Genomic DNA, 56212 nt, shown 5'->3' with positions numbered 1-56212 from the left:
CTCGTGGGCGTGCAGGCGGGCCTTGCCCGTCTCCAGCTGGATGAGGTCGAGGACCTCGGCCTGCCGCTGGAGGACGAGGTCGTGGAAGCGCAGGAGGACGGCGGCGCGGGCCCTGACCGGGGTGGCGGCCCAGGCGGCCTGGGCGGCACGCGCGCGCGTGAAGGCCTCGGCGACGTCCTCGGGGGTGGACTCGGGCAGGTCCGCCAGCTTCTCCCCGGTGAAGGGGGTGTGGTTGGCGGTGCGGCCCGAGCCGGCGACGCCCCGCGTGAGCCGGGCGACCAGCTCGGGCGTCACGACGTCGGCGGCGGTCCGCGCACCGGCGGGCGCGGGCGCGACCGGGTTGGTCGCGCCGGCGGGGGCGGCCGGGCGGGCCGCCTCGGCGGCGGCGTCGGGAACCGAGGGGGCGGCGGGGGCCTGCGAGTCCGTCATGAGGCCGAGCGTAGGCCGCGTTCCGGCCTTTGGGTACCCGTCGGTAACGCGTTTTCACCGTCCGCACACATAGCGCCAGCGATCACTGGCACATAAGTCCTGATCAGCGGCTTACGGCCGCCGGAGGCCGAGCGCGGAGATTTTTCCGCCCCTCAGGCCCCCGGCGCCCGCCAGTGCTGGAGGACGATGTCGAACTGCTCCCGGGTGGTCTCCCAGCTCGACTCCGGCGAGGACATGTAGATCGCGTACTCCGTGCCGTCGTCCTCGTAGTACATGAGGTCGATCGCGTGCCGCGGCCCGGGGAAGTCCTTCTTCTCGGTCCAGGTGAACTCCCACAGACAGGAGCGGACCTGGTCGCGGTAGGTGGTCTGGTTGAGCTTGACCCGCACGTAGTCCATGCGCTTCTCGAGGAGGGGCTCCAGGTCGAGGGCGTGCATGTACGGGTTCTCGAAGTCGGGGCTCCGGTCGACGCTGATCCGGATGCGGTGCTTGCCGTTGTCCGGGGTGTAGTCGATCTGGTCGCCCTCCTTCTGCCGCTTCCAGCCGTTCGGCACCAGGAGGCTGAACCCGTCCGGGTCCTCGACGCGGTGCCAGCCGGCCGGGACGCCGTTCCCGGTGCCCTTGGTGGCGGGGGACGTGGCCGTGGTCCGTCCGCCGCCGGGGTGGCGGTTTCCACCCGCGTAGTTCATGGCGGCGAAGACGGCACCGCCGGCGACGACCCCGGCGAGCAGCGCCGCGAGAACGGCGGAGCGCCAGCGGCCCCGGCCGGAGGAGGGCGGGGTGGCGGGGAGGCGGGTCGCGGGCCCCTGAGGCGTGTGGGGGTGGTGGGGCTGGTGGGGTACGTGTGACGGCTGCTGCAGCTGGGCCGGCTGGGGCCACGGCGTGGTGGCCTTCCTCGGCCCGCCCTCCAGGCTCTCCGTACCCGTACCCGTACCCATGCCCGTACCCGAGCCGTCCGCCGTACGGACTTCGCCGCCCGGGCCGTGCGCGCCCGCCGCCGAGTCCAGGTCCTCCCTGGCCACCCGCTGGGTCGGCACGTACGCCTGGGCCGCCGTCGGCGCCCGCCCCTCCATCGCGTCGAGCAGCATCCGCTCGGCCTCGTCCGCGCGCGGCCGCTGCGCCGGGTCCTTGCGGAGCAGGGCCACGATGACGGAGGCCAGCGGCCCGGCCTTCTCCGGGTACGGCGGCTCCTCGGCCACCACGGCCTGCATGGTGCTGATCGGGGAGGTGCGGCGGAACGGCGAGGTGCCCTCCACCGCCGTGTAGAGCGTGGCGCCGAGGGACCAGAGGTCGGAGGCGGGGCCCGGGTCACCGCCCTGGACGCGCTCGGGCGCCAGGTAGTCGATGGAGCCGACGATCTCGCCGGTCCGGGTGATCGTCGAGTCCCCCTCGATCGCCGCGATCCCGAAGTCGGTGATGAGGACGCGCCCGTCGCGTGCGAGCAGCACGTTGCCCGGCTTGACGTCCCGGTGCAGCACCCCGGCCGTGTGCGCGGCGCGCAGCGCGCCGACGACGTGCAGCCCGATCCTGGCCGCCTCGCGGGGCTCGATCGTGCCGGCCTCCTTGGCGGCGTCGGCGAGCGAGGGCCCGTCGACGTACTGCATCACGATCCACGGCCGGTTGTCGTGCTCCAGGACGTCGTGGACGGTCACCACACCCGGGTGCGTGATCCGGGCGGCGGCCCGCGCCTCCTTCTGCGTACGGGCGTGCAGCACGAGCCGGTCGGCCTCGGCCACGAACCGGCCCGCCGTCAGCTCCTTCACCGCCACCACGCGGTGCAGGACCTCGTCGTGCGCGCGCCAGACCTTGCCCATGCCGCCGCGTCCGATGGACTCGCCCAGCCGGTAGCGACCGGCGAGCAGCAGCCCCGCCCCTGTGTCCTGAGAATGTTCCACTTGCCCCCGCCCGTTCCTTCTGATGCCAGGTTACGGAGGTGGGTACGGGCGGCGGAACCTCGGGGCGGTCATAGGAACAGCACTGTGACCGGGGGCCGATGGGGATTCCGGCGCTCCGGTCGACACTCCGTCCGATTCGCCGTCCGATGCGGCGCCCGATTTCACCGTCCCGGACGGAACGCCTTCGTGGCCTGCTCGTAGATCTCGGAGACCTTGTCGCGGTCGCTCTCCGGTCCGATGACCTGGACGACGTGGTACCGGCCGCCGTCGATGAGGGCGAGATTGCGTACGAACACCTGACGGCCCGTGCTGTCCGTCCAGGTGTAGTTCCCCTCGGCCGTCGGCGTCCGGCCGATGTCCACCCGGCGCGCCTTCTCCTGCTGCGACCAGCTGGACGACCGGTACGGCTCCAGCTCGCGCTCCTTGACGTTCTGGTACTCCAGCGGGTCCGAGCCGTTGTCCCGGACGCTGTCCCGGCCGGGGACGACGATCAGGGTGAAATCGCCGCCCGTGTAGCGCACTTGGCCCGCGTCGTTGATCGGGCTGCGCCGCCATGCCTTCGGGACCCCGATCCGGAAGCCCTCCGGGTCCTGGCGCACGGCGTACCCGGCGGCGAGCGCGGGAGCCGAAGGGTCCGCCGCGGGCGGGGTGGTGGCCGGCTTCGCGGTCGGTTCGGCCGGTGGCTTCGTGGTCGCGGACGGGGCGCTGCTGGGCTTGGTCGTACCGGCCGGCGGTGCGGTCGTGGGCGTGGTCGGCGTGGTCGGTTGCTCTCCCGCGCCGGGCATGAACAGGACGGCGTACGCGACGGCTCCCGCGAGCAGCAGGAACACCAGGATCAGAAGCGTACGGCCGAGGGCGCGCGGGGAGCCGGAGTCCCGAGAGGCGCGGGGGGACCGGGAGGCGCGTGGAGCGCGTGGGGCGCGTGGGGCGCGTGGGGCGCGTGGGGCGCGTGGGGCGCGTGGGGCGCGCTGCGGGAGTTCGCCGTCGAAGTCCTCTCGGAACTCCTCGCGGTAGTCCTCGCGGTAGTCCTGGCGATAATCCGGCTGTACGCGCGCGTGGGCGTGCTCGTGGCCGCCGTGGTCGGGGCCGTACTCGGCGACCCCGGCGGTCTCGTGCCGGGCCGCCGGGCGCGGGTCCTTGGCGCGCTTGTGGCGGTGGCGGCCCGCCCCCGCTCCCCCGCGCCACCGGCGCACCAGCTCGCCGCGCCGCCGCACGATCGGAAGCCGGGCCTCGTCGAACGACGGCAGCGGTACGACTCCGAGCCCGGCGTCCGGCTCCGGCGCCGAGCGGACGAGGGAGCGCAGCCAGCCGCGCAGCTCCTCGAAGTCGGGCCGCTCGGTGGGGTCCTGGCGCAGCAGGGACTCCACGACCGGGCGCAGGGGCCCGCACTCCTCGGCGAAGGCCGGCGGCTCGGCGCAGACCAGCTGGACGAGCTCGGCCGCGTTGTCCTCGGGGTACGGGGCGTGGCCCTGGACGGCCCGGTAGAGGAGCGCGCCGAGCGCCCACAGGTCGGTCGCGGGGCCGATCGGCGGGGCGAGGCGCCAGTTCTCGTGCACGGGACCTGCCTGCTCGGGCGCCCAGCGCTCGGTCACGGCGCCGACGACCGCTATCCGTGTCTGGCGGGCCCGTTCGGCGGTGAGCCGCGTGGTCGGGCCTCGGTGCGCCTGGGCCGGGATCGCGACGGGTGCCTCCTCCCGTGCGCCGGCGGGGACCGGGAGGCGCGTGCGGTCCGGAGTCGCCGGCGTGTACCCGGCGGGCAGCGCCGGCCGGCCCGAACCGGGCAGCACGGAGCCGCCACCGGCCGGGATCGGCCCGGATCCGTCCCGCGAGGCGTGCGGGCCGTCGCTCCAGCTTCCGGCCAGCATCACGCGCGGCGGCGGGCCGGCCTGCGGGCCGCCGCCGTACGGCTCGTCGCCGTCGTCCTCGTCGTCCTCGTCGTCCGCCACCCGCGCCCACCACTGCGGCTCGGGCGCGCCGGAGGCCTGCGCCGTCGGCGGCGGGGGCGGCCCGGGCGTCTCCGGCGGTGCGGGACGCTGGACGGGGAGCGCCCCGGTCTCGCCGAGCCGGGCGGCGGCGCGGGCACCGGCCCGGTACGCGGCGATGGCCCCGGCCCGCGCGGCCCGCACGTCGGCGGTGGGCGGGGCGACCACGGGCTGCGTCTCGGCGACGGCCGGGGCGGCCCGCCCGTAGGGGTCGGCACCGTACGCGTCGGGGCCGGGGGTACCGGCCTCCCCTGCGGGCAGCCCGTCGTCCGGCTCCTCGCCGCCTTCGCCTTGGCCGGAGCCGTACTCCTCGGAGCCGTACCTCTCGGAGCCGTACTCCTCGGTGCCGTACTCCTCGGTGCCGTACTCCTCGGTGCCGTACTCCTCGGCGGCTATGTAAGGCTCAGGCGCGTACGGCCCAGGCACGTACGGCTCAGGCACGTACACCTCGACCTCGTGAACCCCGTCCCCGGGCTCGTAGGTCTCGGGCTCGTACGTCCCGGACTCGTACGTCCCGGGCTCGTAAGCCTCGGCCTCGTACACCTCGGCCCCGTACGTCTCGGAGCCGTCCCCCTCCGCCCCGTACGTCTCCGTCCCGTACGGCTCCGCCTCGTACGCCTCGCCTGCGTACGCCTCGTCCTCGTCCCCCTCAGGTGCGTACGGACCGCTCTCGTACTCCTCCGCCCCCGTCTCCGGCGACGCGAACTCGTCGGCCGGTTCCGGGACCGTCGCGTAGCCGCAGAGGGCTTCCTCGGCGGCGCCCACCGCCAGGCCGGTGAGGACCACGCGGCCGTCGTCGCAGACGAGCACGGTCCGGGCGGTGATGTTCCGGTGCACCCAGCCGTGGGCGTGGAGCGCGCGGAGGGCGGTGAGGACGTCGGCGCCTATCTCGGCCGCGCGGTACGGGTTGAGGGGCCGCTCGGCGAGGAGCGCGGCCAGTGGTCTGGCCTCCACGCGCTCGCTCACTATCCACAGCGAGCCGGCCTCGGCGAAGACGTCGAAGACCTGGTCGAGAAGGGGATGGTCGGGGATCTGCGCAGCGGCCTGGGCCGCCTCGATCGCCCGGCGCACCACGGGCTCGGCGGGCCGGCGGGTGGCCCGCCCCGCGCCGCCGTCGGGTCCGGAGGGGCCGCCCCGGCCGTCGAGCACCTCGGCGTCGACGAACTCCGGCAGCGGCACCTGGCGGACCAGGACCTCCTGCCCGCTGTAGGTGTCGAAGGCGCGCGTCTCCACCGGTTCGTACGCTTCGGCGTCCGCCGGCGGCAGCGGCAGGCGGTAGCGGTCGGCGAGCACCCTTCCCGCGTAGTCGTCCACGACGCCTCCCCACGCGCGCACGCTGTTCCCCCGTGGACCCGCGGATCCCTCGGGATCGGGCGGGATCACGCGAGTCCGTCAGTTCCGGTCCGGCACCGTGCAGTTGTCGGCTCTGTTCGGTTGCGTTCGGTCCGCGAACCTCACGATACGTGGCACCGGTCAGTCCTTGGGGCTGAACGTGGCGAACGCCGTCTCCCGCAGCGTCCTGCACTCCGCGCCGTTCCACTCGTCCGCCGCGCAGCTGATCATGATGGAGTAGCCGTGCGTGGCGTCCACCTTGAAGCCGCGGTTGAGCACGTGGACGCGGACGCCCTTCTGGGTGCGCTCGAACTCCCAGTCGGCGACGGTCGGGTAGCCCTTGTAGGAGACCGTCCTTATGCCGAGGTGCTTGTAGTCCTGGCTGGTGGCGGCCACGCCGTACCTGGCCAGCTCCCAGGCGCTCGCCGCGTCGTCCTTCGGGCTGCCGTTGTAGTCGACCTGGACGCGCGGGAAGCCGCCGCTCTCGTTGTATATCCCGCCGAGGGCGTATCCCGGGATCGAGTGGAACGTGAAGGACGAGGGCATCGCCATCGAGAAGTGGAGCCGGCCGTTGGTGACGACGCTGTAGCCGGCGGGCAGCTTCGCGCCCGCCTCGCCGCCGGGCTTGCCGGTGGGCGTGGTGCCGTTCTGCCCGTCCGTGGACCCCGTCGTGCCGTCGGTGCCCGTGGAACCCGTGCTGCCGTCGCCGCCGGGCTGGGCGCCGCCCTGCTGGCCGGGGCCGCCCGAGGACTGGCCCTGGGCGCCACCGGAACCACCGGAACCGTCGGCGCCCGCCGAGCCGTCGCCTCCGGCCGAGGCACCGGCCGAGGCCGTGGTGCCCCCGTCGCCCTTGCCCTGGTTGGCCTCGTCTCCCCCGCCGCCGAGGGAGACCGCGAGGATCGTCCCGAGCACGGCGAGTACGGCGACCGCGGCGATGATCACGAGGGTGCGGCGCGGTACGACGTCGGTCAGCGGCGCGCGGGCCGGGGCCGGCTTGCCGCCGCCCCGCAGCGGCTGGGTCGCCGGGCTCGGCTTCGGTTCGGCCTTCACGGACGCCGCCGCGTTCCGTACGGACTTCAGCGCGCCCCGCATCCGTTCGGCGGCGGCGTCGGGAGCGCTGTCGGCCGCCGGGGCCACCGGAGCCTGCTCGGGGCGCGGCGGCAGCGGTACGACGGTGGTGACCTCGGGCGAGGCCACGGGTGCCGCCTCGGGTGCGTCGAGCACGGCCCGCAGCAGGACCCGGGCGCGGGCGTCGTCGAGCCGCTGCGCGGGGTCCTTGGCGAGCAGGCCGTAGATGACCTGCTCCAGCTCGGGGCCCGCGTTCTTCGGCGGGTCGACCGGCTCGGTCATCACGGCCGTGAGGGTGGCGATGGCGGAGCCCTTGTCGTACGGCGGGCTGCCTTCGACCGCCGCGTAGATGAGGCCGCCCAGCGACCACATGTCGGCGGCCGGACCGGGCTTGTGGCCGCGGGCGCGCTCCGGGGAGATGTACGAGGGGGCGCCGACGAGCATGCCGGTGGAGGTGATCGAGGGATCGCCCTCCACCTGGGCGATGCCGAAGTCGGTGAGGACGACCCGGCCGTCCTCGGCGATCAGCACGTTGGACGGCTTCACGTCGCGGTGCAGGATGCCCTCGCGGTGCGCCGAACGCAGCACGTCGAGGATGGCGAGGCCGACCTCGGCGGCGCGCCGGGGCGTGAGCGTGCCGTCCTCACGGACGGCGTCGGCGAGGGACTTGCCCTCGATGAGCTCCATGACGATCCACGGGCGGTCGTCCTCGTCGACGACGTCGTACACGGTCACGGCGCCGTTGTTGCGGATCCGGGCGATGGCCTTCGCCTCGCGCAGGGTCCGGGTGATGAGGCGTCGCTTCTCGTCCTCGTCGATGCTGGTGGGGAAGCGGAGCTCCTTGACGGCGACGGTGCGGCCGAGGGTCTCGTCGACGGCGCGCCACACGGTGCCCATGCCGCCGCGTCCGAGGACCGCGCCGAGCCGGTAGCGGCCCGCGAGCAGCCGCCCCTCGCCGGCCGGTGCCTTGCGGAGCCGGTCGCCGCCGCGCGCGGTTCCGGCGCCCGTCCGGCGGTCGTTCTCGCCGTCGCCGTCCCCGGCGCCGAAACCGGCCCGCCCGGTCGACGGCTCGGTCCCGGGCAGCCGACCGGCCGCGCCGGCGTCGCCACCGGTGGCGGTCCCGTTCGCACCCGTCGCCCGGTCGGACGGCGCGTCCTGAGGGTCCTTCACGTCCGGGACGGCGTCGCCGGCGCTCTCCGCGCCCTCGCCGCGCACCGGGTCCGCGAGGTCCTCCGCGGACCGCGCGGGCTTCGCGTCCTCGACGCCCGGCTCCGGCTCACGCCCGTCCTCCGGGGCCTGCGCACCCCGGCTGACCTGCGCGTCCTTCGTGTCCCGCTCCGGCTCACGCGCGGCCGGAACCGCTCCTCGGTCGCCGTCGGTCGCGGCCCCCGCGGCGGCGTCCCGCCTGGGGTCCCTCGCCGTGTCCCGCGACTGCTCCGCCTCCGACATGCGTCCCCTCTGCGATCCCTGATCTTCGCCGCGTCTGCCGCTTCCCGCGCGATGCGGTAACCCGCCCTGGAAGAGAGGCCATTGTCCCTCACCTCGGGACGGGTGGCGCCCCCGGGTCCGCACTCCGGGATACGACGCCTCCGCACGGCCCCGAGGTTCCCACGGGACACGGACCCGCCGGACGTACCCCGGGGCACCCCGCCGGACATTCCGCCGGACGTCACTCCGATGCCCGTACCGCCCCCTCCTGTCTCCCGGACGCCTCCCTGTTGTCTCCCTGCCTCCTCGCTGCTGCCTCCCTGCCGCCCCGCTGCCGCCTCGCTGCCGTCTCCCCCGGACGCCCCGTCAGATGGGCACGATGTCAGGCGCCCCGAGCCGTGCGGCGTCCGCCGTCAGGTCGTCGGGCTGCCGCTGCGACTCGCGCTCCGCCTCCACCCGCTTCTCGTAGTGCTCGACCTCCTTCTCGATCTGGCGGTCGTCCCAGCCGAGGACCGGCGCCATCAGTTCCGCGCATTCGCGGGCGCTGAGCGTGCCCCGGTCGAAGGTCTCGATGGAGATCCTGGTCCGTCTGGTGAGGACGTCGTCGAGGTGGCGCGCTCCCTCGTGCGAGGCGGCGTAGACGATCTCGGCGCGCAGGTAGTCCTCGGCCGCCGCGAGCGGTTGGCCGAGGCTCGGGTCGGCCGCGACGAGGTCGAGGATCTCCTCCGTCAGGGATCCGTAGCGGTTGAGGAGATGCTCGACCCTCACGACGTGCAGGCCGGTTCTGGCGGCGATCCTGGCCCGCGCGTTCCACAGGGCCCGGTAGCCCTCGGCGCCGAGGAGCGGGGTGTCCTCGGTGACGCAGGGGGCGACGCGCTGGTCGAGGCCGTGCACCGCCTCGTCGACGGCGTCCTTCGCCATCACGCGGTACGTCGTGTACTTGCCGCCGGCGACGACCACGAGGCCGGGGACCGGGTGGGCGACGGTGTGCTCGCGGGAGAGTTTGCTGGTGGCGTCCGACTCGCCGGCGAGGAGGGGCCGCAGGCCCGCGTAGACGCCCTGGACGTCGTCCCGGGTGAGCGGGGTGGCGAGCACGGTGTTCACGTGCTCCAGGAGGTAGTCGATGTCGGCGCTGGAGGCGGCGGGGTGGGCCTTGTCGAGGTCCCAGTCGGTGTCGGTGGTGCCGACGATCCAGTGGCGGCCCCAGGGGATGACGAACAGCACGGACTTCTCGGTGCGCAGGATCAGTCCGGTGGTCGAGTGGATGCGGTCCTTGGGCACCACGAGGTGGATGCCCTTGGAGGCGCGGACGTGGAACTGGCCGCGCTCCCCGATGAGGGCCTGGGTGTCGTCCGTCCACACGCCCGTGGCGTTGACGATCTGCTTCGCCCGGATCTCGTACGCGACCCCGGCCTCGACGTCCTGGACGCGCGCGCCGACGACCCGTTCGCCCTCGCGGAGGAAGCCGATGACGCGGGCCCGGCTGGCGGCCCTGGCGCCGTAGGACGCGGCGGTGCGCACGAGGGTGGTGACGAAGCGGGCGTCGTCCATCTGGGCGTCGTAGTACTGAAGGGCGCCGACGAGGGCGTCCTTCTTCAGGCAGGGCGCGACCCGCAGGGCGTTCTTCCGGGAGAGGTGCCGGTGGACGGGCAGGCCCCGGCCGTGGTCGGAGGAGAGCGACATCGCGTCGTACAGCGCGACTCCGGAGCCGGCGTAGAACCGCTCCCAGCCCTTGTGCTGGAGCGGGTAGAGGAAGGGGACCGGCTTCACCAGGTGGGGTGCGAGCCGCTCCAGGAGCAGTCCGCGCTCCTTGAGCGCCTCCCGCACGAGGGCGAAGTCCAGCATCTCCAGATAGCGCAGGCCGCCGTGGATGAGCTTGCTGGACCTGCTGGAGGTGCCCGAGGCCCAGTCGCGGGCCTCCACGATGCCGGTGGAGAGCCCTCTCGTGACGGCGTCGAGCGCGATCCCGGCGCCGACCACCCCGGCGCCGACGACCAGCACGTCCAGCTCTCGCTCGGCCATGGCCGCGAGCGCCTCGGCGCGCTCGGCGGGTCCCAGTGTCGCTGTCCTCACGGCTGCTGCCTCCCGTCGTTCCCCCGTCTTCCCAGCACGCGAACCGGGCCCGTGTGGTCCGGCTCACAGCTCGATTCTGTCCCGGTCCCGCGAGTTCAGCCACCGCCTCGCCGCGTACCTGTGGATAACACTCGGCGACCTTCGGCCACACAATGCCGCATATCGGTCATATTTACGCCTAGTCTGACATTGCGCTCGGCCCGTTCTGTCCACCGGGCTTGCGCGTCGCGTCCCCTCCGGCTACTGGGAAGGACGGCCCACCCCCCATGCCCGCTGATCTCGCCGTCATCGGCCTCGGCCACCACGGACTCCCCCTGGCCCAGGCCGCCACCGCCGCAGGCATCGACACCATCGGCTACGACACCGACCCCCGCCCCGTCGCCGAACTCGCCGCCGGCCGCTCCCCGGTCGACGGCTCGCTCACCGCCCCCGAGATCCGCCGGATGCTCTCGGGGGGCTTCCGGCCGACCATCAACCCCGCCGAGCTCGGCCGGGTCCGCACCGCCGTCCTCTGCGCCCCCACCCCCCTCGGCCCCGACCGGACCCTCGACCTCACCGCCGTCACCGACGCGGCCCGCGCGCTCGCCGCCCGGCTGCGCCCCCACACCACCGTCCTCCTGGAGTCCCCGGTCCCCCCGGGCACCACCGAGGGCCCCCTCCGCGAGATCCTCGAGTCGGGCTCCGGCCTGCGCGCGGGCCGCGACTTCCACCTCGCGTACTCCCCCGGCCGCCTCGACCCCGGCAGCCGCACCCACGGCTACGCCGGCACCCCCAAGGTCATCGGCGGCCTCACCCCGGCCTGCACCGAGTCCGCGGCCGCCTTCTACGGCCGGCTCACCGACAAGGTGGTACGCGCGCGTGGACCCCGCGAGGCGGAGACGGTGAAGCTCCTGGAGACCAACTTCCGGCACGTCAACATCGCCCTCGTCAACGAGATGGCGGTCCTCTGCCACGAACTCGGCGTCGACCTGTGGGACGTCATCCGCTGCGCCGAGACCAAGCCCTTCGGCTTCCAGGCCTTCCGCCCCGGACCCGGCGTCGGCGGCCACGGCCTCCCCGTCGACACCGTCGGCACCCACCGCCCGCTGCGCCTCGTCGAGCTCGCCGGCCAGGTCAACGAACGCATGCCGCAGTACGTCGTCCAGCGCGCCGCCACCCTCCTCAACGAGCACGGCAAGTCGGCCCGCGGCGCCCGGATCCTGCTCCTCGGCATCACGTACAAGCCCGACCTCCCCGACCGGCAGGGCTCCCCCGCCGACGAGATCGCCCGCCGCCTCATGGACCTGGGCGCGGCCGTCAGCTACCACGACCCGCACGTCCCCGACTGGCGGGTCCGCGAACTCCCGGTCCCCCGCGCGGACTCCCTCTACGAGGCCGCCGCCCACGCCGACCTGACGATCCTCCTCCAGCACCACCGCACGTACGACCTCCAGGGCCTCTCGGTGAAGGCGCAGCTCCTCCTCGACACACGGGGGGCGACGCCCGCCGGAGCGGCCCACCGCCTGTGAGCCCGACCAGGGCCGCCCGCACCGAATTCGCCTATGCCGCTGTCATGACCGACTGCTAGCCTCCGGGGCAATCGCGCGCATCCGCACCGCGCGCACGTCCCGGGGGCCCCACGTGATCGTCTTTCTGCTGATTCTCGCCTTCTTCCTGACGGTGGGAACGGCCGGTCTCTACGTGGCCCTGAACGTCAAGGACTCGGCCGTGCGGCTGGAACAGAACCAGCTGCGCAACCACGCACTGCGCGCGCAGGCCCGCGGCGACCTGGAGCCGCCCAGCCGGTTCCTCCCCGCCGTCGGCTTCCGCCTGCTCGGCGGGATCCTGGCCCTGTGCGGCCTTGGGCTGCCCGCCACGCTGGTGATCGTGGCACTCTCCGCCTGACGACCACCGGCAGCGAAGGACCCGGCCCGGCGCGAACCCACGTCCGCGCCGGCCCCGCCCACACCTGCCCGACCATCCGCTCTTCACCGTTCCCTGGGGGGGAATCCGCATGAGCCAGCCCGTCCCGCCGCCCGGCAACCCGTTCGCCGACGGCGCCGCGCCCCAGCCGTACCCGATGGCCCCGCCGCCCGCTCCCGCGCGCGGCAACGTGGGGCTCGGCCTGGTCGCAGCCCTCGTCGCGGCGCTCGTCGCCGCCGGTCTCTACGGCGGCATCGCCGGCGCCGTCGAGCGCGAGATCGGCTGGGCCGCCGTCGGCGTCGGCTTCCTCATCGGCTTCGCGGCCGGCAAGACCGGCGGCAACAACCCCGTGCTGTCCGTGGTCAGCGCCGTGCTCTCGCTCGGCTCGGTGTACCTCGGCGAGCTGATCGCCCTCTCGATCTTCGCCGCCAAGGACCTGAACGTCTCCGCCACCGAGATCTTCTTCGAGCACTTCGACGTGCTCACCGCGGCCTGGAAGGAAGAAGTGGACCCCCTGACGTTCCTGTTCTTCGCCCTCGCCGCGTTCGCCGCGTTCTCCGGTGCCAAGAAGGCCGCCCAGTAGGCCGCCCCCGCATGTGAAGGGGCCCCGCACCACCCGGTGCGGGGCCCCTTCGCATGCGTACGGAAGACGTCAGCGCTTGTGCTGGGCGTCCGCGACCGTGACCTCGACGCGCTGGAACTCCTTGAGCTCGCTGTAGCCCGTGGTGGCCATCGCGCGGCGCAGGGCGCCGAAGAAGTTCATCGAGCCGTCCGGGATGTGCGACGGGCCCGCGAGGATCTCCTCGGTGGTGCCGACGATGCCCAGGTCGACCAGCTTGCCGCGCGGCACGTCCTCGTGGACGGCCTCCATGCCCCAGTGGTGGCCCTTGCCGGGCGCGTCCGTGGCACGGGCCAGCGGCGAGCCGATCATGACCGAGTCGGCGCCGCAGGCGATCGCCTTCGGCAGGTCGCCGGACCAGCCGACCCCGCCGTCGGCGATGACGTGCACGTACCGGCCGCCGGACTCGTCCATGTAGTCGCGGCGGGCGGCGGCCACGTCGGCGACCGCGGTCGCCATCGGGACCTGGATGCCCAGGACGTTACGGGTGGTGTGCGCGGCGCCGCCGCCGAAGCCGACCAGGACACCGGCCGCGCCGGTGCGCATCAGGTGCAGGGCCGCGGTGTACGTGGCGCAGCCGCCGACGATGACCGGGACGTCCAGCTCGTAGATGAACTGCTTCAGGTTCAGCGGCTCGGCCGCGCCCGAGACGTGCTCGGCGGAGACCGTCGTGCCGCGGATGACGAAGATGTCCACGCCGGCGTCGACGACGGCCTTGGAGAACTGCGCGGTGCGCTGCGGGGAGAGCGCGGCGGCGGTGACGACACCGGAGTCGCGCACCTCCTTGATGCGCTGCCCGATCAGCTCTTCCTTGATCGGGGCGGCGTAGATCTCCTGCAGACGGCGGGTCGCGGTCGCCTCGTCCAGCTCGGCGATCTCGTCGAGGAGCGGCTGCGGGTCCTCGTACCGGGTCCAGAGGCCCTCCAGGTTGAGGACGCCCAGGCCGCCCAGCTCGCCGATGCGGATGGCGGTCTGCGGCGAGACGACCGAGTCCATCGGCGCGGCCAGGAACGGCAGCTCGAAGCGGTAGGCGTCGATCTGCCAGGCGATCGAGACCTCCTTCGGGTCCCGGGTGCGCCGGCTCGGGACGACGGCGATGTCGTCGAACGCGTACGCCCTGCGGCCGCGCTTGCCGCGCCCGATCTCGATCTCAGTCACGATGTGTGGCCTTTCCCTCTACGTCTGCGCCTACCAGTATCCCCGACACAAGCGTGAGGGGCGGCTCCGGCCACATGCCGGAACCGCCCCCACGCGTCGCGCTGTGTTACTTCCTGCTGTAGTTCGGCGCCTCGACGGTCATCTGGATGTCGTGCGGGTGGCTCTCCTTGAGGCCCGCCGAGGTGATCCGGACGAACCGGCCGTTCTCCTGGAGCTCCGGAACCGTGCGCCCGCCGACGTAGAACATCGACTGGCGCAGACCGCCCACCAGCTGGTGGACGACGGCCGAGAGCGGACCGCGGTAGGGCACCTGGCCCTCGATGCCCTCGGGCACGAGCTTCTCGTCGGAGGCGACGCCCTCCTGGAAGTAGCGGTCCTTGGAGAAGGAGCGCTGCTCGCCGCGGGACTGCATGGCGCCGAGCGAGCCCATGCCGCGGTACGACTTGAACTGCTTGCCGTTGATGAAGAGCAGCTCGCCCGGGGACTCCTCGCAGCCCGCGAGCAGCGAGCCGAGCATCACCGTGTCGGCGCCGGCGACGAGCGCCTTCGCGATGTCGCCGGAGTACTGCAGGCCGCCGTCGCCGATGACCGGGACACCGGCCGCCTTGGCGGCGAGGGAGGCCTCGTAGATCGCGGTGACCTGCGGGACGCCGATGCCGGCGACCACGCGGGTGGTGCAGATGGAGCCCGGGCCGACACCGACCTTGATGCCGTCGACACCGGCGTCGATCAGCGCCTGGGCGCCGTCGCGGGTGGCGATGTTGCCGCCGATGACGTCGACCGAGGAGTTCGACTTGATCTTGGCGACCATGTCGCCGACCAGGCGGGAGTGGCCGTGCGCGGTGTCGACGACGATGAAGTCGACGCCCGCCTCGATCAGGGCCTGGGCGCGCTCGTACGCGTCACCGGCGACACCGACGGCCGCGCCGACGAGCAGGCGGCCTTCCTTGTCCTTGGCGGCGTTCGGGTACTTCTCGGCCTTGACGAAGTCCTTGACCGTGATGAGGCCCTTGAGGATGCCCGAGTCGTCGACCAGGGGCAGCTTCTCGATCTTGTGGCGGCGCAGCAGCTCCATGGCGTCCACGCCGGAGATGCCGACCTTGCCGGTGACCAGCGGCATCGGGGTCATGACCTCGCGCACCTGGCGGCTGCGGTCAGACTCGAAGGCCATGTCGCGGTTGGTGACGATGCCGAGGAGCTTGCCGCCCTGGTCGGTGACCGGGACGCCGCTGATGCGGAACTTGGCGCAGATCGCGTCGGCCTCGCCGAGCGTGGCGTCCGGGTGGACCGTGATCGGGTCGGAGACCATGCCGGACTCGGACCGCTTCACCAGGTCGACCTGGTTCGCCTGGTCGGCGATGGAGAGGTTGCGGTGCAGGACACCGACACCGCCCTGTCGCGCCATGGCGATCGCCATGCGGGACTCGGTGACCTTGTCCATCGCGGCGGAGAGGAGCGGGATGTTCACCCGCACGTTCTTCGAGATGTACGAGGCGGTGTCGATCTGGTCGGGCGCCATGTCGGACGCGCCCGGCAGCAGCAGCACGTCGTCGTAGGTCAGCCCGAGTGTCGCGAATTTTCCGGGCACTCCGTCGACGTTGGCAGTCATGACACCTTCCCAAATGGCCTTGATCGGTGCGGGATGTCCATGCTAACGGGCTTGAGCGGTGTCTCATTCCACGACCAAGATCAGCGGGAAGCTTTGGACGTTCGCACGTGTACGAAAGGGATGACGGGGCCCGGCAAGGCTTACTGCGCGGCCAGTGCGGGCAGCCGGCTCACTGCTCGGCCAGTGCGCGCAGCCGGCTGAGGGCGCGGTGCTGCGCGACGCGGACGGCGCCCGGGGACATGCCGAGCATCTGGCCGGTCTCCTCGGCGGTCAGTCCGACCGCGACCCGGAGCACGAGCAGTTCGCGCTGGTTCTCCGGGAGGTTGGCGAGCAGTTTCTTGGCCCACTCGGCGTCATCGCTGAGCAGGGCCCGCTCCTCGGGGCCGAGGGAGTCGTCGGGGCGCTCGGGCATCTCGTCGGAGGGCACGGCCGTGGACCCCGGGTGCCGCATGGCGGCCCGCTGGAGGTCGGCGACCTTGTGTCCGGCGATGGCGAAGACGAAGGCCTCGAAGGGCCTGCCCGTGTCCTTGTAGCGCGGGAGCGCCATCAGGACGGCGACACAGACCTCCTGGGCCAGGTCCTCGACGAAGTGCCGGGCGTCGCCGGGCAGCCGGTTGAGGCGGGTGCGGCAGTACCGCAGGGCGAGCGGGTGGACACGCGCGAGCAGGTCGTGCGTGGCCTGCGCGTCGCCGTCGACCGCGCGGCGTACGAGCGCGCCGATCTCCCCCTGCCCGGCAGGCATGGGGGAACCCACGGTCTCGTCGTCGCGCATCGCTCCATGGTGCCCCGACGCTTCCGCGTTCGCGGCACCGCGTCCGTAGTTGTGCACCGAAGCGTTATGAGCAGGTGCGCCGGTACTCATCTCCTGCGCCCTCCCCTCCCGCTCGATCGACTCGTCCCCGAGGAACTCCACATCTCAAGGATGCGGCATTCCGCGGGGAAGTGACACAAGCCCACCCCGTCCACCCCACGACGGACGCGGGCGAGGACGGGGAGACGGCGGGTGACCTGCGACTCAGCGGACCAGGCCCCAGCGGAATCCGAGCGCGACGGCGTGCGCCCGGTCGGAGGCGCCCAGCTTCTTGAAGAGGCGCCGGGCGTGCGTCTTGACCGTGTCCTCGGAGAGGAAGAGCTCGCGCCCGATCTCCGCGTTGGACCGGCCGTGGCTCATGCCTTCGAGGACCTGGATCTCGCGCGCGGTGAGGGTGGGCGCGGCGCCCATCTCGGCCGAACGGAGCCGCCGGGGGGCCAGCCGCCAGGTCGGGTCGGCGAGCGCCTGCGTGACCGTGGCGCGCAGCTCGGCGCGCGAGGCGTCCTTGTGCAGGTAGCCACGGGCGCCCGCGGCGACCGCGAGCGCGACGCCGTCGAGGTCCTCGGCGACCGTGAGCATGATGATGCGGGCGCCGGGGTCCGCGGAGAGCAGCCGGCGGACGGTCTCCACGCCGCCCAGACCGGGCATGCGCACGTCCATCAGAATCAGGTCCGAGCGGTCCGCGCCCCAGCGGCGGAGGACTTCCTCGCCGTTGGCCGCGGTGGTCACGCGCTCGACGCCGGGCACGGTCGCGACCGCGCGGCGGAGCGCCTCTCGGGCAAGCGGGGAGTCGTCGCAGACGAGGACGGATGTCATGCCTGACCTCCGCGGCTCTCGCAGCTGTTGCGCGTCACCTTGAGCCTCCAGGGCTGTACGTATCGTCACCTGTGCGGTTGACGCTCTCGGACATGTGCCCGATCGCTTCTTTCTTCAACCGCCTCGCAACTCTCAACGACGGTCACTCGAAAGAGTTACGGGTCGGACGGCGTCTTCGGCACTCTACGTGAGGAGTCGTGCGCGGAGGAGAGTGTCGCGGGTCGTTCGTCCCAACATCGAAAGCTATGCCCCATTTAGCGGGATTTCTTCCCTTTTCGTAGTGTCTGTGGCTAGATTCGCAATGAGTCATATTTACATCTACTTCGACAGTAGGTGTAGCCACCCGACCGCCACCCGACCCGTCGGGACCCGAGGAGCCCGGCCATCAGCCATCCACCCGCCCACCTATCCGTTCGACACGGTTTCAAGGGGACAAGCGCAATGGCAGATTTCTCCCGCCTTCCCGGACCCAACGCCGATCTGTGGGACTGGCAACTCCTCGCGGCCTGCCGCGGGGTCGACAGCTCCCTGTTCTTCCACCCTGAGGGAGAGCGCGGCGCGGCTAGGAGTGCGCGTGAGAACTCGGCGAAAGAGGTCTGCATGCGGTGCCCGGTGCGCGCGGAGTGCGCGGCACACGCACTCGCCGTGCGGGAGCCCTACGGCGTATGGGGCGGCCTCACCGAGGACGAACGCGAAGAGCTCATGGGACGCGCGCGCAATCGCCTGATCACGACGGCCCCGGCGGCCGCGTCGGTCACGTCCGCCGCGTCCGTGACGTCGATCGTGGAGCGTATGTGAAGGAACGTTTCCTCAACTACTTGAGCACCGGCTTCATGAGCACGGGCCTTACGAGCGCGGGCCTTGCGAGCACGGGCTTCACGAGCACCGGCTGACCGGGATCCGCGCGCCCGCGTGCGTGGCCCTGGCGCCTACGCGCGCGTGGCGGCGCGGATCAGCTCGTCGAGCGTGGCGGCGACGGCCGGGACCTGCGCGAGGTCCGGCAGCGTCAGGGCCACGATCTCCCGCTCGACGGCCGGCTCCACGGCCACGGTCCGCGCGCCCTTGGGCCGTACGGACTCGATGGCCAGCTCCGGCAGGACGGCCACGCCCAGACCGGCGCCGACCAGGCCCACCACAGCCGGGTAGTCGTCGGTGGCGAAGTCGATGCGGGGGGTGAAGCCCGCCTCCTCGCAGACGTCCACGAGCTGGCGGCGGCAGCGCGGACAGCCCGCGATCCAGGACTCGTCCGCGAGTTCCGCGATGCCGACGGATCCGGCCCCGGCGAGCCGGTGCCCCTCGGGGACCAGGCCGACGAGCCGGTCGGCGAGGAGCGGACGGACGACCAGGTCGTCCCACTCGGCCTGGCCCGCGCCGTACCGGAAGGCGAGGGCGATGTCGCAGTCGCCCTCGCGGAGCATCTCGATCGAGCGCGGCGGTTCGGCCTCGACGAGGGAGACCCGGGTGCCGGGGTGCGCGGCCCGCAGGGCGGCGAGCGCGGTGGGCACGAGGGTGGAGCTGCCGCTCGGGAAGGAGACCAGGCGGACGCGGCCCGCCCGGAGTCCGGCGATGGCGGCGACCTCCTCCTCGGCGGCGGTGAGCCCGGCGAGGATGCCGGAGGCGTGGCGGACGAGGACCTCGCCGGCCTGGGTGAGGCGCATCTCGCGGCCGGTACGGATCAGCAGCGGCGTGCCGGCGGAGGCTTCGAGCGCCTTCATCTGCTGGCTGACGGCGGGCTGGGTGCAGCCGAGTTCGCGCGCGGCGGCCGAGAAGGAGCCGGTGGCGGCGACGGCGCGCAGGACGCGGAGGTGGCGGGCCTCGATCATGCGTCCAGCATAAGCGACTCTTGGGTGAAGCTTCCCGTTCTCGCGTACGCCTTTGAGATGGTCGCCCGTAAAGTGCCCGCATGACCTTGCTGAGTGTGAATGTGGGCCGCGCCAGGCCCGTGGAGTACACGGACGCCGCCTCGGGGATGACGGGCATCGACAAGCGTCCGGTGGAGGGGCCCGTACGGATCGAGGCGCCGGGGGCGCCCGGCGTCGGGGCGAGCGGGGTCGCCGGGGACGCGGTCTGCGACCTGCGCTTCCACGGGGGCGACGACCGGGCGGCGTACGCCTTCGCCCGGGAGGACATGGACCTGTGGGAGCGGGAGCTCGGCCGCGAGCTGGTCAACGGCTCCTTCGGCGAGAACCTCACGACCCGGGGCCTCGACGTGAACGGCGCCCTGATCGGCGAGCGGTGGCGGATCGGAGAGGAGGTCGTCCTGGAGGTGACCGGCGGCCGCATCCCGTGCCGTACGTTCGCGGGCTTCGTCGAGGAGAAGGGCTGGGTGAAGCGGTTCACGCAGTCCGAGGCCGGTCCCGGCGCGCTGCTGCGGGTGATCGTGCCGGGCGAGGTGCGGGCTGGCGACCCGATCACGGTCCTTCACCGGCCGGACCACGACATCACCGTGGCGCTCCTGCACCGCGCCGCGACCACCGAACGCGCCCTGCTGCCCTCCACGTTGGCCGCCGCCGAGTGGATGGAGTCCGGACTCCTCGCGCTCGCCCGCCAGTACACCGAGAAGTACGCCCGGGCGTAGCCGCCGGACGGGGCACTAGGTTGCCCGTATGACGACTGCACTGATTACGGGCGCCACCGCGGGCATCGGGGCCGCCTTCGCACGGAGACTGGCGGCCGACGGCCACGACGTCGTGCTCGTGGCCAGGGACGTGAAGCGGCTCCGGGAGCAGGCGACCGAGCTGCACGACCGGCACGGCGTCGAGGCCGAGGTGCTCGCGGCGGACCTCTCCGAGGAGAAGGGCATCGCCGCCGTCGAGGCCCGGCTCTCGGACCCCAGGCAGCCGGTGGACATGCTCGTGAACAACGCCGGCTTCGGCAACAAGGGACGCTTCCTCGACGTCTCCATGGCCGACGAGCTGAAGATGCTCACGGTGCACTGCGAGGCGGTGCTGCGGCTGACCTCGGCGGCCGCCGCCTCGATGAAGGGCCGCCACCGGGGCGCCGTGGTGAACGTCGCCTCGGTGGCGGCCTTCCTGCCCCGCGGCACCTACGGCGCCTCGAAGGCCTGGGTCGTGCAGTTCACCCAGGGCGCCGCGCGGGACCTCGCGGGCAGCGGGGTGCGCCTGATGGCACTCTGCCCCGGCTTCGTGCGGACCGAGTTCCACGAGCGGGCCGGGATGGGCACGGACAACATCCCCGGCTGGATGTGGCTCGACGCCGACAAGCTGGTGACGGCGGCGCTCTCCGACCTGGAGCGGGGGCGGACGCTGTCGATCCCGGACCCCCGCTACAAGGCCCTCATGGGTGTGGTGAAGCTGGCGCCGCGCGGCCTGCTCGGCGGGGTCTCCTCGAAGGCGGGCCGCAAGTACGGGCCGAAGTAGTGCCGTACGGGATCTAGAACCTGATCCACGGGACAGGCTCTAGAGTCCCGGCCCCTCGTACGCCCCGATGTTGGGGGCCGCCGTCGCCGACACGGCGTTCCCGAACCAGTCCCTGCCGCCGTTGTCCGCGATGAGCGTGCCGGCGGACAGGGCCGGGGAGCCGGCGGCGAGCCGGAGGTCGGGGAGGAGCAGCGGATCGGCGTCGACGCCGCCCGGGTCGGGGCGGGTCATGGCGATGCCGTGGAAGAGGTTGTGCGAGAAGGAGAGCCCGGGGGTGGGGTTCTTGAAGGCGTATCCGCCGCTCGCGCCCTCGTTGACGAAGATGTTGTTGCGGATCGACAGCTCGTGCTGGGTGGTGGCGGGGCTTCCGGCGTCGTCCTGGACGAGGTAGCCGGGGCGGACGGTCCTGTTGACGAAGGTGTTGTTGTGGATCCGCGTGTCGAGGATGGGGCCCCAGCAGTTCTGGATCAGCCGGGCGCCGTCGTCGACGCTGAGGTTGTAACGGACGACCGTGCCCAGGGTCTTGGCACCGCTGTAAGGGCAGATCAGCAGGAAGCCGCCCTTGTTGTCGTGGCTGTGGTTGTACTGGAAGACGGTGCCCCGGGAGGCGCCGTCGGCGTCGAAGGACATGCCGTCCTTGGTGTTGCCGCCGCCGGAGACCTCGTTGTACTCGACGACGGTGTCGTCGGTGTTGAAGGTCCAGATGCCGGCGTTGGCGGCCTGGGAGCGGAGCTGGAAGCCGTCGAGCCGGTTGTGGTCGATCCGCGCGCCTCTGGTCGTGTCGATCTTGATGCCGTCGCCGGCGAGCGAGGTCAGCGTGTTGTGGTGGATCCGGACGTTCAGGCTGGGCGTCCAGGCGCCGGGGTAGACGTTCGGGTCCTGCTGGTTGCCGACCAGGTCGCGCTTGGAGAAGCGGGACTTGGAGTAGATGCCCTCGCGGTCGACGTCCCGGATGTCGTTGTGGTGGATGTCCAGGCCGTCGTACCAGCTGGGGACGGTCGTTCCCTCGACGGCGATGTGGATGGCGCTGGAGCCGGTGATCGTCTTGAAGTCGCCGCCGCGCACGTCGTGGATCGACAGGTGGTCGAGGGTGATGCCCTTGGCGGCGCCGAAGTCGGCGAGGCGGAGCCGGACGCCGTTGCGCTCGGTGCCGGGGGCGGCCGCGTTGGTGATCTCCAGGCGGGTGAGGCGCAGGTACTGGCTGTCGGCGAGGAGTACGGCGTCGTGGGCGCCGTTCCCGTCGACGACCGCGCGTCCGGCCGCGTCCCCGTAGTCGGCGATGGTGAAGGGGTGTGCGGCGGAGCCGGAGCCCTGGGGGCTGAGGGTGCCGACGCAGGTGGTGCCGCGCTTGAGGAGGAGCTGGTCGCCGGGCCCGTAGGGGTGGGCGTTGGCCTCGGCGAGGGTGGTCCAGGGGCGCTGGACGGTGCCGTCGCCGGGGGCCCGCGCCTCGCCCTGCGCCGAGCAGTCGACGTAGTGGCGCTCCCCTGGCGGGGGTGCGGCCTGGGCGGGGGCGGCCGCGAGCAGGGACAGCGTGAGGGCGGCGAGCGCGGTGTGGGTACGGCGCTGGGTCACTGATCCTCCGAATCGGGGGCTTCGAGGGCGAGGTGTGCGGTGGTGCCGTTCTGCCAGGTCACCGTGATCGTGTGGGGGCCGGTGACCCGGACGTTCGCGAGTTCCGACACGGGTGCGGGGTCGGGCTCGGCCGTGAGGGAGGCGAGGGCCACGAAGAGCGAGGCGGGGCCGTGGGTGGTGCCGTGCAGGGCGAGGGTGCGGCTGCCGGGGCCCTGAAGGGTTTCCCCGGTGGGGAGTTCCGCGGCTTCGGGGCGGTAGCCGTGGACCGGGTGGAGCTGGGCGTGCGGGCCGTCGGGGGTGACGGCCCAGCCGGTCTGCCGTACGGGGGTCCCCTCCGGGGCGCCGAGGACGAGGTGGGCGCGGAGCTCGGCGCGGCCGTGGACGAGGGTCGCGGACAGGACCCGGACGCCGGGCAGCGGGTGGTGGAGGGACGCGGCCCGGTCGGGGCCGGTGCCGGCCGGGACGGCGGGGCCGCGGGTGGTCGCCTTCCCGTCGACGAGCAGGGCGAAGTGGTTGTCGGCGGGAGCGGTCCCGGTGGTGGGTCCCGTACGGGTGGAGTAGGCGTGGCGGGCGTAGCCGGGGTCGTCCGGTCCGCCCGTCGTGCTGCCCACGTGGTTGCTGCCGTGGTTGTGGAGGCGTACGAGCCCGTCGGCGGCGGTGGTCTGGACGAGCAGCCCGGCGGGGGCGAAGGCGCGGACGGTGTCCTCGCGTTCGGCGGGCAGGGCTTCCTCGGGGTCGGTCCAGGCGGGGTGGCCGGCGGGCAGGAGGAGGCCGAGGAAGCCCTTGGACGCCCAGTAGGGGGAGCCGGGTCCCGAGTACTCCTGGACGAGCGGCGGGTGGGGTCCGTGCCAGCCGAGGCCGAGGAGTCCGCGCTCGTCGGTGGCGCCGCGGTCGAGGAAGTACCGCAGGGTGCCGGAGGCGAGGCGGCGGGTGGCGCCGGGGGTGAGCGGGGTGTGGCCGGTGAGGGTGCCGAGCCAGGGGGCGGCGGCCGCGGCGAAGCGGTAGATCAGGGACCGCCCGTACGGGACGGGGGCGCCGTTCGTGTCGAAGAGGTGGACGTACGCGTCGAGGTGGGCCCGCAGCCGGGGCACGTACCGGTCGAGGAGTTCCCGGTCGCCGGCGAGGTGGGCGTGGAGGACGGGGTAGAAGTGCAGGGCCCAGGCGTTGTAGTGGTCGAAGGCGCGGTTGTCGCCGTCGCTGTACCAGCCGTCGCCGAGGTACCAGTCCTCGACGCGGGCGAGGGAGCGGTCGATGGTGGCGGCGGCGCGGTCGGTGTCGATGCCGGCGTCCTGGAGGAAGCCGGCGACGGTGAGGCCGAAGAGCCACCAGTTGTTGTCGACGGGGGACGGTCCGAGGGCGGGGAGGAGCCAGTCGGCGACCTGCCGTCGGGTGCGGTCGTCGAGGCGGTCCCAGAGCCAGGGGCGGGTGAGGCGGAGGCCGAGGGCGATCGAGGCGGACTCGACGATCGCCTGGCGGGTGCCGGCCATCGGGGGCCAGGACTCCCGGTCCTCGCGTCCCGGCGTCGCGGTCCCGGCGGCGAGGCCTTCGGCGTACCGGTCGAGGTGTCCGTGCGGGTCCTCGCCGTGGGCGCCCGCGACGCGGAGGGCGGCGAGGAGGAAGGTGCGGGCCCAGCCCTCCAGGCCGTCGGAGCGGGCTCCGGACCAGCTGGGGCGGGGGCCGGGGAGGTCGACGAGGCCGCGGCCGGGCGAGGCGAACGGGCGTACGTCGAGGAGGAGTCGGTCGGCCGCGGCCTCCCAGTGGGCACGGGTCCAGCCGGTGTACGGGCTGAGCTCACGGTTCTCGGGCGGCGTGGGCATGATGCTCCTGGGGCTCCCTGCGGTGACGTCTGCGTCGCCGGGAATCCTGAACAGGCTCCGATCGAACGTCAAGAGAATCGGAGCGAATGATCGAAATTCCCGTCGTTCGATCATTCAGAGCGCGGATTTGAACTAAGGTCGGGGAACCACCACCACCGCGAGGGGGAACTGCGCCGTGCGCGAGAGTGCTGCCGAACGACACGACCGACTGCTGGCCCTGGTGCGCGAGCGCGGCACCGCCCGCGTCTCCGAACTGGCCGAACGCCTCGGGGTCTCCCCCGTCACCGCCCGCCGGGACGTCGAGGTCCTGGCCGGCCGGGGCCTGCTCGACCGGGTGCACGGCCAGGTGTCCTGGCCCCAAAGGCAGGGCGCCCCCGGCGGCGGACGCCCCGGCGAGGGCCTGGTCCTCGGCCTGCTCGCCCCCTCCGCCACGTACTACTTCGCCGAGGTCATCCGGGGGGCGCACGAGGCGGCGGCCCGCGCCGGGGCGCGGCTCGTGCTGCGGATCTCCGACTACCGGCCGGAGGAGGACCGCGCCCGCACCGAGGGCCTCCTCGCGGCCGGCGCCGAGGGCGTCCTCGTCGCGCCGGGCTGGCGGGGCCCCGAGGACCGGCTCGCGTACGGGGACTGGCTGGCCGAACTGCCCGTGCCGGCCGTACTCCTGGAGCGCCGCGCCGAGCCCGGCAGCCCGCTCGACGGCCTGGACCGGGTCTCCTCCGACCACGCCCACGGGGTGCTGCTCGCCCTGCGCCACCTGCTCTCGCTCGGCCACGCGACCCCGCTGCTCGTGGCCCGCCGGGACTCGCCGACCGCGCTCGCGGTGCGCGCGGGCTACGCGGAGGCGCTGGGCACGCTGGGCCTGAAGGAGCCGCGCCCGGTCATCGACTCCGTACCGGCGGAGGCGGATCCGGAGGGCTTCGAGCGGGCGGTGCGGGCGCTGCACGAGGCCGTCGGTTCGGGCCTGGCGAGCGCGGCCCTGGTCCACAACGACGTGGACGCGATCGAGATCGTGCAGCGCCTGGCCGAGCTGGGCGTGCGGGTGCCGCAGGACCTGGCCCTGATCGCGTACGACGACGAGGTCGCCGCCCTCGCCGACACCCCGCTGACGGCGGTCGCGCCGCCCAAGCGGCAGGTGGGGCGGCACGCCACGGAACTCCTGGTGGAGCGGCTCACGGAGGGCCCCGACGAGGACGCGGCGCGGCGCCATCTGAGCCTGCTGCCGTGGCTGCGGGTACGGGCCTCGTGCGGGGCGAGCACGACACCTTCAGTTTGATCTTTTTTCGATCAATCAATCTTTCGCTCTTGACTTCGGTCATGAACGGTCACAGGATCACGGCCACAACCTCCCAGCCGCCCCGCCCTCAGGAGCCGTGCCGTGACCCGCACTTGGAGCAGAACGTCCCGCGTCATAGCCGGCACCGCCACCGCCCTGGCCGTCCTCACGGCCTGCGGCGGCGGCGGTGACGACACCGCAAGCAAGCCCAACGGGCCCGTGACCATCACCTTCTGGGGCTGGGCCAAGGGCTCCAAGGACGTCGTGGACGCCTTCAACGCCTCCCACACCGACATCCAGGTGAAGTTCGAGGAGATCCCCTCCGGCACCGCCGGCGGCTACGCCAAGATCTCCAACGCCGTGAAGGCGGGCAACGCCCCCGACCTGGTCTCCATCGAGTACTCCTCGCTCCCCGAGTTCGTGAGCTCCGGCGCCCTCCAGGACATCGGCGACCAGTTCACCGAGGCCGACCGCGCCAAGCTCCTCCCGCAGACCGTCGAACTCACCACCCTCGGCGGGAAGTCCTGGGCCGTCCCCTTCGACGCCGCCCCGCAGGCCTTCTTCTACCGCAAGGACCTCTTCGCCAAGTACCAGGTGAAGGTCCCCACCACCTGGGACGAGTTCAAGAAGGCCGCCGAGCAGGTCAAGAAGGCCGACGCCAAGGCCCGCATCGCCACCTTCTTCCCCGACGACCCGACCACCTTCGAGGCCATGGCCTGGCAGGCCGGCGCCCAGTGGTTCAAGGCCGAGAACGACACCTGGAAGGTCGACACCACCGACCCGGCCACCACCAAGGTCACCGCCTACTGGCAGGGCCTCCTCGACGCCGACCTCGTCCACAAGAACGCCTCCTTCAGCCCCGAATGGGTCGGCTCCCTCAAGAACGGCACCACCGTCGGCTACCTCGGCGCCTCCTGGGGAGCGGGCGTCCTCAAGGGCAACGCGCCCGAGATGAGCGGCAAGTGGGCCGTCGCCCCCGTCCCCACCTGGGACGGCAAGCCCGCCAGCGGCATGCTCGGCGGCACCTCCTTCGCCGTCACCAAGGACAGCAGGCAGAAGGCCGCGGCCGTCACCTTCGCCGAGTGGATGTCCACCACCGAGGACGGCGTGAAGGCCCGCATCGCCTCCGGCACCTCCTCCGCCTTCCCCGCCGCCGCGGCCCTGCGCCCCGTCGCCAAGAAGGCCTTCGACGCCGGCTACTACGGCGGCCAGGACATCTACGCCCTCTTCGAGGCCGCGGGCGCCTCCATCAACCCCAACTGGGCCTGGGGCCCGACCACCGGCACCACCAACACCGCCGTCAAGGACCAGTTCGGCAAGATCACCCAGGGCGGCCCGGCCATCGCCGACGCCGTCAAGGCCGGCCACGACGCCACCGTCGCCGAACTCACCAAGCGCGGCCTGAAGGTCGAGGGCTGACCGGATGAAGGCCCGCACCCGCGCCGCCACGCTCCTGCTGACCCCCTTCTTCGTCCTGTTCACCGCGGTGATGGTGGTGCCGATCGGATACGCGGTCTGGCTCAGCCTCTTCACCGAGAAGCAGTCCGGACTGGGCTTCGGCGGCACCGAGACCGTCTTCACCGGCCTCGACAACTACACCGCGGCGCTGGGTGACCGGGCCTTCCGCGAGGGCTTCGGCGTCCTGCTCGGCTACTGCCTGTTCTACATCCCGCTGCTGCTCGCCGGGGCCCTCGGCCTCGCCCTCCTGCTCGACTCGGCGCTCGCCCGCGCCCGCCGCTTCTTCCAGCTCGCGCTGTTCCTGCCGCACGCCGTCCCCGGCATCATCGCCGCCCTGATCTGGGTCTACCTCTACACGCCCCAGCTCAGCCCGGTCGTGCAGGCCATGGAGGCCGGAGGCGTCGGCTTCGACTTCTTCTCCCCCGAAGGCGCCCTGCCCTCCGTCGTCAACATCGCCCTGTGGGAGTGGCTCGGCTACAACATGGTCATCTTCTACGCGGCCCTCCAGGCCATCGACCGCTCCGTCCTCGAAGCGGCCACCGTCGACGGAGCGGGCGCCTGGCGCATCGCCTTCGCCATCAAGGTCCCGCTCATCAAGGCCTCGCTCGCGATGGTCGGCCTCTTCACGATCATCGGCTCCCTCCAGCTCTTCACCGAGCCCCTGATCCTCAGCAAGGGCACCGGCTCCGCCGTCACCTCCACCTGGACGCCGAACATGTACGCCTACACCGCGGCCTTCGACCGCAACGACTACGGACTCGCCGCCGCGGCCTCCGTACTCCTCGCCCTGACGGCGGCCCTGCTCTCCTTCGCCGTGACCCGGCTCACCGGGCGCCGGAAGACGAGCACGGCACGGAAGGAGAAGGCCGCATGAGCAGCCGTACCCCCAACCGGTGGCTGTCGAAGACGGCCGTCAACGGCTCCCTCGTCCTCGCCGTCGTCTACATGCTCTTCCCGCTGGTCTGGCTGCTCACCGCCGCCACCAAGGACGCCGGAGGCCTCCTCGCCGGAAACGCCTTCTCCTTCGAGGGCTTCGACCTCGGCGGCAACCTCTCCCGGCTCGCCGCCTACAACGACGGCATCTACTTCCACTGGTACGCCAACAGCCTCCTCTACGCGGGACTCGGCGCCCTCGCCTGCTCCCTGGTCAGCGTCGCCGCCGGATACGCCTTCCACGTCTACGACTTCCGGGGCAAGGAGAAGCTCTTCGGCCTCGTTCTCCTGGGCGTGCTCGTCCCCACCACCGCGCTCGCCCTGCCGATGTACCTCCTGGCCAGCGAGGTCGGCATCGTCAACACCTACTGGGCCGTCCTGATCCCCGTCCTCGTCAACCCCTTCGGCGTCTACCTCTCCCGGGTCTTCTGCGCCGGCTACATCCCCGACGAGGCACTGGAGGCCGCCCGTATCGACGGGGCCGGCGAGATGCGCGTCTTCTGGTCCATCGGCCTGCGCATGGTCATGCCCGGCTTCGTGACCGTCTTCCTCTTCCAGTTCACCGCCGTCTGGAACAACTTCTTCCTCCCCCTGGTGATGCTGTCCGACCAGAAGCTCTATCCGCTGAGCCTCGGCCTGTACGCGTGGAACAGCAACGCCCACGCCGAACCCGACTACTACCCCCTCGTCGTCACCGGATCCCTGCTCGCCGTCGTCCCCCTCGTCATCGCCTTCGTCTCCCTCCAGCGCCACTGGAAGGCCGGCCTGACGGCCGGCAGCGTCAAGTGAGGAAGGCACATGACCACGATGCACCCGACCACTGACAACCGCCCCTCCGTCCTCCTCGCCATGGGCCCCGGCATCGACGAACGCCTCCTCACGGACGCCCACCGCACCCGCCTCGGCCGGCTCGCGCACACCGACCCCCACCTGGTCGCCCACGACCTGACCGCCCCGGGCCCGCGCGCCGCCGCCGCCCTCGCCGAGGCCGAGATCCTCCTCACCTGCTGGGGAGCGACCCCGCTCACCCCCGAGGTCCTGGACCGCGCGCCCCGCCTGCGGGCCGTCGTCCACGCGGCCGGCTCCGTCAAGCACCACATCACCGACGCCTGTTGGGAACGCGGCCTGCGCGTCACCTCGGCCGCCGCTGCCAACGCGCTGCCCGTCGCCGAGTACACGCTCGCCGCGATCCTCTTCGCCGGCAAACGCGTCCTGCGCTCGGCCCAGCGGTACGCCGAGCTGCGCACCGACCACGCCTGGCTGGAGGAGTCCACCACCTGGGGCAACCACCGCCGCACGATCGGCATCGTCGGCGCCTCCCGCATCGGCCGCCGGGTCGTCGACCTGCTGCGCCCCTTCGACTTCGAGATCCTGCTGTACGACCCGTACGTCACGACCCCGCCGCACGGCACCGAGCTCGTCGGCCTCGACGAACTCTGCGCCCGCAGCACCGTCGTCTCCGTGCACGCGCCCCAACTGCCGGCCACGTACCGCATGATCGGCGCCGCCCAGCTCGCCGCGATGCCGGACGGCACGACGCTGATCAACACCGCCCGCGGCTCCCTCATCGACGAGACGGCGCTCCTCCCCCACCTCGTCTCCGGCCGCCTCCACGCGATCCTCGACGTGACGGACCCGGAACTCCCTCCCCCGGACTCCCCCCTCTACACCCTCCCGAACGTCCTCCTCACCCCCCACGTCGCCGGCTCCCTCGGCAACGAACTCCACCGCATGGCGGACCAGGCCCTGGAGGAGGTGGCGCGGTACGGGAGGGGGGAACCGTTCCTGGAGGAGGTGCGGGCCGCCGACCTCCAACGATCGGCGTAGCCGCTCCGGACCTAGACTGGAAAGGTCCTACCTGGTCGGGAGGCGTCATGACATTCGTGCAGATCATCGACTGCAAGACGAGCCGGGTCGAGGACCTGAACCGGCTCATGGACCGGTGGGTCGAGCAGACCAAGGGCAAGCGCACCGCGACGCACAGCATCGTCGGCAAGGACCGTTCCGACGCCTCCCACGTCGTGGAGATCGTCGAGTTCCCCTCGTACGACGTGGCGATGCGGAACTCACAGCTCCCCGAGACCGACCGGATCTTCCGGGAGATGGTCGCGCTCTGTGACGAGATGCCGACCTTCACCGACCTGGACGTCGTCCGGGACGAGCAGATGTACAAGGCGGCCTCCCGCCGGTTCTTCGAGCTGATCTCGATGCCCGGGGAGCTGCCGCCGCTCGACGAGGTCTTCGCCGAGGGGTACCACGACCACGATCCGAGCAACCCGAGCGACTCGTTCGGCATGGACGCGCTGCGCCGCGAGGCCGAGATGTGGCGGTCGGCGTTCGACTTCACCTTCACCGTCGAGGACCAGATCGCCGACGGCGACCGGGTCTGCACCCGCTGGACCTGGAACGGCACCCATGTCGGCGACTTCATGGGGATCCAGCCCACGGGCATGGAGGTGAGCATGACCGGGATGGTCGTCCACCGCTTCCGCGAGGACGGCAAGGCCGTCGAGGGCTGGTGGCAGTACGACCTGCTCGGGCTGATGGGGCAGCTCGGCGCCGTGGAAGGGTAGGACAAGCAGCGGAGGCGTAGGCAGACAGTCGGGGCACAGGCAAGCAGTCGAGGCGTCGGCAAACAGTAGAGGCGCGGGCAAGCAGTGAGGCCCGGTGCTCCCGCGACGGGAGCACCGGGCCTCAGCTGTCAGTCAGCTGCCTCAGTGGGAGTGGCCGTGACCGTGGCCGTGGCCGTGGTCCGCCGGCTCCTCTTCCTTCTTCTCCACCACGAGGGTCTCGGTGGTGAGGAGGAGGGAGGCGATCGAGGCGGCGTTCTCCAGGGCGGAGCGCGTCACCTTCACCGGGTCGATGACGCCGGCCTTGACCAGGTCGCCGTACTCGCCGGTCGCGGCGTTGAAGCCCTGGCCCTTGTCGAGCTCCGCCACCTTCGAGGTGATGACGTAGCCCTCGAGGCCGGCGTTCTCGGCGATCCAGCGCAGCGGCTCGACGGCGGCGCGGCGGACGACCGCGACACCGGTGGCCTCGTCGCCGGTCTTGCCGAGGTTGCCCTCGAGGACCTTGACGGCGTGGACGAGCGCGGAGCCACCACCGGAGACGATGCCCTCCTCGACCGCGGCGCGGGTCGCGGAGATGGCGTCCTCCAGACGGTGCTTCTTCTCCTTCAGCTCCACCTCGGTGGCGGCGCCGACCTGGATCACGCACACGCCGCCGGCCAGCTTCGCGAGGCGCTCCTGGAGCTTCTCGCGGTCCCAGTCGGAGTCCGTGGACTCGATCTCGGCCTTGATCTGGTTGACGCGGCCCGCGACGTCCTCGGAGTTGCCGCCACCGTCGACGATGGTGGTGGCGTCCTTGGTGATGGTCACGCGGCGGGCGGTGCCCAGCACGTCGAGACCGGCCTGGTCGAGCTTGAGGCCGACCTCCTCGGCGATGACGGTGGCACCGGTGAGGGTGGCCATGTCGCCGAGCATCGCCTTGCGGCGGTCGCCGAAGCCGGGGGCCTTGACGGCCACGGCGTTGAAGGTGCCACGGATCTTGTTGACGACGAGGGTGGAGAGGGCCTCGCCCTCGACGTCCTCGGCGATGATCAGGAGCGGCTTGCTGGCGCCGGCCTGGATGACCTTCTCCAGGATGGGCAGCAGGTCCTGGATCGAGGAGATCTTGCCCTGGTTGATCAGGATGTACGGGTCGTCGAGGACGGCCTCCATACGCTCCTGGTCGGTGACCATGTACGGGGACAGGTAGCCCTTGTCGAAGGCCATGCCCTCGGTGAAGTCGAGCTCCAGGCCGAAGGTGTTGGACTCCTCGACGGTGATGACACCGTCCTTGCCGACCTTGTCCATCGCCTCGGCGATGAGCTCGCCGACCTGCTGGTCCTGCGCGGAGAGCGCGGCGACGGCGGCGATGTCGGACTTGTCCTCGATCGGGCGCGCGGTGGCGAGCAGCTCGTCGGAGACGGCCTTGACGGCGGCGTCGATGCCCTTCTTCAGGGCGGCCGGGGAGGCGCCGGCGGCGACGTTGCGCAGACCCTCGCGGACCAGGGCCTGGGCGAGCACGGTGGCGGTGGTGGTGCCGTCACCCGCGATGTCGTTGGTCTTGGTCGCCACCTCCTTCACCAGCTGGGCGCCGAGGTTCTCGTACGGGTCGTCGAGCTCGACCTCGCGGGCGATCGTGACACCGTCGTTGGTGATGGTGGGGGCGCCGAACTTCTTGTCGATGACGACGTTGCGGCCCTTGGGGCCGATCGTCACCTTCACCGTGTCGGCAAGCTTGTTGACGCCGCGCTCAAGGGCGCGACGGGCGTCCTCGTCGAACTTCAGGATCTTCGCCATGGGAGCGGTTCAGCCCTCTCGGAATGGGGTGGAACGAACTGCGCCCCCGGACGCCCGGTGCGGGGTCAAGGGGCGCAGCTCAAAGCATCTGCTTCAGATACTTCGGTGAATTACTTCTCGACGATCGCGAGCACGTCGCGAGCCGAGAGGACGAGGTACTCCTCGCCGTTGTACTTCACCTCGGTGCCGCCGTACTTGCTGTACAGCACGATGTCGCCGGTCTTGACGTCGAGCGGCAGACGCTCGCCGTTCTCGAAGCGGCCCGGGCCCACGGCCAGGACGACGCCCTCCTGGGGCTTCTCCTTGGCGGTGTCCGGAATGACCAGGCCAGAGGCGGTGGTCTGCTCGGCGTCGAGCGGCTGGACCACAATGCGGTCCTCGAGCGGCTTGATGGCAACCTTGGAGCTGGTGGTCGTCACGATCCGACCTCCCCCTTCGGAGATCTCACGGGGTTAACTGTCTGAGGTGGCGACCAGGTGGATCCGTCGTCGCGGGTGCCGGACCTGCCCGTCGCTGTGTTGGCACTCTCCAGTGGGGAGTGCCAGAGCCGAGACTATGACCGCGATTAGCACTCGGTCAAGCGGAGTGCCAATTCATCGCTCCGTGGCGCGATCGCGGGCCCGGCCGCAGGCGCGACCGTACGGCGCGATCCCGCCTCTTCGCAGCTCTTCGCGTCCACGACCGCCCGTACGTGCGGGGCCGCCGCGGGTGGGGGGCTCACCCGTTCCGCCGCCTTCCGGCCGAGCCGTTCGATCGGGTCGACCGAGGAGGCGCAGGCCGGGAGGGCGAGGAGCGCGCCGGCCACGGTCAGCAGGGCGGTCCACCGCCGCGCCCGCCCTCTCACACGTAGTCCTCGAGCTTCGCGACCGCGTACCCCTTGGCCGTGATCACGTTCATCACGTTGCGGATCATGTCGGGCATGCTGCCCTTCCAGTCCCCCTTGCCCCGGAAGTGGGTGAGCACGATGTCGCCGGGGTGCAGGTCCCGGTCCCACTCGCGCCACTCCATGTGGTCGGGGAAGGCCTCGGCGGCCCAGAGCGGGACCGCCTTGACGCCGCAGCTCTTCGCGGCGACCAGGGTGTCCTCGTTGTAGTTGCCGTACGGCGGGCGGAAGAGCGGGGGCCGCTTGCCGAAGCGCTTCTCGATGACGTCCTGCATGCCGCAGATCTCGCGCTTCTGCTCGCTGTACGAGAGTCCGGGCAGGTAGCGGTGGCGGAGGGTGTGGTTGTGCAGCGAGACGCCGGACTCCTGCGACTTCTGCATCTTCGCGAAGTAGCCGTAGTCGTCCTTGACGAGGTAGTCGCTGAGGAAGGCGCTGTAGGGGATCCGCAGCTCGTTCATCATCTTCAGCAGCCGGGGGTCCTTCTCCGCGCCGTCGTCGATCGTCAGGAAGACGACCTTCTGCTTGGTCGGCACGGTGGTGAAGACGGGCGGCAGGTCCTCGCCGTCCGTCTCGAAGCCCTTGCGGGTGGTGATCTTCGGTTTGACGGCGGGCGGGGACGGCGCGTCGAGCGGAACCTTCTTGAGGCCCCATTTCCGGGCGGCGAGCACGCGGGCGGCCCGCTGCTCGCGGACCTTCCGGACGTAGGCGCTGAGGGCGCCGGCGGCGCCCTGGGCCTGCTGTCCGGCGGCGGGGCCCGGCGCGGCGCGCTCGGGTTCGGCGCTGCCGGAGCAGGCCGTGGCGGCGGAGGCGAGGGCGGCGACGGCGAGCGCCGCCCCGAGCGTCCGGCGGGGGCGGTGCGCACCTTTTGCCATCATCTGGTCCTTTTGTCGTACGAGCTGCATGGCGCCGCATCCTGTCAGCGCGACAGCTCCTTCCGGGCCACGACACCGCCGTACACACCCACCGTCCCCCGGCCGGCCCACAGCGTTTCAGGGCCTGTCTGAGGTCAGGCAGGCCCTGGACCAGAATGGGACGGGTGACCGACCTCGACTCCTTCGCCGCCCTGCTCAGCCCCGAGGGCCAGACGCTCCTCGCCGCCCTCCGCGACTACGACCCCGCCCAGGAGCTGGCGGTCGCCTCCCGGCTGCGCCGCGACCACCCCGCCGAGCTCGTCACCGCGGCCCTCGGCCAGGCGCGGCTGCGCCAGCGGGCGGTGGCGAAGTTCGGCGCCGAGGACGCGTACCGGATGTACTTCACGCCCAACGGCGTCGAGCAGTCGACCCGCGCCTCGGTCGGCACGTACCGGGCGGCCCGGCTGAAGGCGCTGGGCGTCGGCAGCGTCGCGGACCTCTGCTCCGGGATCGGCGGCGACGCGATCGCCCTCGCCCGCGCCGGGATCTCCGTCCTCGCCGTCGACCGCGACCCGCTGACCGCCGAGGCGGCCCGGGCCAACGCGGCGGCGCTCGGCCTCGCGGAGCTGATCGAGGTCCGGTGCGCGGACGTGACCGAGATCGACACCAGCCCGTACGACGCGGTCTTCGTCGACCCGGCGCGGCGCGGCGGCCGGGGCAGGATCTTCGACCCCGAGGCGTACTCCCCGCCGCTCTCCTGGGCGATCGACGCGGCCCGCCGGGCCCCGCACGCCGCACTGAAGGTGGCGCCGGGCATCCCGCACGAGGCGGTGCCCGAGGAGGCCGAGGCGGAGTGGATCTCGGACGGCGGGGACGTGAAGGAGGCCGTGCTCTGGTTCGGCACGGAGCCGGGCGCCCGCCGGGCCACCCTGCTGCCCTCCGGCGCCGGGCTCACCGGCCGGAGGCTGCCCGACCCGGCGGTCCGCCCGGTCGGCCGCTACCTGTACGAGCCGGACGGCGCCGTCATCCGCGCGCACCTGGTCGCCGAGGTGGCCCAGGAGCTGGACGGCGGCCTGATCGACGAGACGATCGCGTACGTGACGGCGGACGCCCTCGTCCCCACCCCGTACGCGGCCGCGTACGAGATCACCGACGAACTCCCCTTCAACCTCAAGAAGTTGAAGGCCCTGCTGCGGGAGCGCGAGGTCGGCACCCTCACCGTGAAGAAGCGCGGCTCGGCCGTCGAACCGGAGGAGATCCGCCGCCGGGTGAAGCCCAAGGGCCCCAACTCCGCGACCGTGCTGCTCACTCGGGTCGCGGGAGCCCCGACGATGCTGATCGGCCGGCCCGCGGGCGGGGGCCGGTGAGCCGTACCGCGAAGCGGTAGTGGCCGATGGCCTTCGCCAGACCGGTCAGCCCCGTGACCCAGAGGATCAGGGCGACGCCCATGCCGTACGCGACCCAGCCGTAACCGTCGTCGCGTGTGACGCCCGCCGGGACCGCGAAGCCGAGCCAGAGGCCGACCGCGCACATCGCGAAGGACAGCAGCAGCCAGCAGGCGCTGAGGACGGGGGCGCGCAGCCGGGCGTCCGTCGGACCGTGCCGGTCGAGGGCCGCCCACAGGGCGAGGCGCTCGCGGACGGTCCGGTCGCGCCGCAGGCTGCGGACGGTCAGCCACACGGCAGGGACGAAGACCCCGATGCCGAGGAGCGCCGCGAAGAGCCCGAGCATCGTCATCATCGGGTCGATGAGCGGCGCGCCGAGCGCGGTGAGCAGCACGCCGATGAGCGACCAGCCCAGTTCGAGCAGGAGGAACCAGAGCAGGAACAGCGCGAGCCGCCCTCCGCCGAGCAGCCGCCTGCCGAGTTCGTCGAGCGCCAGCGCCCGGTCGGCGAGCCGCGCCTCCCGGTCGGGCCAGCTCTGGAGTTCGGCGGGCGGGGGCGGCGGCGGGAGCGGGGTACGCGGGGACATGTCCAGCACCCTAAGGTGCGCCCCGCCGAGAAGACCGGAGACCCCTGGGCCGGCCTTCTCGGCGCGAAGCCCGTCACCGCACCGGACACCCCCGCCCCTCCGCGGCGCGACGCCGGCCACCACACCCGACACCCTGGCCCTCCGCGGCGCGACGCCGGCCACCACACCCGACACCCTGCCCCTCCGCGGCGCGACGCCCGTCACCGCACCCGACTCCCCTACGCCTCGCCCGGCTTCCGGGCGCGCCCGAGGAGCAGTGCGCGCTCGCTCTCGTTCCTCGTCAGGGCGGCCGCGCGCTCGAACTCCGCTCGCGCCTCCGCCGTCCGGCCGAGGCGGGCGAGCAGGTCGCCGCGCACGCTTGGGAGCAAGTGGTAGCGCGCCAGGGACGGTTCGGTGGCGAGGGCGTCCACGATCGGGAGGGCCGCTGCGGGGCCCTCGGTCATCGACACGGCGACCGCGCGGTTCAACTCGACGACCGGGGACGGCGCGAGGACGCCGAGCCGTCCGTACAGCGCGGCGATGGTCGCCCAGTCCGTCTCCTCGTACGAGGCGGCCCGCGCGTGGCAGGCGGCGATCGCGGCCTGGAGGGCGTACGGCCCGTAGGAGCGCCCGTCCCCGGCACGTGCGAGGGCGGCGTACCCGCGGCGGATGAGGAGGCGGTTCCAGCGGCTGCGGTTCTGGTCGGCGAGGAGCACCGGCCGCCCGTCGGGGCCGGTGCGGGCGGGGCCGCGGGAGGTTTGGAGTTCGAGGAGGGCGGCGAGGCCGTGCACCTCGCTCTCCTCCGGCATCAGAGCGGCCAGGCCCCGGGCGAGCCGCAGCGCGTCCTCGCACAGGCCGGGCCGCAGCAGGTCGTCGCCCGCGGTGGCCGCGTACCCCTCGTTGAAGATCAGGTAGACGACCTCCAGGACGGAGCCGAGCCGGGCGGCCCTCCCCCAGACTTCGTCCGGGGGGACCCCCACCTCCTCGTACGGCACCTCGAACGCGACGTCCGCCTTCGCCAGCGTCCGCTTGGCCCGGGTGATCCGCGCGGCGACCGTCGCCTCGGGCACGAGGAAGGCGCGGGCGATCTCGTCGGTCCGGAGCCCGCCGACGAGGCGCAGCGTGAGCGCCGCGCGGGCGTCGGCGGAGAGCACCGGGTGGCAGGTGGTGAAGACGAGCCGGAGCACGTCGTCGTCGATGTCGCCCGGGCCGGACGGCTCGGGGTCGTACACCGCTTCGCCGAGGTCGAGCGTCCGGCCGACCTCGGCGAGCTTCCGGGCGTACGTCTCGCGCCGCCGCACGAGGTCGACGGCGCGGTGCTTCGCGGCGGCCGTCAGCCAGGCTCCCGGCCGCTCCGGGATGCCTGACCGCGGCCACTGCTCCAGGGCGGAGACGAGCGCGTCCTGGGCGATCTCCTCGGCGATGCCGACGTCCCGGACGATCCGCGCCACGGTGGCGACGATCCGCGCCGACTCCATCCGGAAGACCGTCTCCAGCGTGCTCTCCACCGTCACGGTTCACATGACAGCACAGCGCGGGTCAGCCTTCCGGCATCTCCTCGACCTCGCGGACCTCCAGGCCGACCTTCCAGTGCGGCGGGTGGACGGCCAGGAAGCGCTTCCCCCACTCGACGGCCTCGGCCATGTCCTTGCACTGGAGCATCGCGTAGCCGCCGACGACCTCCTTGGTCTCGGTGAACGGGCCGTCGGTGTACGACAGCTTCCCGTCCGACCAGGTGATCCGGGTGGCCTCGGCGGTCGGCTTGAGCCCGGCGGTGTCCACCATGGCACCGGCCTTGGTGATCTCCTCGAAGAGCGCGCCCATCCGCTGCTCGAAGCCGGGGTCGGCGCTCTCCATGTCGATGGTGTTCTCCTCGATGCGGACGAGGGACAGGAAGCGGGGCATGACGACTCCTCGGGGGTGCGGTGGGCGGGGCCGTTCCCCGCCGTCCACACATACGTCGAACGGGCCGGGCCCGCATCGACACCGCGCCCGAAGAATTTTCTAGACGTAGTCCTCCAGGCGGGCCACGGTGAAGCCCTGCTCCTGGATCTTGCGCAGCATCGTCGCCGTCATCTCGGTCATCGTCCGGCCCTTGAGCTCGGACGGGCCCCGGAAGTGGGCCAGGATGATGTCGCCGGGGTGCAGTTTCCGGTCGCCGCGCTGGTACTGCATGTTCTTGATCTGCATGGACTCGCGCCACAGCACGATCGCGTCGAGGCCGCATTCGCCGGCCGCCGCGCGCGTGGCCTCGTTCCAGTTGCCGTACGGCGGGCGGAAGAGCCGCGGGGTCGTGCCGTACCGCTGCTTCAGCTTCGTCTGCTGGCCGCAGATCTCCCGGCGCTGGGCCTCCGGGGGGAGGGTGCGCAGGTTGGGGTGGGTGAGGGTGTGGTTGGCGAGGCCGTGGCCCTCGGCGACGAGCGGGGCGAAGTACGGGTAGTCGGCGCGGATGGCCGCGTCCGTGAGGAACATCGTGAAGGGGACCTTGAGGTCCTTCATCATCCGGACGAACTCGGGGTCCTTCTCGGCCCCGTCGTCGATCGTGATGAAGACGATCTTCTCGCGGGTCGGGATCTCGCTGATGACGGGCACCGGTCCGCCGGCCGCGCGGACCACCGGCTTGACCGCGGGCGGGGCGGGCGGGGCGGCGAAGGGCTTCAGGCCCCATTTCCGGTACGCGGCGGCAGCGGCACGCTCGGGGGCCTCGGGCGCCCTGTGCCCACCGGCGGAGGGTGTGGCGGCGGGTGCGCTCGTCCGCTCCGGGACGGGGGCGGCAGCGGCGGAGGGCTCCTCCACCGAGCAGCCGGTCACCAGGAGGGCGACGGCCGTCAGGGCCGCCCACAGCGCGATCGTCTTCTTCACGCGCTGTGGGATGCCCTACGCGATCGAAAGGTTGCTCGACTTCCGGTCGCACGTGCTATTCGGTCGGCTATTCGACCGATTCGAAGCGCCAGCGGTGGACCGGACGGGTGATCAGCTCCGCGTCCGGCTCCGGCAGCTCGGGCAGTTCGGCGTCGAAGCCGTCCGCCTCCCACCAGGTGAGCACGAGGACCCGGTCCTGCGGGGCCCGGAAGAGCTCCCGGCGGACCGGCTCACGGACGAGGACCTGGGCCCGTGCCCACTCCAGGAGCTCGGCGCCCCGGCCCTGGGCGGCCCTGGCCTCCCACATGAGCGTGAGCCTCACGAGTACAGGTTCTCCTTGCTGACCTCGTGCACGTGGTCGTGGTCGTGGGAGTGACCCGGCACGTGGGGGTCCGTCACCGGCAGGGACGAGTCCGCCGACAGCTCCAGGTCCGAGGCCGGCCGGTTGCGGGCGACCATCTCGGAGCCGAGGGCCGCGACCATCGCGCCGTTGTCCGTGCACAGGCCGGGACGCGGCACCCGCAGCCGGATCCCGGCGCGCTCGCAGCGCTCCTGGGCGAGGGCGCGCAGGCGCGAGTTGGCGGCGACGCCGCCGCCGATCATCAGGTGGTCGACGCCCTCGTCCTTGCAGGCCCGGACGGCCTTGCGGGTGAGGACGTCGACGACGGCCTCCTGGAAGGACGCGGCGACGTCCCGGACGGGCACGTCCTCGCCGGCCGCCCGCTTGGCCTCGATCCAGCGGGCCACGGCGGTCTTGAGGCCGGAGAAGGAGAAGTCGTACGCGGGGTCCTTGGCGGTGCTCAGTCCGCGCGGGAAGGCGATGGCCGCCGGGTCGCCCTCCCTGGCGAGCCGGTCGATGACCGGACCGCCGGGGAAGCCGAGGTCGAGGACGCGGGCGATCTTGTCGAAGGCCTCGCCGGCCGCGTCGTCGATGGTGGCGCCCATCGGCCGCACGTCGGAGGTGATGTCGGAGGAGAGCAGCAGCGAGGAGTGGCCGCCGGAGACCAGCAGGGCCATCGTCGGCTCGGGCAGCTTGCCGTGCTCCAGCTGGTCGACGCAGATGTGCGAGGCGAGGTGGTTGACGCCGTAGAGCGGCTTGCCGAGGGCGTAGGCGTAGGCCTTGGCGGCGGAGACGCCGACGAGCAGGGCGCCCGCGAGGCCGGGGCCCGCGGTGACCGCGATGCCGTCGAGGTCCTTGGCGGAGATCCCGGCCGTCTTCAGGGCCCGCTCGATCGTCGGGACCATGGCTTCCAGGTGGGCCCGGGAGGCGATCTCGGGCACGACGCCGCCGAAGCGGGCGTGGGTGTCGACGCTGGAGGCGACGGCGTCGGCGAGGAGGGTGGTCCCGTGGACGATGCCGACGCCGGTCTCGTCGCAGGAGGTCTCGATGCCGAGTACGAGCGGTTCGTCAGCAGCCATCTGAATCAGTCTCTGTTCCTTGAACGATGTGTCGCATCACGAGCGCGTCCACGTTGCCGGGCTGGTAGTAGCCGCGGCGGAAGCCGATGGGCTCGAAGCCGAAGCGTTCGTAGAGCTTCTGGGCCCGGGTGTTGTCCACCCGCACTTCGAGGAGGACCTCCTCGCACTCGAAGGCGGTCGCGGCCTGGAGGAGGTCGGTGAGGAGCCGGGCGCCGAGGCCGGTGCCCCACTGGTCGCGGGCGGCGGCGATGGTCTGGACGTCGCCGAGGCCGCCGGCGGCGGCGAGCCCCGCGTAGCCGACGAGCCGGCCGGACTCGTCCTCGGCCACCACGTAGTGACGGGTCGCGCGCGGCCCGCGCGCGTGCGCGAGCTCCGACCAGAACATGCCCTCCGACCAGGCGTCCTCGGGGAAGAGCTCGGTTTCGAGCGCGAGCACCGGCTCCAGGTCCCACCAGCGCATCGCACGGAGCTTGGCGGTCACTTGGGAGTGACCACCTTGTAGTTCTTCGGCACCTGCGCGTCGGGGCGGCGCAGGTACATGGGCAGCGGGTCGAGGAAGCCGTCCCCGCCCTCGGCGAGCCTCTCGGCGGCGAGCCCGGCGAGCGCGGCGGCCGACTGGTGCTCGGGGTCGCGGGCGTCGGGGAAGGCCTCGGGGTAGAGGCGGGCGCCCGCGCCGACGACGGGGAGCCCGGCGAGCGCGCCGGCGATCTCGGCGGGCCGGTCGACGGCCGCGTCGCCCACGCGGGTGCGGGAGTCCTCGTACCGCGCCCAGTAGACCTCCTTGCGGCGCGCGTCCGTCGCGACGGCGAAGGGCTCGTCGATCCCGGAGGCGTACGCGAGGCCGTCGAGGGTGCACAGTCCGTGCACCGGCACGCCGAGCGCGGAGGAGAAGGCCGCGGCGGTGACGAGGCCGACCCGGAGCCCGGTGTACGGGCCGGGGCCGACGCCGACGACGATCCCGGTGACCGCGTCGAGCTTCAGCCCGGCCTCCTTCAGGACCCGGTCGACGGCGGGCAGCAGCAGCTCCCCGTGGCGGCGGGCGTCGACCTGACTCGACGAGGCGACGACGGCCTCGCCGTCGTGGAGGGCGACGGTGACGGCGGGGGTGGCGGTATCCATGGCGAGCAACAGCACGCGAACAGCCTACGGCTCCCGGGCACGCTGCCCCGAACCTCGGGTGGGCGGCTGCTACCGTCACCCTTCGATACGTTCGTACGAGAGGTGGGCACGGTGGCACGCAGCAGCTCGGGATTCGTGGCCGGGCTCACGGCGGCGGCCGTCGCCGCGGTCTGCTTCCTCGCCTACCAGGCCTCGGCGAACGCACCCGCCGATCTGTCGGTGAAGCCGCGCACGCCGGGCACGGGCGCGCCCTCGGTCTCGCCGAGCGGCGGCCCGAAGGAGCCGGCCAAGGACCCGCTCGCCGTCCCCGCGGGCTCGGGAAGCGGCGAGCGCGTCGTGTACGCGCTGAGCGACCGCCGGGTGTGGCTGGTGGACGCGAAGGGCAAGGCGACCCGGACGTTCACGGTGCGGCCGAGCTCGGTCGACCCGACGCCGGGGGCGTACACGGTGACCTCGCGCTCGGGCTCGGTGCGCGGTTCGGACGGGGTGCAGATCGAGCACGTGGTGCGGTTCGCGATGACCGAGGACGTGGCGATCGGCTTCAGCGCGGCGGTCGACGGCTCGATGCCGTCCCCGGACCCGTCGAGGAAGACCGGCGGCATCCGCATGAAGCGGGCCGACGGGAACGCGATGTGGACGTTCGCGGTGATCGGCGCGAAGGTCGTCGTCGTCGCCTGACGCGCACCCCCGCGGGGGGGGGGGCCACGCCCCCCCTACGCCGCCTCGTCCCGCACGGTCTCGTCCTCCTCGACCTGCTCGACAGGCTGCGGCGGCGGGGTCGAGAGGGTCCGGGCGGCCGCGCAGGACGCGAGCAGCTCACTCATCGAGACGTGGTCCCGTCCGGGTTCCGCGCGTTCGGGCGTCGCCATGCTTGCCTCCCGTAGGTTAGGTACACCTAACCATCTCGTGCATCCATGTGACCACGGCGCGCACGACGCACGCAACACCTTCCCGACACGTTGTCGGAACCTACGTACGGACGGTCAGAGGGCGCCCAGCTCCTCGTCGGCCCAGCGCGCGCCGATCCCGCGCAGGACGACCGTGCGCCGGTCGTCGTCGGTGTCGCCGGTCACCCGGTGGATGAGGAGGTGCAGCCGGTCGTCGGTCAGCTCCTCGACCTTGCCGTCCCCCCACTCCACGACGACCACGGACTCGGGCAGCGAGACGTCCAGGTCGAGGTCCTCCATCTCGTCGAGACCGCCGCCGAGCCGGTACGCGTCGACGTGGACCAGGGCCGGCCCGCCGACCAGGGACGGGTGGACGCGGGCGATGACGAAGGTCGGGGAGGTGACCGCGCCCCGCACGCCGAGCCCCTCGCCGAGGCCGCGGGTCAGGGTGGTCTTCCCGGCGCCGAGCTCGCCGGTGAGCATGACGAGGTCGCCGGGCCGGAGGATCTTCGCGAGCCGGCGGCCGAGCTCCTGCATCTGCTGCGGGGACTCGACGGAGAGGGTGGCACCGGAGACGGACGGGCCGGCGCCGGAGACGGGCGGGTGCGCTGCTTCCATACCCGCAAACTTAGCTCGTGCGGAAGGTCTCCCCGGCCGGGACGGCACCGGCCCGCACCAGCAGGTCGGCCAGCCGGTCGGTGACCGCCTCCGGGTGCTCCAGCATCACCAGATGGCCCGCGTCCGGGACGATGACCAGCTCCGCGTCCGGCAGGAGGGCGGCGATGGCCTCGGTGTGCGAGCTGGGGGTGACCAGGTCGTTGTCCCCGGCGAGCGCGAGCACCGGAAGCTCCTGGAAGGCGGCGAGGGCGGCGGCCTTGTCGTGCTCGACGAAGGCCGGGTAGAAGGCGGCGACCACGTCGATCGGGGTCGACTCGATCATCCGCTCCGCGAAACGGGCGACCGCCGGGTCCACGTCCTTCGAGGCGAACGAGTACTTCTTGATCAGCCCGGCGAACAGGTCGGCGGTCGCCCGCCGCCCGCGCTCGACCAGCTCCGCCTGGGAGCCGAGGGCCCGCAGGACGCCCGGCAGGACCCGCCGGACGGCGTTGACGCCGGCGAGCGGCAGCCCGTACGACACCTCTCCGAGGTTCCCCGCCGAGGTGCCGACGAGGGCGACGCCGACGACCCGGTCGCGGATCAGCTCCGGGTACTGCTCGGCGAGCGCCATCACCGTCATGCCGCCCATCGAGTGCCCCACCAGGACGAGCGGGCCCTCGGGCGCGGCCGCGTCGAGGACGGCCTTGAGGTCGCGGCCGAGCCGGTCGATGGAGACGGGCACCCCGTCGGGCCCGCCCTGGGAGACCCCGTGCCCGGAGCGGCCGTGGCTGCGCTGGTCCCAGTGGACGGTGCGGACGAGACCGCGCAGCGCGGCCCGCTGGAAGTGCCAGGAGTCCTGGCTGAGGCAGTAGCCGTGGCTGAAGACGACGGTGACGGGAGCGGGTTCCTTCCGCCCGAAGAGCCTCCGGAGGCGACCGGCCGACGCGGTGTCCGGCTCGGCCTCGTCCACCTCGTCCACCTCGTAGTGGAGGACGGTCCCGTCGTCGGCGAGGGCCCGGCCGGGGGCGCCGCGCAGACCGCCGTACGGGCCGGTGGCGTCCAGGGCGAGCCGTGCCTTCTGCCGCACGGAACGGCCGACGGTGAGCCGCTCGACGGCCACCCCGGCGGCCGCGCCGGCGGCGAGCACGCCTATCGCGGCACCGGCGAACCCGGCACGCCTCCAGCTGCTGCCACTCGACTCCGCCATGGCGGGCTACTCCCCCAGGTAGACGCGCGGGACGCGCGCGCCGATCCGGGTGACGATCTCGTACGCGATGGTGTCGGCGGCCACCGCCCAGTCCTCGGCGGTCGGCTCGCCCCGGTCGCCGGGGCCGAACAGCACCGCCTCGGTGCCGGGCTCGGGGGTGTCCCCGCCGAGGTCGACCACGAACTGGTCCATGGCGACGCGCCCTGCGACCGTGCGGACGCGGTCGCCGACGAGGACGGGCCCGCGCCCGGAGGCGTGCCGGGGAACCCCGTCCGCGTACCCCAGCGGGACCAGCCCCAGGGTGGTCTCGCCCTCGGTGACGTAGTGGTGCCCGTAACTCACCCCGTGCCCGGCGGGCACGTGCTTGACGAGCGCGACGCTCGCCTTGAGCGACATGACGGGCCGCAGGCCGAGCTCGGCGGAGGTGCCGAGCTCGGGGCTCGGCGACACGCCGTACATCGCGATGCCGGGCCGGACCAGGTCGAAGTGGGCCTCGGGCAGTGTGAGGGTGGCCGGCGAGTTGGCGATGTGCCGGACCTCGGGCCGGACACCCGCCTGCTCGGCGTGGTCGAGCATCGAACGGAAGACGTCGAGCTGGGCGGCGATCGACGGGTGGTGCGGCTCGTCCGCGCAGGCGAAGTGCGACCAGAGACCGGTCACCTTGACGAGCCCGTCGACCTCCGCCTTCAGGGCGGCCCCGACCAGCTCGGGCCAGTCGGCGGGCTGGCAGCCGTTGCGCCCGAGCCCGGTGTCCGCCTTGAGCTGGATCCTGGCCGTCTTCCCGACCGCCTTCGCGGCCCGGACGACCTCCTCCAGGGCCCACATCCCGCTCACGGACATGTCGAGACCGGCCTCGATGCCCTGGTCCCAGGGATCCCCGGGGGTCCAGAGCCAGCACATGACGGGCACGTCCGTGATCCCGGCGGCGCGCAGGGCGAGCGCCTCGTGCGGGGTGGCCGTCCCGAGCCAGTCCGCGCCCGCGTCCAGGGCGGCGCGGGCACAGCGCAGAGCGCCGTGTCCGTACGCGTCGGCCTTGACCACGGCCATGATCCGGACGTGGGGGGCGACACGGGCGCGCAGCGTGCGGACGTTCGCACGCAGCGCGCCGAGGTCGATCTCGGCGCGGGCCCTTCGGGGCGGAGGTGTCTCAGTCATCGCGCCCAGTCTCTCAGGTGTCAGCTCCCGGGCCGCTTTCCCCAGATGTAGACCCGGTCACCCTTACGGAGGACGTCCCAGAGTTTCCCCGCGTCGCGGTAGGTGAGATTGACGCAGCCGCGGCTGCCGACGGGCGTGGCAAGCTGCCCGTAGACGGCGTGGAAGGCCTGTCCGCCGCTGAAGAACTGGGAGTACGGCATGGGGGTGTCGTAGATGGACGACCAGTGGTCCTTGTGCCGCCAGTAGACGGTGTGCCAGCCGGTGCGGGTGGCGTACCCGGGCCGCCCGCTACGGATGTTGACCACGGGGTACGTCACCTTCTTCCCCTTCCGCACCCACATCAGCTGACGGTCGAGGTCGACGCAGGCGACGGCGTACTTCTTCACGGGGCAGCGCCCGCCCGGGTCGAGGTTCTTCCGGGCGGCGAGCAGCTCGGCGCGGGCCCAGGTGACCGGCCCGGCGTACCCGACGGCGGGCTTGATCTTCTCCTTCACCTGGAAGGCGCGGATCGCCCGGCAGTCGGCGGCGGACTGCTTCCCGTCGACCGGCAGCCCGAGCAGCCGCTCGACCCGGCGCTGATGGGTCCCCGTCCGGACGGTGCAGGCGGTGCCGACGACGGCACTGCGCGGCAGGTACTCGACGAGCTCGTCGACCTCCTCCTCGGGCTCGGGCACGGTCGGGTCGCCCTCCGTGTGCAGGGGCGGCAGCACCTGGTCGGGCGTGTCCATCGGATACTCGGCCCGCCCGCCCCCGACGACCCCGGGCACGAGCGGATCGGGGTCACCGGAGGGCGGGGCGGCGAGGACCGGGGTCGCCGGATCCGGAGGGGCGGCGAGGACCGGGGTCCCCGGATCCGGAGGGGCGGCGAGGACCGGGGTCACCGGATCCGGCGAGGCGGCGAAGGCGGCGGGTCCGAGGGCGAGGGAGGCGGCGAGGACGAACAACAACGGCGCGGTACGGCTTCTCCAACTGATCACCCACTCACCCAATCCGCCCCCCGCCCCGGCAGCGCGCGGGAACCCACGGCTGGGTCAACGGTGTTCGCCCGAGTGGGGGTGGCCCCGACGAAGCTACGACCCCGCCGTCACGTCCCGCCATGCCCCCCGCAGGGAGTCCGCGACGTCCGTGGCCGTCACCGGGGCACCCCCCTCCGACGCCCGCCGCGCGGCGAGGCCGTGGAGGTAGGCCGCGCAGGACCCCGCGTCCAGGGCCGGAAGACCCGCCGCGAGGAGGGACCCGGCGAGCCCGGAGAGGACGTCGCCGCTGCCGGCCGTGGCCAGCCATGACGTCCCGGTCGGGTTGACCCGTACGGGCCCGCCGTCCGCCCCGCACACCACCGTCGTCGAGCCCTTCAGGAGGACCGTCGCCCCGAAGCGGCCGGCCAGTTCGCGGGCCGCCGCGAGCCGCCCGGCCTCGACCTCCTCCCGGGCGACACCGAGCAGCGCCGCCGCCTCGCCGGCGTGCGGGGTGAGCAGGGTGGGAGCCGTACGGGACCGGACGGCGTCCGGCGCGAGCCCCCGGAGGCCGTCCGCGTCGACGAGGACGGGAACGTCGGAGGCGAGGACCTCCGTGACGGCGAGCCCGGCGCCCGGACCCTCGCCGAGGCCGGGCCCGACGACCCACGCCTGGACCCGCCCGGCCTTGTCGGGGGGCCCGGGGTGCACCAGGGTCTCGGGGTGCGCGGCGATCACGGCGTCGTCGGCGTGGCCCACGTACCGCACCGCCCCCGCCCCGCCCCGCAGCGCGCCGGCCACGGCGAGCACGGCGGCACCCGGGTAGCGGGCGGAGCCCGCGAGGACACCGACGACGCCCCGCCGGTACTTGTCGCTCTCGGCGCCCGGCACGGGCAGCAGCCAGGCCAGGTCGTCGTGCTGGAGGGCCTCCAGGTCCGGCACCCCCGGAAGCACGTCGCCGAGGCCGATGTCGACGAGCCGCAGCGCCCCCGCGTACTCCCGCGCCGGGTCGACGAGCAGGCCCGGCTTGTACGCCCCGAAGGTGATCGTCGCGTCGGCGCGGAGCGCCTCGCCGTGGACCTCCCCGGTGTCGGCGTCGACGCCGCTCGGCAGGTCGACGGCGACGACGACGGCGTCGGAGCCGCGCGCGGCCCGGGCGACGGGCACGGCGTCGGGGCGGAGCCCGCCGCGTCCCCCGATGCCGGTGATGCCGTCGAGGACGAGGTCGGCGCCGGCCAGTACGTCGTACGGATCGTCGGCCACCCGCCCGCCGGCGGCCCGCAGCGCGCCGAGCCCGCCCTCGTGCGCCCGCTCCCCGAGCAACACGGCCGACACACCCGCCCCGCGACGGGCGAGCCGGGCCCCGGCGTACAGGGCGTCGCCGCCGTTGTCGCCGCTGCCGACGAGCAGGACGACCCGGGCGCCGTACACCCGCCCCTTGCCGAGCAGCGAACAGCAGGCGGCGGCGAGGCCGGCGGCGGCCCGCTGCATGAGGGCGCCGTCGGGAAGGCGGGCCATGAGGTCGGCCTCGGCGGCCCGTACGGTCTCCACGCGGTAAGCGGTACGCATGCCCAGCAGTCTGCCGCCCACACGCCCCCAACGCCCCTCGTACACCCGACCCCACGGGCCGGCACCCACCCGCGTGGGACCCGCGCGCCCCACCGCGCAGTGCCGCGCCCAACCGCCCGCGTGACCCCGCGCCCGCCGGGGCAGCACCCCGCCCACCCGCCGTGTGGGCAATCGTCCCGCAGGGGCGATGGGGGTCCCCCTTGCGGAACGTATGCCCACAACGGGGCGGCGGGGGGCGGCCCGGCGGGCGACCGACCCCCCAACGGGGGCGACGGGGGCACCGCCCCGCGGACGAGCGGCGACAACGGGAGCGGCGCGGTGTCGGCCCCGCGGACTGCGGCCCGCAGCCGGCGTGGGCGCGGGTCCCGGCCCGGCGGGGCCGCGGCCCGGGGGGCATCGCCCGCCCACCGGCCGCCCCCGAAGCCCCCGCCTCACCCCTCCGCGATCACCACCGCCGACGCCACCCCCGCGTCATGGCTCAGCGAGACGTGCCAGTGCCTGACGCCCAGTTCCGCCGCCCGCGCCGCCACCGTCCCCCGTACCCGCAGCCGCGGCTGCCCGCTGCCCTCGACGTACACCTCGGCGTCCGTCCAGTGCAGCCCGCCCGGCGCGCCGAGCGCCTTCGCGAGGGCCTCCTTCGCGGCGAACCGCACGGCGAGCGAGGCGGGCCCGCGCCGTTCGCCGCTCGGGAGCAGCACCTCGCGCTCGACGAAGAGTCGCTGGAGCAGCCCCGGTGTGCGCTCGATGGACGCGGCGAAGCGGTCGATCTCCGCCACGTCGATCCCCACCCCAATGATCATTTCCCACTCACTCCACGGTCACGGATTTGGCCAGGTTGCGCGGCTGGTCGACCTCGTTGCCCCGCGCGGTGGCGAGCTCGCAGGCGAAGACCTGGAGCGGCACCGTGGCGACCAGCGGCTGGAGCAGCGTAGGCGTGGCGGGGATGCGGACGAGGTGGTCGGCGTAGGGGACGACGGCCTCGTCGCCCTCCTCCGCGATGACGATGGTCCGCGCCCCGCGGGCCCGGATCTCCTGGATGTTGGAGACGATCTTGTCGTGGAGGACGGACCGCCCGCGCGGCGAGGGGACGACCACGACGACCGGCAGGCCCTCCTCGACGAGGGCGATCGGCCCGTGCTTGAGCTCGCCGGCGGCGAAGCCCTCGGCGTGCATGTACGCGAGTTCCTTGAGCTTGAGCGCGCCTTCCAGGGCCACCGGGTAGCCGACGTGCCGCCCGAGGAACAGGACGGTGTTCTTGTCGGCGAGGGAGCGGGCGAGGGCCCGTACCGGTTCCATGGTCTCCAGGACGCGCTCGACGTCGTCGCCGATGCGGGCGAGGTCGCGGACGACGGCGTGGATCTCGTCGCCCCACTGGGTGCCGCGCACCTGGCCGAGGTAGAGGGCGAGCAGGTAGCAGGCGACGAGCTGGGTGAGGAAGGCCTTGGTGGAGGCGACCGCGACCTCGGGCCCGGCGTGCGTGTAGAGGACGGCGTCCGATTCCCTGGGGATCGTCGAGCCGTTGGTGTTGCACACGGCGAGCACCTTCGCGCCCTGCTCCCGGGCGTGCCGGAGCGCCATGAGGGTGTCCATGGTCTCGCCGGACTGGGAGATCGCGATGACCAGGGTGCGCCGGTTCAGGATCGGGTCGCGGTAGCGGAACTCGCTGGCGAGCTCGACCTCGCAGGGGATGCGGGTCCAGTGCTCGATGGCGTACTTGGCGATGAGCCCGGCGTGGAAGGCGGTGCCGCAGGCGATGATGACGACCTTGTCGGCCTCGCGGAGCACGGCGTCGGGGATGCGTACCTCGTCGAGGGTGAGCCGGCCGGCTCCGTCGATCCGTCCGAGGAGGGTGTCGGCGACGGCCTTGGGCTGCTCGGCGATCTCCTTGAGCATGAAGGAGGCGTAGCCGCCCTTCTCGGCGGCGGAGGCGTCCCAGTCGACGTGGTAGGCCCGTACGTCGGCGGGTACGCCGTCGAAGTCGGTGACGGTGACGCCGTCCCGGGTCAGTTCGACGACCTGGTCCTGGCCGAGTTCGACCGCGGAGCGGGTGTGGGCGATGAAGGCGGAGACGTCGGAGGCGAGGAAGTTCTCGCCCTCTCCGACGCCGACGACGAGCGGCGAGTTCCGGCGGGCGCCGACGACGACGTCGGGCTGGTCGGCGTGCACGGCGACGAGGGTGAACGCGCCGTCGAGCCGCCGGCAGACGAGCCGCATGGCCTCCGCGAGGTCTCCGGCGGAGGAGAACTCCTCGGCGAGGAGGTGGGCGACGACCTCGGTGTCGGTCTCGGAGCGCAGCGTGTGGCCGCGCTCGGTCAGTTCCTCGCGCAGGGCGGCGAAGTTCTCGATGATGCCGTTGTGGACGACGGCGACGCGGCCGGCGTTGTCCAGGTGCGGGTGCGCGTTGGCGTCGGTCGGTCCGCCGTGGGTGGCCCAGCGGGTGTGTCCGATGCCGACGGAGCCGCCGGCCAGCGGCCGGTCGACGAGCTCCTTCTCCAGGTTGACGAGCTTGCCCGCCTTCTTGGCCGCGGCGAGCCCTCCGTCGGAGAGCACCGCGACACCGGCCGAGTCGTAGCCCCGGTATTCGAGCCGCTTGAGGCCCGCGACCACCACATCAAGCGCCGACTGCCCGCCGACGTATCCCACGATTCCGCACATGGCGGCAGCCTACGGCGGAACCCCTCCCACCGGCCGGAGTCGACGCGGCCCGCGCCCACGCCCGTGTCGCGGGCGTGGGCGCGGGCCACGGAAGCAGAATCAGAAGCGGAGGTCAGCCGAGCTTGGCGGCCTGCGCGTCGATGACGGCCTTCGGCAGCTCCTCGACCGTGCCGCCGAGGCTGAGGGTGGAGAACGAGGCCAGCGTGCTGCCCTGGCGGAAGACGACCAGCTTGGTGACGAAGGGCTCGCCGTCCATGTCGGTGGTGACCGTCCAGGCGAGCGACTCCTCGCCCGCGGACAGCGTCTCCGGCGCGACCTTGGCGATCTTCGTCTTCTCGCCGCCGCCGAGGAGCGTGAAGCCGCCGGCGCACTCGGTGCCGGCCGTCTTCAGGGAGGTGAAGGCCTCCTGCGCGCCCTGTCCCTCGTACGAGCCGAGCGTCACGCTCGTCACGGGTGCGGCGAGGGCGCCCAGGGCGTCCTTCGGCGAGGCCGTGGCGCCCTCGGTCTTGGGCACTTCGATGACCTTGCGCTGCGCGGAGGCGCCCGGCTGGCCGGTGGCGACGGACGACATCGCGTCGGCGAGCGGCTTGCAGGCGGGCTTGTCGGTGGAGACGGCGTCGGACTTCACGATGTCCGCGGCCTTGGCCTTCTGCACCTGGTGGCCCGGCAGGTCGGCCTGCTCGACGATCAGCTTCTCCAGCTCGGCGGCGGACAGCGCCTTCGCGGCCGGGGCGCTGCTCGTGGCGGAGGCGGAGGCGCCGGGGGTGGCGTCCTTGCCGGAGTCCGCGTCCTTGCCGCCCTCGCTGCAGCCGGTGACGAGCAGCGCGAAGGAGACGGCGGTGGCGGCGACGGCGGCGCTTCTGACGAACGTACGCATGGGTGTGGTGCTCTCTGTTCTTCCTCGTGCCGCCCGGACGGGCGGCTCCCCCCCGCGTGAAGGACAGGAACCCACGCGGCCTACACGAAGGATCACCCTAGTCGCCGGGTCGGACAACGGCTTTTGTCGCGTGACCCACCCCACGGCCCACGGAGCCCTCCGACCCCCGACAATGGCGGGGTGATCTCTTCGCCGCCACGAAGCGCCAACGGCAACGGACAACGTCGTCCTTCCGAGGCGACCCCGTACGTCGACCTCACGCGGGCCGAGTGGAGCGCCCTGCGCGACAAGACGCCGCTCCCCCTCTCGGCCGACGAGGTCGAGCGGCTCCGCGGCCTCGGGGACGTCATCGACCTCGACGAGGTCCGGGACATCTACCTCCCGCTGTCCCGGCTGCTCAATCTGTACGTGCAGGCCACCAGCGGCCTCCGCGGCGCGCTGAACACCTTCCTCGGCGAGAGCGCCGAGCAGCGCGGCACGCCCTTCGTCATAGGGGTCGCCGGTTCGGTGGCCGTCGGCAAGTCGACGGTCTCCCGGCTGCTGCAGGCGCTGCTCGCCCGCTGGCCGGAGCACCCGCGCGTGGAGCTGGTGACGACGGACGCCTTCCTCTATCCGATGGAGGAGCTGAAGTCGCGCGGCCTCATGTCCCGCAAGGGATTCCCCGAGTCGTACGACCGCCGGGCCCTGACCCGCTTCGTCGCGGACATCAAGGCGGGCAAGGAGGAGGTCTCGGCCCCGGTCTACTCGCACCTGATCTACGACCGCGTGCCCGGTGAGCGGCTCGTGGTCCGCCGCCCGGACATCCTCATCGTGGAGGGCCTGAACGTCCTCCAGCCGGCGCTCCCCGGCAAGGACGGCCGCACGCGGGTCGGTCTCGCCGACTACTTCGACTTCTCGGTGTACGTGGACGCACGGGCGGAGGACATCGAGCGCTGGTACCTGAACCGCTTCCGCAAGCTGCGCGACACCGCGTTCCAGAACCCGTCCTCGTACTTCCAGCGCTACACGCAGGTCTCCGAGGACGAGGCCCTCGACTACGCCCGCACGATGTGGCGGACCATCAACAAGGTGAACCTGCTGGAGAACGTGGCCCCGACCCGCGGCCGGGCGACCCTCGTCGTCCGCAAGGGCCCGGACCACAAGGTGCAGCGCCTGAGTCTGCGCAAACTCTGACCTCCGTACGCTCTCCCTATGCTGCATCTCCGGTTGATCGTCCCGCCCGACCGCACGCCCGCAGCCGTCAAGCTGATCGAGTCGACGGTGGGCACCACCCATCTGGTGGTGCTGCCGGGCGCGGCCCGGGACCCCTCGGGCGACCTCGTGCTGTGCGACGTGGCCCGCGAGGCGGGTGACGAACTGCTGCACGGGCTGCGTGAGCTGAGGATCGATCAGGACGGCTCGATCGCCGTCGAGAACATCGACCTCTCCCTCTCCACGCGCGCGGACGCCGCCGAGGAGGAGGCCCCGGGCGAGCCCGCGGACGCGGTGATCTGGGAGCAGTTGGCGGGCGCGACGCACGAGGAGTCGACGCTCTCCATCACGTACAGCGCGTTCATGATCCTGGCGACGATGATCGCGGCCTGCGGTGTCGTCCTGGACAACGCGATCCTGATCGTGGGCGCGATGGCGGTCGGCCCGGAGTTCGGCCCGCTGGCCGGTGTCTGTACGTCGATCGTGCAGCGCCACCCGAAGCTGGCGGCGCGTTCGCTGATCGCGCTGCTGGTCGGCTTCGCGGCGGCGATCGTGGCGACGACGGTGTTCAGCCTGGGGATGGACGCGCTCGACCTGTTCAGCAGGGCCCAGCTGGACGCGGACCGCCCCAACACCAAGTTCATCTGGCAGCCGGACCCGTTCTCCTTCGTCGTGGCGGTGCTCGCGGGCATCGCCGGCACCTTGTCCCTGACCTCCGCGAAGTCGGGGGCCCTGGTGGGCGTGGCGATCTCGGTGACGACGGTCCCGGCGGGCGCGAACGCGGCGGTGGCGCTCAGCTACGGCGAGGTGGGCCAGATGTGGGGCTCGATCGAGCAGCTGCTGCTCAACCTCTTCGGCATCATGCTGGCCGGGACGCTCACCCTGTACGGGCAGAAGATGCTGTGGCGCACCCAGCGCGGCCGCTGGCGCCGCGCACCGAAGACCTGACGCGGACGAGGGCCCCCACCGGAACGGTGGGGGCCCTCGCGTGCATGACGGTGCCTCAGAAAGGCTAGCCCAGCGCGGACTTCACGACGTCCGCGAGGCGCTGCGCGACCGCGCGGGCCTGCTCGATGTCGGCGGCCTCGACCATGACGCGGACCAGCGGCTCGGTGCCGGAGGAACGCAGCAGGACGCGGCCGGTGGAGCCGAGCTCGCGCTCGGCGTCGGTGACGGCCGCGGCGAGCTCGCCGGAGGTGTTCACCCGCGACTTGTCGACGTCCTTGACGTTGATGAGGATCTGCGGGAGCCGCTCCATGACGCCCGCGAGCTCCGCGAGCGACTTGCCGGTGGCGGCGACGCGGGCGGCCAGCATCAGGCCGGTGAGGGTGCCGTCGCCGGTGGTGGCGTGGTCGAGCACGATGACGTGACCCGACTGCTCGCCGCCGAGGGCGTAGCCGTGCTCCTTCATGGACTCCAGGACGTAGCGGTCGCCGACCGCGGTCTGGACGAGGTTCAGGCCCTCGCGCTCCATGGCGAGCTTGAAGCCCAGGTTGGACATGACGGTCGCGACGACGGTGTCGCCGCGCAGCGTGCCTGCCTCGCGCATGGCGAGGGAGAGCACGGCGAGGATCTGGTCGCCGTCGACCTCTTCGCCGGAGGCGTCCACGGCGAGGCAGCGGTCGGCGTCGCCGTCGTGGGCGATGCCGAGGTCGGCGCCGTGCTCGACGACCGCGGCCCGGAGCAGCCCCAGGTGGGTGGAGCCGCAGCCCTCGTTGATGTTGAGGCCGTCCGGCTCGGCGCCGATGGTGACGATCTGGGCGCCGGCCCGGGCGAAGGCCTCGGGCGAGACGCGGGCGGCGGCGCCGTGGGCCTCGTCGAGGACGATCTTGAGGCCGTCGAGCCGGTTGGGGAGGACGGACATGAGGTGGGAGACGTACGTCTCGAAGCCCTCGTCGTAGTCGCGGACGCGGCCGACGCCGGCACCGGTCGGACGCTCCCACGGGGCGCCGGTGCGGTGCTGCTCGTACACGGTCTCGATCTTGTCCTCGAGATCGTCGGCGAGCTTGTGGCCGCCGCGGGCGAAGAACTTGATGCCGTTGTCGGGCATGGCGTTGTGGCTGGCGGAGAGCATCACGCCGAGGTCGGCGCCGAGGACGCCGGTGAGGTGGGCCACGGCCGGGGTGGGCAGGACGCCGACGCGCAGCACGTCGACGCCGGCGCTGGCGAGGCCCGCCACGACGGCCGCCTCGAGGAACTCTCCGGAGGCGCGGGGGTCCCGCCCGACCACGGCGGTCGGCCGGTGGCCCTCGAAGGTGCCCGCCTCGGCGAGCACGTGCGCGGCCGCGACGGACAGGCCGAGCGCGAGCTCCGCCGTCAGGTCCGCGTTGGCGACGCCGCGTACGCCGTCCGTGCCGAAGAGTCGTCCCACAGCTGTCCTCCGAAAATACGTGCCCAAGCTGATGAAAGGTGAAGATGAAAAGAGGTTATGAAAAAACGTACGCCCCGACGGCACGGGCAGTGCCGCCGGGGCGTACGAAAGCAGACCGAGCAGGCGATTAACGCTTGCTGTACTGCGGAGCCTTACGGGCCTTCTTGAGACCGGCCTTCTTGCGCTCGACCGCACGGTCGTCGCGGGAGAGGAAGCCGGCCTTCTTCAGCGCCGGGCGGTTGTTCTCGACGTCCGCCTCGTTCAGCGCACGGGCCACGCCGAGGCGCAGGGCGCCGGCCTGACCGGAGACACCGCCACCCGCGATGCGGGCGATGACGTCGTAGCGGTTGTCGAGCTCGAGCACCTTGAAGGGCTCGTTGACTTCCTGCTGGTGCACCTTGTTGGGGAAGTAGTCCTCAAGGGTGCGACCGTTGATCTTCCACTTGCCGGTGCCCGGAACGATCCGGACGCGGGCGATGGCGTTCTTGCGACGGCCCAGGCCGGCGGCCGGCTGCGGGTCGCCGAAGCGGGACGCGAGCGACTCGGAGGTGTACTCACCCTCGACGAGCTCGGTCTCGGTGGTGTACTCCTCGACGCCCTCGAACTCGTCGACGGGGGTCTCGGGGGTGGTCTCGGCCACGATTCTCCTCAGATTTCTTTCGTTCTTAGGGGGTGTGGCCGGAACTACTGCGCGACCTGGGTGATCTCGAACGGGACCGGCTGCTGGGCAGCGTGCGGGTGGTTCTCGCCCGCGTAGACCTTCAGCTTCGAGAGCATCTGACGGCCCAGGGTGTTCTTGGGGATCATGCCCTTGATGGCCTTCTCGACGGCCTTCTCGGGGTTCTTCGACAGCAGCTCGTCGTAGCGGACGGAGCGCAGACCACCCGGGAAGCCAGAGTGGCGGTAGGCCATCTTCTGGGTCTTCTTGTTGCCGGACAGGTGGACCTTGTCAGCATTGATGATGATGACGAAGTCGCCCATGTCCATGTGGGGGGCGTAGACGGGCTTGTGCTTGCCTCGCAGGAGGTTCGCAGCCGTCGTCGCCAGACGGCCCAGGACGATGTCCTGCGCGTCGATGATGTGCCACTGGCGAGTGACATCGCCGGGCTTGGGGCTGTACGTACGCACTTCGTAGCCTTCGCTTCTTCAGTGGATGGAGTCCAGACACACCTGAAGCGATCATGCAGCTGGGGCCTGCACTGCCGGGACACCGCCCGTATGCGAGCCACTGGTAACTGCTCCAGGGAACCTGCGTAAGGGCCGCTCGCGTGAGAACGACGAAGCCAATACGCATAACAAACCGCAACACTACCCGCGCCACCCCCGAAGGGTCAAAACGCCGCGAGACCCCAGGTCACCGCACCCGCTCGACCTCTTCCCGACGCCGCCCAGGAGGGGTGTCCCCGCCCCCGGGGCTCACCGCACCCGGTCGACCCGCCGCTCGTCCCACACGGGCTCGCTGGTCTCCCGTACGACCCCGTCCGACCCGAAGACCAGGAACCGGTCGAAGCTCTTCGCGAACCACCGGTCGTGCGTGACGGCCATCACGGTCCCGTCGTACGACTCCAGGCCCTCCTGGAGCGCCTCGGCGGACTCCAGGTCCAGGTTGTCCGTCGGCTCGTCGAGCAGCAGCGCGGTCGTGCCCGCCAGCTCGAGCAGCAGGATCTGGAACCGCGCCTGCTGCCCGCCCGAGAGCCTGTCGAAGGACTGGTCGCCCTGGCGCTCCAGCTCGTACCGCCGCAGCATCGACATCGCCGCGCCCCGGTCC

Annotated in this window: 53 protein-coding genes (2 of these 53 cut by a window edge); 16 read left to right on the top strand and 37 right to left on the bottom strand. The window is 72.5% G+C overall.

The features are described from left to right. From ACN9M0_RS22380 to ACN9M0_RS22360, 5 genes are all read right to left on the bottom strand, one after another. A protein-coding gene (locus ACN9M0_RS22380) for a succinic semialdehyde dehydrogenase (RefSeq protein WP_399695871.1) crosses the window boundary here: on the bottom strand, window positions 1-429 show its start. It extends 1236 nt beyond the left edge of the window; the window shows 429 of its 1665 coding nt (coding positions 1-429); the start codon lies at window positions 427-429; its stop codon lies off the left edge, out of view. 152 nt (window positions 430-581) lie between these two features. Next, entirely contained in the window at window positions 582-2324 is a 1743-nt protein-coding gene (locus ACN9M0_RS22375) for a serine/threonine-protein kinase (RefSeq protein WP_426404090.1), read from the bottom strand. A 161-nt stretch (window positions 2325-2485) separates the two neighbouring features. Next, window positions 2486-5620 carry a protein kinase gene (locus ACN9M0_RS22370; RefSeq protein ID WP_426404089.1) on the bottom strand — a complete coding sequence of 1045 codons (3135 nt, stop codon included), beginning with the start codon at window positions 5618-5620 and terminating at the stop codon, window positions 2486-2488. Between the two features lie 159 nt (window positions 5621-5779). Further along, the gene (locus ACN9M0_RS22365; protein WP_426404088.1) at window positions 5780-8155 is read right to left on the bottom strand and encodes a serine/threonine-protein kinase; all 2376 of its coding nucleotides are present in this window, start codon (window positions 8153-8155) and stop codon (window positions 5780-5782) included. A gap of 345 nt (window positions 8156-8500) precedes the next feature. Continuing rightward, window positions 8501-10207: a glycerol-3-phosphate dehydrogenase/oxidase gene (locus ACN9M0_RS22360; protein ID WP_426404087.1), complete on the bottom strand. Its 1707-nt coding sequence runs from the start codon at window positions 10205-10207 to the stop codon at window positions 8501-8503. 266 nt (window positions 10208-10473) lie between these two features. Here ACN9M0_RS22360 and ACN9M0_RS22355 point away from each other — a divergent pair, with 266 nt between their 5' ends. From ACN9M0_RS22355 to ACN9M0_RS22345, 3 genes are all read left to right on the top strand, one after another. After that, complete coding sequence (locus ACN9M0_RS22355; RefSeq protein ID WP_366036384.1) at window positions 10474-11715, top strand: nucleotide sugar dehydrogenase; 1242 nt, start codon at window positions 10474-10476, stop codon at window positions 11713-11715. Window positions 11716-11827: 112 nt separating this feature from the next. Then, window positions 11828-12091 (top strand): hypothetical protein, encoded by a 264-nt coding sequence (locus ACN9M0_RS22350; RefSeq protein ID WP_366036385.1) that lies wholly within the window; start codon window positions 11828-11830, stop codon window positions 12089-12091. 109 nt (window positions 12092-12200) lie between these two features. Then, on the top strand, window positions 12201-12692 hold the full coding sequence (locus ACN9M0_RS22345; RefSeq protein WP_399695866.1) for a hypothetical protein: 492 nt from the start codon (window positions 12201-12203) through the stop codon (window positions 12690-12692). Window positions 12693-12761: 69 nt separating this feature from the next. Here the strand turns inward: ACN9M0_RS22345 and ACN9M0_RS22340 are convergent, their stop codons facing one another. From ACN9M0_RS22340 to ACN9M0_RS22325, 4 genes are all read right to left on the bottom strand, one after another. Beyond that, window positions 12762-13886: a GuaB3 family IMP dehydrogenase-related protein gene (locus tag ACN9M0_RS22340; protein ID WP_030211425.1), complete on the bottom strand. Its 1125-nt coding sequence runs from the start codon at window positions 13884-13886 to the stop codon at window positions 12762-12764. A 106-nt stretch (window positions 13887-13992) separates the two neighbouring features. Beyond that, window positions 13993-15495 carry an IMP dehydrogenase gene (gene guaB, locus ACN9M0_RS22335; protein ID WP_366036387.1) on the bottom strand — a complete coding sequence of 501 codons (1503 nt, stop codon included), beginning with the start codon at window positions 15493-15495 and terminating at the stop codon, window positions 13993-13995. 169 nt (window positions 15496-15664) lie between these two features. Beyond that, window positions 15665-16267, bottom strand: coding sequence for a sigma-70 family RNA polymerase sigma factor (locus ACN9M0_RS22330; RefSeq protein WP_359675790.1), 603 nt, complete (start codon window positions 16265-16267; stop codon window positions 15665-15667). Window positions 16268-16510: 243 nt separating this feature from the next. Next, entirely contained in the window at window positions 16511-17122 is a 612-nt protein-coding gene (locus tag ACN9M0_RS22325) for a response regulator transcription factor (protein WP_003948568.1), read from the bottom strand. Between the two features lie 441 nt (window positions 17123-17563). On the opposite strand from ACN9M0_RS22325, the gene ACN9M0_RS22320 reads away from it, so the two are divergent. Continuing rightward, a complete protein-coding gene (locus ACN9M0_RS22320) occupies window positions 17564-17920 on the top strand; it encodes a WhiB family transcriptional regulator (protein ID WP_366036388.1) in 357 nt (118 codons plus the stop codon). A 131-nt stretch (window positions 17921-18051) separates the two neighbouring features. Here ACN9M0_RS22320 and ACN9M0_RS22315 read toward each other — a convergent pair whose 3' ends face one another. Next, a complete protein-coding gene (locus ACN9M0_RS22315) occupies window positions 18052-18945 on the bottom strand; it encodes a LysR family transcriptional regulator (protein ID WP_041130821.1) in 894 nt (297 codons plus the stop codon). An 80-nt stretch (window positions 18946-19025) separates the two neighbouring features. On the opposite strand from ACN9M0_RS22315, the gene ACN9M0_RS22310 reads away from it, so the two are divergent. Together ACN9M0_RS22310 and ACN9M0_RS22305 are read left to right on the top strand one after the other, a co-directional pair. Then, window positions 19026-19700, top strand: a complete 675-nt coding sequence (locus tag ACN9M0_RS22310) for an MOSC domain-containing protein (RefSeq protein ID WP_366036389.1) — start codon at window positions 19026-19028, stop codon at window positions 19698-19700. Window positions 19701-19728: 28 nt separating this feature from the next. Next, complete coding sequence (locus tag ACN9M0_RS22305; RefSeq protein WP_366036390.1) at window positions 19729-20502, top strand: SDR family NAD(P)-dependent oxidoreductase; 774 nt, start codon at window positions 19729-19731, stop codon at window positions 20500-20502. A 39-nt stretch (window positions 20503-20541) separates the two neighbouring features. Here ACN9M0_RS22305 and ACN9M0_RS22300 read toward each other — a convergent pair whose 3' ends face one another. Next, window positions 20542-22074 carry a right-handed parallel beta-helix repeat-containing protein gene (locus tag ACN9M0_RS22300; RefSeq protein ID WP_399695864.1) on the bottom strand — a complete coding sequence of 511 codons (1533 nt, stop codon included), beginning with the start codon at window positions 22072-22074 and terminating at the stop codon, window positions 20542-20544. Then, window positions 22071-23891: a DUF2264 domain-containing protein gene (locus ACN9M0_RS22295; RefSeq protein WP_426404086.1), complete on the bottom strand. Its 1821-nt coding sequence runs from the start codon at window positions 23889-23891 to the stop codon at window positions 22071-22073. The genes ACN9M0_RS22300 and ACN9M0_RS22295 overlap by 4 nt, the downstream gene beginning before the upstream one ends. A 175-nt stretch (window positions 23892-24066) precedes the next feature. Here ACN9M0_RS22295 and ACN9M0_RS22290 point away from each other — a divergent pair, with 175 nt between their 5' ends. The 6 genes from ACN9M0_RS22290 (at window position 24067) to ACN9M0_RS22265 (ending at window position 30128) form a co-directional block, all read left to right on the top strand. Further along, window positions 24067-25164, top strand: a complete 1098-nt coding sequence (locus tag ACN9M0_RS22290; protein WP_366036393.1) for a substrate-binding domain-containing protein — start codon at window positions 24067-24069, stop codon at window positions 25162-25164. A gap of 102 nt (window positions 25165-25266) precedes the next feature. Next, window positions 25267-26583, top strand: a complete 1317-nt coding sequence (locus ACN9M0_RS22285; protein ID WP_366036394.1) for an ABC transporter substrate-binding protein — start codon at window positions 25267-25269, stop codon at window positions 26581-26583. Between the two features lie 4 nt (window positions 26584-26587). Continuing rightward, a complete protein-coding gene (locus ACN9M0_RS22280) occupies window positions 26588-27496 on the top strand; it encodes a carbohydrate ABC transporter permease (RefSeq protein WP_366036395.1) in 909 nt (302 codons plus the stop codon). Beyond that, window positions 27493-28344, top strand: coding sequence for a carbohydrate ABC transporter permease (locus ACN9M0_RS22275; protein ID WP_366036396.1), 852 nt, complete (start codon window positions 27493-27495; stop codon window positions 28342-28344). The genes ACN9M0_RS22280 and ACN9M0_RS22275 overlap by 4 nt, the downstream gene beginning before the upstream one ends. Window positions 28345-28362: 18 nt before the next feature. Next, window positions 28363-29382: a hydroxyacid dehydrogenase gene (locus tag ACN9M0_RS22270; protein WP_366036574.1), complete on the top strand. Its 1020-nt coding sequence runs from the start codon at window positions 28363-28365 to the stop codon at window positions 29380-29382. 47 nt (window positions 29383-29429) lie between these two features. Continuing rightward, complete coding sequence (locus tag ACN9M0_RS22265) at window positions 29430-30128, top strand: ester cyclase (RefSeq protein ID WP_366036397.1); 699 nt, start codon at window positions 29430-29432, stop codon at window positions 30126-30128. A 141-nt stretch (window positions 30129-30269) separates the two neighbouring features. On the opposite strand, the gene groL is transcribed toward ACN9M0_RS22265, so the two are convergent. From groL to ACN9M0_RS22245, 4 genes are all read right to left on the bottom strand, one after another. Further along, window positions 30270-31898 carry a chaperonin GroEL gene (gene groL / locus ACN9M0_RS22260; protein WP_366036398.1) on the bottom strand — a complete coding sequence of 543 codons (1629 nt, stop codon included), beginning with the start codon at window positions 31896-31898 and terminating at the stop codon, window positions 30270-30272. A gap of 110 nt (window positions 31899-32008) precedes the next feature. Next, complete coding sequence (gene groES / locus ACN9M0_RS22255) at window positions 32009-32317, bottom strand: co-chaperone GroES (RefSeq protein ID WP_017239619.1); 309 nt, start codon at window positions 32315-32317, stop codon at window positions 32009-32011. A gap of 146 nt (window positions 32318-32463) precedes the next feature. Continuing rightward, the gene (locus ACN9M0_RS22250) at window positions 32464-32742 is read right to left on the bottom strand and encodes a hypothetical protein (RefSeq protein WP_426404085.1); all 279 of its coding nucleotides are present in this window, start codon (window positions 32740-32742) and stop codon (window positions 32464-32466) included. Further along, on the bottom strand, window positions 32739-33653 hold the full coding sequence (locus ACN9M0_RS22245) for a polysaccharide deacetylase family protein (RefSeq protein ID WP_366036575.1): 915 nt from the start codon (window positions 33651-33653) through the stop codon (window positions 32739-32741). Before ACN9M0_RS22245 ends, ACN9M0_RS22250 begins: the two co-directional genes overlap by 4 nt. A gap of 155 nt (window positions 33654-33808) precedes the next feature. Here ACN9M0_RS22245 and ACN9M0_RS22240 point away from each other — a divergent pair, with 155 nt between their 5' ends. Beyond that, on the top strand, window positions 33809-34999 hold the full coding sequence (locus ACN9M0_RS22240; RefSeq protein WP_426404084.1) for a THUMP-like domain-containing protein: 1191 nt from the start codon (window positions 33809-33811) through the stop codon (window positions 34997-34999). On the opposite strand, the gene ACN9M0_RS22235 is transcribed toward ACN9M0_RS22240, so the two are convergent. The 8 genes from ACN9M0_RS22235 to tsaB form a co-directional block, all read right to left on the bottom strand. Then, complete coding sequence (locus ACN9M0_RS22235; protein ID WP_399695855.1) at window positions 34938-35603, bottom strand: hypothetical protein; 666 nt, start codon at window positions 35601-35603, stop codon at window positions 34938-34940. The two genes, ACN9M0_RS22240 and ACN9M0_RS22235, sit on opposite strands and share 62 nt — an antisense overlap. Window positions 35604-35821: 218 nt before the next feature. Further along, the gene (locus ACN9M0_RS22230) at window positions 35822-37060 is read right to left on the bottom strand and encodes an RNA polymerase sigma factor (protein ID WP_399695958.1); all 1239 of its coding nucleotides are present in this window, start codon (window positions 37058-37060) and stop codon (window positions 35822-35824) included. A 61-nt stretch (window positions 37061-37121) separates the two neighbouring features. Further along, window positions 37122-37487 carry a YciI family protein gene (locus ACN9M0_RS22225; protein WP_366036402.1) on the bottom strand — a complete coding sequence of 122 codons (366 nt, stop codon included), beginning with the start codon at window positions 37485-37487 and terminating at the stop codon, window positions 37122-37124. Between the two features lie 99 nt (window positions 37488-37586). Continuing rightward, entirely contained in the window at window positions 37587-38444 is an 858-nt protein-coding gene (locus ACN9M0_RS22220) for a polysaccharide deacetylase family protein (protein WP_426404083.1), read from the bottom strand. Window positions 38445-38511: 67 nt separating this feature from the next. Next, the gene (locus ACN9M0_RS22215; RefSeq protein ID WP_366036404.1) at window positions 38512-38766 is read right to left on the bottom strand and encodes a hypothetical protein; all 255 of its coding nucleotides are present in this window, start codon (window positions 38764-38766) and stop codon (window positions 38512-38514) included. Further along, window positions 38763-39863 carry a tRNA (adenosine(37)-N6)-threonylcarbamoyltransferase complex transferase subunit TsaD gene (gene tsaD / locus ACN9M0_RS22210; RefSeq protein WP_366036405.1) on the bottom strand — a complete coding sequence of 367 codons (1101 nt, stop codon included), beginning with the start codon at window positions 39861-39863 and terminating at the stop codon, window positions 38763-38765. Before tsaD ends, ACN9M0_RS22215 begins: the two co-directional genes overlap by 4 nt. Further along, complete coding sequence (rimI, locus tag ACN9M0_RS22205) at window positions 39853-40323, bottom strand: ribosomal protein S18-alanine N-acetyltransferase (RefSeq protein ID WP_366036576.1); 471 nt, start codon at window positions 40321-40323, stop codon at window positions 39853-39855. The genes tsaD and rimI overlap by 11 nt, the downstream gene beginning before the upstream one ends. 17 nt (window positions 40324-40340) lie before the next feature. Continuing rightward, the gene (gene tsaB / locus ACN9M0_RS22200) at window positions 40341-40997 is read right to left on the bottom strand and encodes a tRNA (adenosine(37)-N6)-threonylcarbamoyltransferase complex dimerization subunit type 1 TsaB (RefSeq protein WP_366036406.1); all 657 of its coding nucleotides are present in this window, start codon (window positions 40995-40997) and stop codon (window positions 40341-40343) included. Between the two features lie 120 nt (window positions 40998-41117). Here tsaB and ACN9M0_RS22195 point away from each other — a divergent pair, with 120 nt between their 5' ends. Next, window positions 41118-41660 carry a hypothetical protein gene (locus tag ACN9M0_RS22195; RefSeq protein WP_366036577.1) on the top strand — a complete coding sequence of 181 codons (543 nt, stop codon included), beginning with the start codon at window positions 41118-41120 and terminating at the stop codon, window positions 41658-41660. 35 nt (window positions 41661-41695) lie between these two features. On the opposite strand, the gene ACN9M0_RS22190 is transcribed toward ACN9M0_RS22195, so the two are convergent. From ACN9M0_RS22190 to ACN9M0_RS22150, 9 genes are all read right to left on the bottom strand, one after another. Further along, window positions 41696-41851, bottom strand: a complete 156-nt coding sequence (locus ACN9M0_RS22190) for a hypothetical protein (RefSeq protein ID WP_399695851.1) — start codon at window positions 41849-41851, stop codon at window positions 41696-41698. A 114-nt stretch (window positions 41852-41965) separates the two neighbouring features. Beyond that, the gene (gene tsaE / locus ACN9M0_RS22185; RefSeq protein WP_366036408.1) at window positions 41966-42487 is read right to left on the bottom strand and encodes a tRNA (adenosine(37)-N6)-threonylcarbamoyltransferase complex ATPase subunit type 1 TsaE; all 522 of its coding nucleotides are present in this window, start codon (window positions 42485-42487) and stop codon (window positions 41966-41968) included. 10 nt (window positions 42488-42497) lie between these two features. Beyond that, window positions 42498-43673 (bottom strand): alpha/beta fold hydrolase, encoded by a 1176-nt coding sequence (locus tag ACN9M0_RS22180; RefSeq protein WP_366036409.1) that lies wholly within the window; start codon window positions 43671-43673, stop codon window positions 42498-42500. Window positions 43674-43679: 6 nt separating this feature from the next. After that, window positions 43680-44828, bottom strand: coding sequence for an alanine racemase (gene alr / locus ACN9M0_RS22175; RefSeq protein ID WP_366036410.1), 1149 nt, complete (start codon window positions 44826-44828; stop codon window positions 43680-43682). A 20-nt stretch (window positions 44829-44848) separates the two neighbouring features. Then, window positions 44849-45805 carry a L,D-transpeptidase family protein gene (locus tag ACN9M0_RS22170; RefSeq protein ID WP_426404082.1) on the bottom strand — a complete coding sequence of 319 codons (957 nt, stop codon included), beginning with the start codon at window positions 45803-45805 and terminating at the stop codon, window positions 44849-44851. A gap of 93 nt (window positions 45806-45898) precedes the next feature. Then, entirely contained in the window at window positions 45899-47350 is a 1452-nt protein-coding gene (locus tag ACN9M0_RS22165) for an NAD(P)H-hydrate dehydratase (RefSeq protein WP_366036412.1), read from the bottom strand. A 431-nt stretch (window positions 47351-47781) separates the two neighbouring features. Next, complete coding sequence (locus ACN9M0_RS22160; RefSeq protein ID WP_190157440.1) at window positions 47782-48150, bottom strand: holo-ACP synthase; 369 nt, start codon at window positions 48148-48150, stop codon at window positions 47782-47784. 7 nt (window positions 48151-48157) lie between these two features. Continuing rightward, window positions 48158-50005 (bottom strand): glutamine--fructose-6-phosphate transaminase (isomerizing), encoded by a 1848-nt coding sequence (glmS, locus tag ACN9M0_RS22155; protein ID WP_366036413.1) that lies wholly within the window; start codon window positions 50003-50005, stop codon window positions 48158-48160. Window positions 50006-50117: 112 nt separating this feature from the next. After that, window positions 50118-50882, bottom strand: coding sequence for a hypothetical protein (locus ACN9M0_RS22150; RefSeq protein ID WP_366036414.1), 765 nt, complete (start codon window positions 50880-50882; stop codon window positions 50118-50120). Window positions 50883-51062: 180 nt separating this feature from the next. Between ACN9M0_RS22150 and coaA the strand changes: the two genes are divergently transcribed. Together coaA and ACN9M0_RS22140 are read left to right on the top strand one after the other, a co-directional pair. Next, complete coding sequence (gene coaA, locus ACN9M0_RS22145; protein WP_366036415.1) at window positions 51063-52055, top strand: type I pantothenate kinase; 993 nt, start codon at window positions 51063-51065, stop codon at window positions 52053-52055. Window positions 52056-52073: 18 nt separating this feature from the next. Then, a complete protein-coding gene (locus tag ACN9M0_RS22140) occupies window positions 52074-53021 on the top strand; it encodes a DUF389 domain-containing protein (protein WP_366036416.1) in 948 nt (315 codons plus the stop codon). Between the two features lie 64 nt (window positions 53022-53085). Here the strand turns inward: ACN9M0_RS22140 and glmM are convergent, their stop codons facing one another. The 4 genes from glmM to ACN9M0_RS22120 all read right to left on the bottom strand — a co-directional run. Next, window positions 53086-54444 (bottom strand): phosphoglucosamine mutase, encoded by a 1359-nt coding sequence (glmM, locus tag ACN9M0_RS22135; RefSeq protein WP_366036417.1) that lies wholly within the window; start codon window positions 54442-54444, stop codon window positions 53086-53088. 127 nt (window positions 54445-54571) lie between these two features. Continuing rightward, window positions 54572-55084 (bottom strand): 30S ribosomal protein S9, encoded by a 513-nt coding sequence (gene rpsI / locus ACN9M0_RS22130; protein ID WP_015035601.1) that lies wholly within the window; start codon window positions 55082-55084, stop codon window positions 54572-54574. Window positions 55085-55128: 44 nt separating this feature from the next. Then, entirely contained in the window at window positions 55129-55572 is a 444-nt protein-coding gene (gene rplM / locus ACN9M0_RS22125) for a 50S ribosomal protein L13 (RefSeq protein ID WP_366036418.1), read from the bottom strand. 288 nt (window positions 55573-55860) lie between these two features. After that, a protein-coding gene (locus ACN9M0_RS22120) for an ABC-F family ATP-binding cassette domain-containing protein (protein WP_366036419.1) crosses the window boundary here: on the bottom strand, window positions 55861-56212 show its end. 1271 nt of this gene lie beyond the right edge of the window; 352 of the gene's 1623 nt are visible here — the last part of the coding sequence; its start codon lies beyond the right edge, outside the window; its stop codon occupies window positions 55861-55863.

This window comes from Streptomyces sp. R-07 (assembly GCF_049913175.1).
Lineage (GTDB): Bacteria > Actinomycetota > Actinomycetes > Streptomycetales > Streptomycetaceae > Streptomyces.
This window is presented reverse-complemented; position numbering and strand designations above follow the sequence as displayed.

Bases quoted from the DNA above. Each gene is read 5' to 3' on its own strand.
- ACN9M0_RS22365 (WP_426404088.1), bottom strand. From the start codon at position 8,155: ATGTCGGAGGCGGAGCAGTCGCGGGACACGGCGAGGGACCCCAGGCGG.
- ACN9M0_RS22355 (WP_366036384.1), top strand. From the start codon at position 10,474: ATGCCCGCTGATCTCGCCGTCATCGGCCTCGGCCACCACGGACTCCCC.
- ACN9M0_RS22345 (WP_399695866.1), top strand. From the start codon at position 12,201: ATGAGCCAGCCCGTCCCGCCGCCCGGCAACCCGTTCGCCGACGGCGCC.
- guaB (WP_366036387.1), bottom strand. From the start codon at position 15,495: ATGACTGCCAACGTCGACGGAGTGCCCGGAAAATTCGCGACACTCGGG.
- ACN9M0_RS22330 (WP_359675790.1), bottom strand. From the start codon at position 16,267: ATGCGCGACGACGAGACCGTGGGTTCCCCCATGCCTGCCGGGCAGGGG.
- ACN9M0_RS22325 (WP_003948568.1), bottom strand. From the start codon at position 17,122: ATGACATCCGTCCTCGTCTGCGACGACTCCCCGCTTGCCCGAGAGGCG.
- ACN9M0_RS22320 (WP_366036388.1), top strand. From the start codon at position 17,564: ATGGCAGATTTCTCCCGCCTTCCCGGACCCAACGCCGATCTGTGGGAC.
- ACN9M0_RS22315 (WP_041130821.1), bottom strand. From the start codon at position 18,945: ATGATCGAGGCCCGCCACCTCCGCGTCCTGCGCGCCGTCGCCGCCACC.
- ACN9M0_RS22310 (WP_366036389.1), top strand. From the start codon at position 19,026: ATGACCTTGCTGAGTGTGAATGTGGGCCGCGCCAGGCCCGTGGAGTAC.
- ACN9M0_RS22305 (WP_366036390.1), top strand. From the start codon at position 19,729: ATGACGACTGCACTGATTACGGGCGCCACCGCGGGCATCGGGGCCGCC.
- ACN9M0_RS22295 (WP_426404086.1), bottom strand. From the start codon at position 23,891: ATGCCCACGCCGCCCGAGAACCGTGAGCTCAGCCCGTACACCGGCTGG.
- ACN9M0_RS22280 (WP_366036395.1), top strand. From the start codon at position 26,588: ATGAAGGCCCGCACCCGCGCCGCCACGCTCCTGCTGACCCCCTTCTTC.
- ACN9M0_RS22275 (WP_366036396.1), top strand. From the start codon at position 27,493: ATGAGCAGCCGTACCCCCAACCGGTGGCTGTCGAAGACGGCCGTCAAC.
- ACN9M0_RS22270 (WP_366036574.1), top strand. From the start codon at position 28,363: ATGCACCCGACCACTGACAACCGCCCCTCCGTCCTCCTCGCCATGGGC.
- ACN9M0_RS22265 (WP_366036397.1), top strand. From the start codon at position 29,430: ATGACATTCGTGCAGATCATCGACTGCAAGACGAGCCGGGTCGAGGAC.
- groL (WP_366036398.1), bottom strand. From the start codon at position 31,898: ATGGCGAAGATCCTGAAGTTCGACGAGGACGCCCGTCGCGCCCTTGAG.
- ACN9M0_RS22245 (WP_366036575.1), bottom strand. From the start codon at position 33,653: ATGGCAAAAGGTGCGCACCGCCCCCGCCGGACGCTCGGGGCGGCGCTC.
- ACN9M0_RS22240 (WP_426404084.1), top strand. From the start codon at position 33,809: ATGGGACGGGTGACCGACCTCGACTCCTTCGCCGCCCTGCTCAGCCCC.
- ACN9M0_RS22235 (WP_399695855.1), bottom strand. From the start codon at position 35,603: ATGTCCCCGCGTACCCCGCTCCCGCCGCCGCCCCCGCCCGCCGAACTC.
- ACN9M0_RS22230 (WP_399695958.1), bottom strand. From the start codon at position 37,060: ATGGAGTCGGCGCGGATCGTCGCCACCGTGGCGCGGATCGTCCGGGAC.
- ACN9M0_RS22225 (WP_366036402.1), bottom strand. From the start codon at position 37,487: ATGCCCCGCTTCCTGTCCCTCGTCCGCATCGAGGAGAACACCATCGAC.
- tsaD (WP_366036405.1), bottom strand. From the start codon at position 39,863: ATGGCTGCTGACGAACCGCTCGTACTCGGCATCGAGACCTCCTGCGAC.
- rimI (WP_366036576.1), bottom strand. From the start codon at position 40,323: ATGCGCTGGTGGGACCTGGAGCCGGTGCTCGCGCTCGAAACCGAGCTC.
- ACN9M0_RS22190 (WP_399695851.1), bottom strand. From the start codon at position 41,851: ATGGCGACGCCCGAACGCGCGGAACCCGGACGGGACCACGTCTCGATG.
- tsaE (WP_366036408.1), bottom strand. From the start codon at position 42,487: ATGGAAGCAGCGCACCCGCCCGTCTCCGGCGCCGGCCCGTCCGTCTCC.
- ACN9M0_RS22180 (WP_366036409.1), bottom strand. From the start codon at position 43,673: ATGGCGGAGTCGAGTGGCAGCAGCTGGAGGCGTGCCGGGTTCGCCGGT.
- alr (WP_366036410.1), bottom strand. From the start codon at position 44,828: ATGACTGAGACACCTCCGCCCCGAAGGGCCCGCGCCGAGATCGACCTC.
- ACN9M0_RS22165 (WP_366036412.1), bottom strand. From the start codon at position 47,350: ATGCGTACCGCTTACCGCGTGGAGACCGTACGGGCCGCCGAGGCCGAC.
- ACN9M0_RS22160 (WP_190157440.1), bottom strand. From the start codon at position 48,150: ATGATCATTGGGGTGGGGATCGACGTGGCGGAGATCGACCGCTTCGCC.
- glmS (WP_366036413.1), bottom strand. From the start codon at position 50,005: ATGTGCGGAATCGTGGGATACGTCGGCGGGCAGTCGGCGCTTGATGTG.
- ACN9M0_RS22150 (WP_366036414.1), bottom strand. From the start codon at position 50,882: ATGCGTACGTTCGTCAGAAGCGCCGCCGTCGCCGCCACCGCCGTCTCC.
- ACN9M0_RS22140 (WP_366036416.1), top strand. From the start codon at position 52,074: ATGCTGCATCTCCGGTTGATCGTCCCGCCCGACCGCACGCCCGCAGCC.